53 protein-coding genes are annotated in these 57,272 nt (G+C 46.8%); 29 read left to right on the plus strand and 24 right to left on the minus strand.

The window, feature by feature from the left end; all coding sequences use genetic code 11:
* On the plus strand, positions 1-697 hold a 697-nt coding region (gene yrfG / locus HKN88_05380), incomplete at its 5' end, for a GMP/IMP nucleotidase (GenBank protein ID NNC97485.1).
* A gap of 33 nt (positions 698-730) precedes the next feature.
* Here yrfG and HKN88_05385 read toward each other — a convergent pair.
* On the minus strand, positions 731-2,374 hold the full coding sequence (locus HKN88_05385) for a DEAD/DEAH box helicase (protein ID NNC97486.1): 1,644 nt from the start codon (positions 2,372-2,374) through the stop codon (positions 731-733).
* Positions 2,375-2,874: 500 nt separating this feature from the next.
* On the opposite strand from HKN88_05385, the gene trxA reads away from it, so the two are divergent.
* The 5 genes from trxA to HKN88_05410 all read left to right on the plus strand — a co-directional run bounded on the left by trxA (position 2,875) and on the right by HKN88_05410 (position 6,652).
* Positions 2,875-3,201, plus strand: a complete 327-nt coding sequence (gene trxA, locus HKN88_05390) for a thioredoxin TrxA (protein NNC97487.1) — start codon at positions 2,875-2,877, stop codon at positions 3,199-3,201.
* A gap of 203 nt (positions 3,202-3,404) precedes the next feature.
* On the plus strand, positions 3,405-4,661 hold the full coding sequence (gene rho / locus HKN88_05395; protein NNC97488.1) for a transcription termination factor Rho: 1,257 nt from the start codon (positions 3,405-3,407) through the stop codon (positions 4,659-4,661).
* 111 nt (positions 4,662-4,772) lie between these two features.
* Positions 4,773-5,366 carry a hypothetical protein gene (locus tag HKN88_05400; GenBank protein NNC97489.1) on the plus strand — a complete coding sequence of 198 codons (594 nt, stop codon included), beginning with the start codon at positions 4,773-4,775 and terminating at the stop codon, positions 5,364-5,366.
* 67 nt (positions 5,367-5,433) lie between these two features.
* On the plus strand, positions 5,434-5,841 hold the full coding sequence (locus HKN88_05405; protein NNC97490.1) for a hypothetical protein: 408 nt from the start codon (positions 5,434-5,436) through the stop codon (positions 5,839-5,841).
* A 25-nt stretch (positions 5,842-5,866) separates the two neighbouring features.
* Positions 5,867-6,652, plus strand: coding sequence for a sulfite exporter TauE/SafE family protein (locus tag HKN88_05410; GenBank protein NNC97491.1), 786 nt, complete (start codon positions 5,867-5,869; stop codon positions 6,650-6,652).
* Positions 6,653-6,673: 21 nt separating this feature from the next.
* On the opposite strand, the gene purD is transcribed toward HKN88_05410, so the two are convergent.
* From purD to dsbD, 10 genes are all read right to left on the minus strand, one after another.
* The gene (purD, locus tag HKN88_05415) at positions 6,674-7,972 is read right to left on the minus strand and encodes a phosphoribosylamine--glycine ligase (protein NNC97492.1); all 1,299 of its coding nucleotides are present in this window, start codon (positions 7,970-7,972) and stop codon (positions 6,674-6,676) included.
* Positions 7,973-8,004: 32 nt separating this feature from the next.
* Positions 8,005-9,570, minus strand: coding sequence for a bifunctional phosphoribosylaminoimidazolecarboxamide formyltransferase/IMP cyclohydrolase (gene purH, locus HKN88_05420; GenBank protein ID NNC97493.1), 1,566 nt, complete (start codon positions 9,568-9,570; stop codon positions 8,005-8,007).
* Positions 9,571-9,700: 130 nt separating this feature from the next.
* Positions 9,701-10,021 (minus strand): DNA-binding transcriptional regulator Fis, encoded by a 321-nt coding sequence (fis, locus tag HKN88_05425; GenBank protein ID NNC97494.1) that lies wholly within the window; start codon positions 10,019-10,021, stop codon positions 9,701-9,703.
* A 162-nt stretch (positions 10,022-10,183) separates the two neighbouring features.
* On the minus strand, positions 10,184-11,218 hold the full coding sequence (gene dusB, locus HKN88_05430) for a tRNA dihydrouridine synthase DusB (protein ID NNC97495.1): 1,035 nt from the start codon (positions 11,216-11,218) through the stop codon (positions 10,184-10,186).
* A gap of 80 nt (positions 11,219-11,298) precedes the next feature.
* Positions 11,299-13,311 (minus strand): 50S ribosomal protein L11 methyltransferase, encoded by a 2,013-nt coding sequence (gene prmA, locus HKN88_05435; GenBank protein NNC97496.1) that lies wholly within the window; start codon positions 13,309-13,311, stop codon positions 11,299-11,301.
* Between the two features lie 38 nt (positions 13,312-13,349).
* On the minus strand, positions 13,350-14,720 hold the full coding sequence (gene accC / locus HKN88_05440; protein ID NNC97497.1) for an acetyl-CoA carboxylase biotin carboxylase subunit: 1,371 nt from the start codon (positions 14,718-14,720) through the stop codon (positions 13,350-13,352).
* Between the two features lie 112 nt (positions 14,721-14,832).
* Positions 14,833-15,288 (minus strand): acetyl-CoA carboxylase biotin carboxyl carrier protein, encoded by a 456-nt coding sequence (locus HKN88_05445; GenBank protein NNC97498.1) that lies wholly within the window; start codon positions 15,286-15,288, stop codon positions 14,833-14,835.
* A gap of 40 nt (positions 15,289-15,328) precedes the next feature.
* On the minus strand, positions 15,329-15,787 hold the full coding sequence (gene aroQ / locus HKN88_05450) for a type II 3-dehydroquinate dehydratase (GenBank protein ID NNC97499.1): 459 nt from the start codon (positions 15,785-15,787) through the stop codon (positions 15,329-15,331).
* 158 nt (positions 15,788-15,945) lie between these two features.
* Positions 15,946-16,557: a TlpA family protein disulfide reductase gene (locus HKN88_05455; GenBank protein ID NNC97500.1), complete on the minus strand. Its 612-nt coding sequence runs from the start codon at positions 16,555-16,557 to the stop codon at positions 15,946-15,948.
* 55 nt (positions 16,558-16,612) lie between these two features.
* Positions 16,613-18,958, minus strand: coding sequence for a protein-disulfide reductase DsbD (gene dsbD, locus HKN88_05460; GenBank protein ID NNC97501.1), 2,346 nt, complete (start codon positions 18,956-18,958; stop codon positions 16,613-16,615).
* A 387-nt stretch (positions 18,959-19,345) separates the two neighbouring features.
* Here dsbD and HKN88_05465 point away from each other — a divergent pair, with 387 nt between their 5' ends.
* From HKN88_05465 to HKN88_05480, 4 genes are all read left to right on the plus strand, one after another.
* Positions 19,346-19,465, plus strand: coding sequence for a palindromic element RPE4 domain-containing protein (locus HKN88_05465; GenBank protein ID NNC97502.1), 120 nt, complete (start codon positions 19,346-19,348; stop codon positions 19,463-19,465).
* A 209-nt stretch (positions 19,466-19,674) separates the two neighbouring features.
* Positions 19,675-19,962 (plus strand): co-chaperone GroES, encoded by a 288-nt coding sequence (groES, locus tag HKN88_05470; protein NNC97503.1) that lies wholly within the window; start codon positions 19,675-19,677, stop codon positions 19,960-19,962.
* 83 nt (positions 19,963-20,045) lie between these two features.
* Complete coding sequence (groL, locus tag HKN88_05475) at positions 20,046-21,710, plus strand: chaperonin GroEL (protein ID NNC97504.1); 1,665 nt, start codon at positions 20,046-20,048, stop codon at positions 21,708-21,710.
* Positions 21,711-21,902: 192 nt separating this feature from the next.
* Positions 21,903-22,355 carry a hypothetical protein gene (locus HKN88_05480; protein ID NNC97505.1) on the plus strand — a complete coding sequence of 151 codons (453 nt, stop codon included), beginning with the start codon at positions 21,903-21,905 and terminating at the stop codon, positions 22,353-22,355.
* A 1-nt stretch (position 22,356) separates the two neighbouring features.
* Here the strand turns inward: HKN88_05480 and HKN88_05485 are convergent, their stop codons facing one another.
* Positions 22,357-22,848: a transcription elongation factor GreB gene (locus HKN88_05485; protein ID NNC97506.1), complete on the minus strand. Its 492-nt coding sequence runs from the start codon at positions 22,846-22,848 to the stop codon at positions 22,357-22,359.
* A 209-nt stretch (positions 22,849-23,057) separates the two neighbouring features.
* Positions 23,058-23,834: a hypothetical protein gene (locus tag HKN88_05490; GenBank protein NNC97507.1), complete on the minus strand. Its 777-nt coding sequence runs from the start codon at positions 23,832-23,834 to the stop codon at positions 23,058-23,060.
* A gap of 453 nt (positions 23,835-24,287) precedes the next feature.
* On the opposite strand from HKN88_05490, the gene HKN88_05495 reads away from it, so the two are divergent.
* Positions 24,288-24,875 (plus strand): hypothetical protein, encoded by a 588-nt coding sequence (locus HKN88_05495; GenBank protein ID NNC97508.1) that lies wholly within the window; start codon positions 24,288-24,290, stop codon positions 24,873-24,875.
* 132 nt (positions 24,876-25,007) lie between these two features.
* Positions 25,008-25,583 carry a hypothetical protein gene (locus tag HKN88_05500; protein ID NNC97509.1) on the plus strand — a complete coding sequence of 192 codons (576 nt, stop codon included), beginning with the start codon at positions 25,008-25,010 and terminating at the stop codon, positions 25,581-25,583.
* A 144-nt stretch (positions 25,584-25,727) separates the two neighbouring features.
* Here HKN88_05500 and HKN88_05505 read toward each other — a convergent pair whose 3' ends face one another.
* On the minus strand, positions 25,728-26,276 hold the full coding sequence (locus HKN88_05505) for an Hsp20/alpha crystallin family protein (protein NNC97510.1): 549 nt from the start codon (positions 26,274-26,276) through the stop codon (positions 25,728-25,730).
* A 58-nt stretch (positions 26,277-26,334) separates the two neighbouring features.
* Positions 26,335-27,174 carry a YfdX family protein gene (locus tag HKN88_05510; GenBank protein ID NNC97511.1) on the minus strand — a complete coding sequence of 280 codons (840 nt, stop codon included), beginning with the start codon at positions 27,172-27,174 and terminating at the stop codon, positions 26,335-26,337.
* Positions 27,175-27,352: 178 nt separating this feature from the next.
* Here HKN88_05510 and HKN88_05515 point away from each other — a divergent pair, with 178 nt between their 5' ends.
* Positions 27,353-27,520 (plus strand): hypothetical protein, encoded by a 168-nt coding sequence (locus HKN88_05515; protein NNC97512.1) that lies wholly within the window; start codon positions 27,353-27,355, stop codon positions 27,518-27,520.
* A gap of 266 nt (positions 27,521-27,786) precedes the next feature.
* Positions 27,787-28,311: a hypothetical protein gene (locus HKN88_05520; protein NNC97513.1), complete on the plus strand. Its 525-nt coding sequence runs from the start codon at positions 27,787-27,789 to the stop codon at positions 28,309-28,311.
* 45 nt (positions 28,312-28,356) lie between these two features.
* Here the strand turns inward: HKN88_05520 and HKN88_05525 are convergent, their stop codons facing one another.
* A complete protein-coding gene (locus HKN88_05525; protein NNC97514.1) occupies positions 28,357-31,140 on the minus strand; it encodes a DUF349 domain-containing protein in 2,784 nt (927 codons plus the stop codon).
* A gap of 102 nt (positions 31,141-31,242) precedes the next feature.
* On the opposite strand from HKN88_05525, the gene HKN88_05530 reads away from it, so the two are divergent.
* The 4 genes from HKN88_05530 (at position 31,243) to HKN88_05545 (ending at position 33,984) form a co-directional block, all read left to right on the plus strand.
* Positions 31,243-31,554, plus strand: coding sequence for a hypothetical protein (locus tag HKN88_05530; protein NNC97515.1), 312 nt, complete (start codon positions 31,243-31,245; stop codon positions 31,552-31,554).
* Positions 31,555-31,623: 69 nt separating this feature from the next.
* Positions 31,624-32,871, plus strand: coding sequence for a DUF819 family protein (locus HKN88_05535; protein NNC97516.1), 1,248 nt, complete (start codon positions 31,624-31,626; stop codon positions 32,869-32,871).
* 22 nt (positions 32,872-32,893) lie between these two features.
* Positions 32,894-33,298 (plus strand): hypothetical protein, encoded by a 405-nt coding sequence (locus HKN88_05540; GenBank protein ID NNC97517.1) that lies wholly within the window; start codon positions 32,894-32,896, stop codon positions 33,296-33,298.
* 32 nt (positions 33,299-33,330) lie between these two features.
* Entirely contained in the window at positions 33,331-33,984 is a 654-nt protein-coding gene (locus tag HKN88_05545) for a hypothetical protein (GenBank protein ID NNC97518.1), read from the plus strand.
* Between the two features lie 3 nt (positions 33,985-33,987).
* On the opposite strand, the gene HKN88_05550 is transcribed toward HKN88_05545, so the two are convergent.
* Positions 33,988-34,464: a GNAT family N-acetyltransferase gene (locus HKN88_05550; protein ID NNC97519.1), complete on the minus strand. Its 477-nt coding sequence runs from the start codon at positions 34,462-34,464 to the stop codon at positions 33,988-33,990.
* 105 nt (positions 34,465-34,569) lie between these two features.
* Here HKN88_05550 and HKN88_05555 point away from each other — a divergent pair, with 105 nt between their 5' ends.
* Entirely contained in the window at positions 34,570-35,451 is an 882-nt protein-coding gene (locus HKN88_05555; protein NNC97520.1) for a class I SAM-dependent methyltransferase, read from the plus strand.
* A gap of 58 nt (positions 35,452-35,509) precedes the next feature.
* Here HKN88_05555 and HKN88_05560 read toward each other — a convergent pair whose 3' ends face one another.
* Both HKN88_05560 and HKN88_05565 read right to left on the minus strand, forming a co-directional pair.
* Positions 35,510-36,493, minus strand: a complete 984-nt coding sequence (locus HKN88_05560; GenBank protein NNC97521.1) for a glycosyltransferase family 2 protein — start codon at positions 36,491-36,493, stop codon at positions 35,510-35,512.
* A gap of 11 nt (positions 36,494-36,504) precedes the next feature.
* Positions 36,505-37,140, minus strand: a complete 636-nt coding sequence (locus HKN88_05565; GenBank protein ID NNC97522.1) for a class I SAM-dependent methyltransferase — start codon at positions 37,138-37,140, stop codon at positions 36,505-36,507.
* Positions 37,141-37,324: 184 nt separating this feature from the next.
* Between HKN88_05565 and HKN88_05570 the strand changes: the two genes are divergently transcribed.
* From HKN88_05570 to HKN88_05590, 5 genes are all read left to right on the plus strand, one after another.
* On the plus strand, positions 37,325-39,310 hold the full coding sequence (locus HKN88_05570) for a S9 family peptidase (GenBank protein ID NNC97523.1): 1,986 nt from the start codon (positions 37,325-37,327) through the stop codon (positions 39,308-39,310).
* Positions 39,311-39,491: 181 nt separating this feature from the next.
* A complete protein-coding gene (locus HKN88_05575) occupies positions 39,492-40,154 on the plus strand; it encodes a hypothetical protein (protein ID NNC97524.1) in 663 nt (220 codons plus the stop codon).
* 81 nt (positions 40,155-40,235) lie between these two features.
* Positions 40,236-43,037: a bifunctional [glutamate--ammonia ligase]-adenylyl-L-tyrosine phosphorylase/[glutamate--ammonia-ligase] adenylyltransferase gene (glnE, locus tag HKN88_05580; GenBank protein NNC97525.1), complete on the plus strand. Its 2,802-nt coding sequence runs from the start codon at positions 40,236-40,238 to the stop codon at positions 43,035-43,037.
* Between the two features lie 52 nt (positions 43,038-43,089).
* Positions 43,090-43,302, plus strand: coding sequence for a zinc-finger domain-containing protein (locus tag HKN88_05585; GenBank protein NNC97526.1), 213 nt, complete (start codon positions 43,090-43,092; stop codon positions 43,300-43,302).
* 25 nt (positions 43,303-43,327) lie between these two features.
* On the plus strand, positions 43,328-44,104 hold the full coding sequence (locus HKN88_05590) for a glycosyltransferase family 2 protein (protein ID NNC97527.1): 777 nt from the start codon (positions 43,328-43,330) through the stop codon (positions 44,102-44,104).
* Here HKN88_05590 and HKN88_05595 read toward each other — a convergent pair whose 3' ends face one another.
* On the minus strand, positions 44,105-45,151 hold the full coding sequence (locus HKN88_05595) for a glycosyltransferase family 9 protein (GenBank protein ID NNC97528.1): 1,047 nt from the start codon (positions 45,149-45,151) through the stop codon (positions 44,105-44,107). It abuts the gene before it with no gap.
* 7 nt (positions 45,152-45,158) lie between these two features.
* Here HKN88_05595 and HKN88_05600 point away from each other — a divergent pair, with 7 nt between their 5' ends.
* The gene (locus tag HKN88_05600; GenBank protein ID NNC97529.1) at positions 45,159-45,890 is read left to right on the plus strand and encodes a 3-deoxy-D-manno-octulosonic acid kinase; all 732 of its coding nucleotides are present in this window, start codon (positions 45,159-45,161) and stop codon (positions 45,888-45,890) included.
* A gap of 12 nt (positions 45,891-45,902) precedes the next feature.
* Here the strand turns inward: HKN88_05600 and lpxL are convergent, their stop codons facing one another.
* Positions 45,903-46,802 carry an LpxL/LpxP family Kdo(2)-lipid IV(A) lauroyl/palmitoleoyl acyltransferase gene (gene lpxL / locus HKN88_05605; protein ID NNC97530.1) on the minus strand — a complete coding sequence of 300 codons (900 nt, stop codon included), beginning with the start codon at positions 46,800-46,802 and terminating at the stop codon, positions 45,903-45,905.
* Between the two features lie 128 nt (positions 46,803-46,930).
* On the opposite strand from lpxL, the gene hldE reads away from it, so the two are divergent.
* A complete protein-coding gene (gene hldE, locus HKN88_05610; protein NNC97531.1) occupies positions 46,931-48,352 on the plus strand; it encodes a bifunctional D-glycero-beta-D-manno-heptose-7-phosphate kinase/D-glycero-beta-D-manno-heptose 1-phosphate adenylyltransferase HldE in 1,422 nt (473 codons plus the stop codon).
* Between the two features lie 5 nt (positions 48,353-48,357).
* On the plus strand, positions 48,358-49,623 hold the full coding sequence (locus HKN88_05615; GenBank protein NNC97532.1) for a 3-deoxy-D-manno-octulosonic acid transferase: 1,266 nt from the start codon (positions 48,358-48,360) through the stop codon (positions 49,621-49,623).
* Positions 49,624-49,690: 67 nt separating this feature from the next.
* On the opposite strand, the gene HKN88_05620 is transcribed toward HKN88_05615, so the two are convergent.
* The 3 genes from HKN88_05620 to HKN88_05630 form a co-directional block, all read right to left on the minus strand.
* A complete protein-coding gene (locus tag HKN88_05620; GenBank protein ID NNC97533.1) occupies positions 49,691-51,049 on the minus strand; it encodes a TolC family outer membrane protein in 1,359 nt (452 codons plus the stop codon).
* Positions 51,050-51,177: 128 nt separating this feature from the next.
* Positions 51,178-51,510, minus strand: coding sequence for a sulfurtransferase (locus tag HKN88_05625; GenBank protein NNC97534.1), 333 nt, complete (start codon positions 51,508-51,510; stop codon positions 51,178-51,180).
* Positions 51,511-51,540: 30 nt separating this feature from the next.
* Complete coding sequence (locus tag HKN88_05630) at positions 51,541-52,188, minus strand: hypothetical protein (protein NNC97535.1); 648 nt, start codon at positions 52,186-52,188, stop codon at positions 51,541-51,543.
* A 530-nt stretch (positions 52,189-52,718) separates the two neighbouring features.
* Here HKN88_05630 and HKN88_05635 point away from each other — a divergent pair.
* Together HKN88_05635 and HKN88_05640 are read left to right on the plus strand one after the other, a co-directional pair.
* Complete coding sequence (locus HKN88_05635; GenBank protein ID NNC97536.1) at positions 52,719-55,049, plus strand: EAL domain-containing protein; 2,331 nt, start codon at positions 52,719-52,721, stop codon at positions 55,047-55,049.
* Positions 55,050-55,257: 208 nt separating this feature from the next.
* A complete protein-coding gene (locus HKN88_05640) occupies positions 55,258-57,264 on the plus strand; it encodes a sodium-translocating pyrophosphatase (protein NNC97537.1) in 2,007 nt (668 codons plus the stop codon).
* Positions 57,265-57,272: the final 8 nt, after the last annotated feature.

The following is a 57,272-nucleotide window of genomic DNA, read 5'->3' on the forward strand; positions in this document are numbered from 1 at the left end:
GGAATACCTGACTATGCTGGAATGGGACAACATCGACACTGTATTACTGGACATGGACGGCACTTTGCTGGATCTGGCCTTTGATAACCTGTTTTGGGTCAAACTGGTGCCCGAACACTACGCCAAAACCCATAACATGAGTCACTCGGATGTCATCGAAAGCCTGGCCCCGCATTTTGAGCAGAAGCGCCATAGTCTGGATTGGTACAACCTGGATTACTGGTCAGATTATTTAAAGATCGATCTGGCGGCACTCAAAGTGGCACACCAGCAACACATCGATTTTTTGCCCATGGCGGAATTCTTTTTACAGCGTTTGCAAAAACAGGAACAACAGGTTTTGATCGTGACCAATGCTGACCCCAAAGCCTACATGATCAAACACGCCAAAACCGGGGTGGGTGACTGGGTGGATGAGGTGATCACCTCGCACGATCTCGGTTACCCAAAGGAAGAACAGGACTTCTGGCATGTACTGCAAGAACACGTGGGCTTTGACAAAAGCACCAGTTTATTTGTTGACGATTCCCCGCGGGTGCTACAGGCCGCGCACGATTATGGTATTGAACATGTGGCAGCGATCTGCAAGCCGGATACGTCTCGCGAGGGCTCGGCGTTTACCGACGAGTCGTCCCTGCAGGAATTGCCCGAACGCGTGCATCGCATTGACGGGGTGATGGATCTGTTGGGAATTTGATCCCTGTGAAATTACCAGATCAGTCCAGATCGCTTATAAGGCCGACTGGTCCGGATCGCGCTCTTTTAATGGCGGTGTGCTAAAGCGCGAACGCTTTTTAGCAGTGCTGTCTTCAACAGGCGCTTTGCGTGGCAAACGATTACGTAAGCGCATTTTGTGTTCCAGCGCCTGATATTTTTCTCGCCTTAGTAGTTCCTGACGCTCGGCATGAAAAGCCGCCTGTTGTTCCTTATCGTTATCATCATGCTCGTCGCTGCGCCAATTGTCATCGTCGCTTCCGGGCCTCGCTTGATCGCGGTCGGCGTAAGGGCTGGAACGAGAGTCTGTGTTGCGTTTGTCAGGTCCACGACTTCCTTGGCCACGACTCCCTTGGCCGCGTTTTTCCTGGCCACGCCGTTCAGAGCGCCCGCCACGCCCATCGCGGCCGGAGCGTTTGTCTTTGCGACGGGCTTTTTCCGGAATGGTGATCTCGGGTAATTCCGGTAATTCCTGTTGAACCGGAATTTTGTAACCGATGTAATCTTCAATCTCGGGCAAAACCATCACATATTCATCACAGCCAAAACTCAAGGCATGCCCGCTGGCGCCGGCACGTGCTGTACGCCCGATGCGATGTACGTAGTCTTCGCGATTATTCGGCAGGTCGTAATTGAATACGTGGGTTACATCCGGAACATGCAAACCACGCGCTGCCACGTCGGTGGCGATCATGATCGGCAGTTTGCCCGAACGGAAATCGGCCAGCATGGACTGGCGTCGACTTTGTCTCACATCACCGGAAAAAACCTGGGCATGAAAACCGTTGGCGCGCAAGGTTGCCCCGAGGTGTTCGCCTTCGTGTTTGGTATTTACGAATACCAAAACCCGGGCGTTGTCATTCAGTTGATTGAGATGATGTACCAGTAAGGGTTTTTTTTGTTCCTTGGACGGAAAATAGATCTTTTGTTCAATATTTTCTGCGGTTACCGATTCGGTTTTAATGCGCATGAATTTCGGATCGTGCATGTGCTCATACGCCAGTTCCAGCACACGTTGTGAGAAAGTGGCCGAGAACATCAGGGTCAAGCGCTCACCCGGAGGCGGCATATTGCTGTACAAATACCGAATGTCCTGAATAAAGCCCAGATCAAACATGCGATCTGCCTCGTCCAGAACCATCACATCCAGAGTTTTTAGACTGAACACCCGCTGTTTGAAGTAATCGATCACACGACCCGGAGTACCGATCAGAATGTCCACGCCTTTTTGTAATTCTTCGCGCTGAGTCACGATGCCGGTGCCGCCATAGACCAGTACCGCTTTTAGATCGACACTTTTTCCGAGGTCTTGAAAGTCTTTATGAATTTGTATCGCCAGTTCACGCGTTGGTGCAATGATCAAGGCGCGCGGATCCCAGGCTTTTCTTTCCGGGCGGGCTTCAGTGGACAATAATTTCTGAATGGTCGCAATTAAAAACGCAGCGGTTTTACCGGTTCCGGTTTGCGCTTGACCGGCTACGTCTTTTCCTTGCAAGGTGGATGGCAAGGTCTGGGCCTGAATTGGTGTGCATTTCTCAAAACCGATCGAATCCAGTCCTTTTAACAGATCAGGCGCAAGACCCAGATCGGCAAAACGCAGATCGGCATCCGGGGTGGTTTGGCTTTGGGTTTCGGGATTTGGGGGTGATGTGTCGCTCATAAAATTCCTGCAAAATACTCAGTCTTGGACCTGGAATGGATAAATTATTATCAAAAAACTCGAATAACTCAAAAAAACCGCAAAAAAAGCTTGCAAAATCAGTTCAGAAGCGGTCAAATAGACATTGATGCTGCGTTAGATTATTAATCAAAAACAACTAACGCCAAAAACAATCAAGTTTAGTGAATAAATGCAACTTACTAACACTTGGCACATCTAGCAAACTTTCTGTCAGTTGATTCCCAATATTCTTACTTTCATCAACTGTGCCGATATCGGATTTGCGTCATTGTGCCGATAAACTCGCTGTCTGCAAAGCGCTGTTGCCGCGACAGTATACAGAGACCTGCTTCCCGAATTAACAGTTTTACCGAAACCTATAGATAATCTAGAACAGTTAAACAACTTTCCAAACACTATTTATCAATTTAATCTCATTTTTTACCCTTTTTTCTCGTTCTGCGGGATGAAATTTCACACCTTATTGGAGGACAACACTGGTGAGTGATCTCATTAAACACACAAGCGAAGCCGATTTTGGCAAAGACGTACTCGATAGCAATGTACCGGTTCTGGTAGATTTTTGGGCCCCCTGGTGCGGCCCCTGCAAAATGATCGCCCCCATCCTGGATGCCGTTGCCCCGGACTATGACGGCAAAGTTGGTATCGTAAAACTTAACATCGATGAAAACCCCTCGATCGCGCGTAAATACGGCGTTCGCGGTATTCCGACCCTGCTGCTGTTTCGTGATGGCAATGTACATGCCACACACATCGGCGCACTTTCGCAGGCCCAACTCACACAATTTTTGGATAGCAACCAGTGAAACCAAATTATCTCGGCGGCGCAAACGGCGGCGGCACCCAAGCGCGTGGTGGCAAGAAAAAGTCCACACGTAAAAAATCCAATCGTTCCAGCAGTAATCGCAAAAGCAATTATCGCCCGCGACGTTCCAACAAAGACATCAATTACGATGATCTCGAACTGGAGATCCTGACCGACGAAGAACTCGCGGCCAGCGAATCGGGCATGAATCTGACGGAACTCAAAAAACGTCCGGTTGCCGAAATTGTTGATATGGCCGAAGAGCTTGGCGTGGAAAATGCCGCGCGTATGCGTAAACAAGATATTATTTTCGAGTTCTTGAAAGCGGTTTCACGTAACGGCGAGATGATCTTTGGTGACGGTGTATTGGAGATCCTGCAAGACGGCTTCGGTTTTTTGCGTTCTTCCGACAGTTCCTACGTTGCCGGTCCCGATGATATTTATGTGTCACCCAGCCAGATCCGTCGCTTCAACATGCGTAACGGCGACTCGGTTTCAGGTTTGATCCGTGCGCCAAAAGATAACGAGCGCTATTTCGGATTACTCAAAGTACGCGACATCAATTTCGAACATCCGGAAAAAGCACGCACCAAGGTTCTGTTTGAGAACCTGACGCCGTTATTCCCGAACAAACGCCTGCAACTGGAATCCGGCAACGGCAGCACCGAAGACATCACCGCACGGGTTATCGACATGGTTGCCCCGATCGGTAAAGGTCAACGCGCCTTGATCGTATCGCCACCCAAAGCCGGCAAAACCATGCTGCTGCAAAACATTGCACAGTCCATCCATACCAATCATCCCGAATGTACCCTAATCGTACTTCTGATCGACGAACGTCCCGAGGAAGTGACCGAGATGCAGCGTACGGTGCATGGTGAAGTGTTGTCATCCACCTTTGATGAACCGGCGGCACGCCATGTGCACGTGGCAGAAATGGCGATTGAAAAAGCCAAACGACTGGTCGAACACAAAAAAGACGTGGTTATCCTGCTCGATTCCATCACGCGTCTGGGCCGGGCTTACAACACTGTTGTGCCTTCGTCGGGCAAAGTTCTCACCGGTGGTGTGGATGCGCATGCCTTGCAACGTCCCAAACGCTTTTTTGGTGCGGCGCGTAATGTTGAAGAGGGCGGCAGCCTGACCATTATCGCAACCGCCCTGGTCGACACCGGCTCGCGTATGGATGACGTGATCTTCGAGGAATTCAAAGGCACCGGTAATATGGAAGTGCATCTGGATCGTCGTATCGCCGAAAAACGCATTTATCCGGCCATCAATATCAACCGTTCCGGCACGCGTAAGGAGGATCTGTTGCTGGCTCCGGATGAATTACAAAAAGTCTGGATCCTGCGTAAGCTGGTACATTCCATGGACGAGATCGCAGCGATCGAATTCCTGATCGATAAAATGAAAGACACTAAAACCAACGCAAGTTTCTTTGATTCCATGAAACGCTGATTCAACTAAAAAAACACTTGCGAATAGAACGCTCTGTAAGCTAGGCTTACCGGGCGTTTTTTATTTACGTTTTATTTTTGCTTTATTCTAGTTGACTCCAGAGGATCCGTTATGAAAAAGTTAGTATTGTTGTTTCCACTTTGCTGTTTAATTGCTTGTGCAAATACGGTAATTCCAGAAGCCGATAAGCAATCTATCACGCCAGCTGGTGACCTAAGTGAAACGGCGCAAACCCCGGCAAGTAACACAAATAAAAAACCAATGCCGCAACCCTGCACAACCTCACACTATCGTCAATTCGACTTCTGGATCGGGGAATGGACCGTAACCACACCGGACGGTAAATACGCTGGCAAGAATTCCATCCAGCCGATATTAAATGGCTGCGCTTTGTACGAAAGCTGGACGGGTGCCAGCGGTTATCGAGGCGACAGCCTGAATTTTTACGACACTAGTCGCGGCGTCTGGCATCAGACCTGGATCGACTTTGCCGGCGGGCCATTGTATGGCGATGGTGGTCTGGTGGATGGCAGCATGGTACTGAGCGGTTCCGGCAAAGATCGCAAGGGCAATAACATCACCAACCGTATTACCTGGACACCAAACGCCGATGGCAGTGTGCGTCAGCATTGGGAAGTCTCCAGCGATGCCCAAGCCAGCTGGAACACGGTATTTGATGGCCTGTATAAAAAGACCGAACAGTAATATCGTGTTCTCGACGAGCTCTCGAATACAGTCTTTAAATTTGTAAAGTCAGACCAGCCTTTAGTTCATGCGATACATTCAGAATGTTTTAATTGCCATTGATCAGTTGGGCAATGCCCTGGCTGGCGGGCATCCCGATAATACTGTATCCGCACGCGTGGGATTTTTTTCCGAGCACGCAACAATGGGGCGAATTTGCTGGAAAATGCTGGAAAAAATTATCGATTTTGCGTTTTATCCGCTGGAAGGGCCAGGTCATTGCAAGCGAGCGTATTTGAAAGATATGCAAGAGGAATTCTTTGAAGCCAGTAAAATTCCCTACATTATTTTGAGTTTGTTTATTTTGCTCACAACACCTTTGATAGGAATAATTTTGCACTTGCTGGTGCTCGTATTTCCTGGTCTGGGTTGGGAGGCCAAACAAAAAGCCTTGCAAGCACAACAATCACCCGATTCGGATGACAGCAATGAATAACTGCCACTAAATGTTTGGCCACTAAATGTTTGAACTGATCCTGCTCGGTGGATTCGCTTTCGCCGTTTCCCTGTTAACTTTATTTTCCGGCTTTGGCCTGGGCACTTTGTTGTTACCGGCCTTTGTGTGGTTCATGCCGGTTGAAGCCGCGGTCGCGACCACCGCGCTGGTGCACGCCGCGAATAATTTGTTCAAACTGTTCTTGCTCGGGCGTGCGGCGAATAAAAAAGTGCTTATGCGTTTTGGCTTGCCGGCTGTGGTCATGGCCTTTGTTGGCGCCTATGCGTTAACCCGATTTTCCGGCGCTGGTGTGTTGTATCAATGGGAATTTCTGGGCCGCGAGGCCGAGGTCAGCAGTATCAAGATCGTGCTTGGCAGTCTGATCCTGGCATTTGCCTTGTTTGAACTGGTGCCACGTTTGCAGAAAATGCGCGTCTCCTCCCGATATTTGTCCTTGGGCGGTGCCATGTCGGGGTTTTTTGGTGGACTTTCCGGGCACCAGGGCGCCTTGCGTGCGGCCTTTTTGACGCCACTGGGCTTAAGCAGTAGTGAATTTGTGGCCACCCAGGCGGTGTTGGCAGTAATGGTGGATGCCGCGCGTCTGCTGATCTACGGTTGGGCATTTGTTTTGCTCAAGAACACCAGTGTGGAGATTCCCTGGAACCTGGTTGCGGTGGCCAGTGTGAGTGCGTTTGCAGGTGCGGTTCTGGGTAAAAAGATGCTGCACAAAGTTACCATGCACAGCATTCGTTTACTGGTCGGAAGTTTATTGCTGCTGGTTGGAGCTGCCCTGGTTGCGGGTATCGCCTGACCGAATTTTGTCTATTCAGTGTCAGGAATTGGCGATTGGGTTTTGTTCTCTGGCAATTGCGCGATACCCGATGTCGTCACGGTAATAGACCTTATTCCAGCTGATCTGTTTAACGCCTTGATAGGCCTTTTGTTGAGCTTCAGTGGCGCTGGTGCCTTTGGCAACCACGCACAGAACACGTCCGCCATTGGTGACGATCTTGTCGCCCTCTTGTTGGGTGCCGGCGTGAAAAACCTTGCAATCGGCGGATACATACTCAAGGCCGTTTATCTGATGGCCTTTGGCGTAACTCAAGGGGTAACCGCCCGAGGCCATGACCACACCGATCGCAACCTGACTGTCCCAGTTGGCGGTCTTAAGATGTAAATTACCATCCAGGGCCGCGTCGCACAGATCGGCCAGATCACTGTTGAGGCGATACAGGATCGGTTGGGTTTCCGGATCTCCAAAGCGACAATTGAATTCGATGACTTTGGGGGAACCATCCGGACTCACCATCAATCCGGCGTATAGAAATCCGATGTACACAATGCCGTCTTGTTCCAGTCCCTGCAGGGTCGGGCGAATGATCTCATCCAAGATTCGCGCATGCAATTCGTCATCCATACGCGGTGCCGGCGACACCGCACCCATGCCGCCGGTGTTTGGACCTCGATCAGCATTGTCGCGGGCTTTGTGATCTTGCGAACTGGCCATGGGCAGGATGGTATGACCATCACCCATGACTATAAAACTGACTTCCTCGCCATGCAGAAATTCTTCAATCACAATTTTATGACTGGCTTCACCAAAAGCCTGTTCGCCAAGCATCGAACGCACGGCTTGTTTAGCTTCGTCCAGGGTCATGGCCACGATCACGCCTTTACCCGCAGCCAGACCATCGGCCTTGATCACAATCGGTGCGCCCATTTGTTCTACATAAGCCAGGGCTTCATCTACTTGGGTAAAACTTTGATAGTCGGCGGTTGGAATATTGTGACGGTGTAAAAAATCTTTGGTAAAACTCTTGGAACCTTCAAGTTGAGCCGCCGCTTGGTTCGGGCCGAAACAGCGTAAGCCATTGGCGTTGAACAGATCTGTAATGCCCAATACCAATGGCACTTCGGGACCGACCACGGTGAGATCGATGGTGTTTTGTTTGGCGAAGTCACACAAAGCCTGAATATCATCCGCGGCAATTTCGACATTTTCCACCCCGTCTTCCAGCGCCGTACCCGCATTACCCGGGGCGACATACACAATGTCGGTGCGCGGGGACTGTTTGAGTTTCCAGGCGAGGGCGTGTTCGCGTCCACCTGAACCGATTACCAGTATTTTCATAACTGTCTCTGTGACGATAGTGACAAAATTGCCTAGTGGCGAAAGTGACGGATGCCGGTGAAGACCATCGCCATGCCGTGTTCATTCGCAGCCGCAATCACCTCTTCATCACGGATCGAACCACCCGGTTGAATGATCGCGCTAACACCGGCTTTGGCGGCGTTATCAATACTGTCACGGAAAGGGAAGAATGCATCCGAGGCCATGGATGAACCGGCTATCTCGAGTTTGGCGTCCTGGGCTTTGAGAATGGCAATGCGAGCGGAATCCACGCGACTCATTTGACCGGCACCAATCCCGACGGTTTGATTATTCTTGGCGTACACAATGGCATTCGATTTAACGAATTTGGCCACGGTCCAGGCGAAATACAGGTCACGGAATTCGTCGGCAGTCGGTTCGCGTTTGGTCACGGTCTTGAGGTCGTCCGGTGATGCCGAGTGTTGATCCCAGTCTTGCAGGAGTAAACCGCCGTGTACGCGTTTGCCTACATGGCCGGTTTTTAATTCATTCACCCATTCGCCGGTTTCCAGAATACGTACGTTCTTTTTGGCGGAAAAAACCACCAATGCATCCGGTTCAACTTCAGGGGCAATCACCACTTCCACAAATTGTTTGCTAATAATACTGCGTGCTAGCTGACCGGTTAGTGGCCGGTTGATAGCAATAATTCCACCAAAGGCCGACGTGCTGTCACAAGCGAAAGCCTGTTCATAGGCGCTGCTAAGGTCATCGGCGATCGCTACACCACAGGGATTGGCGTGTTTGACGATCACACAGGCAGGATCAAGAAAACTTTTGACGGTATCCAGTGCGGTGTCGGCATCGGCAATATTGTTATACGACAAAGGGCGTCCTTGTAACATGTTTGCGGTTGCAATATTGGCACCACGATCGTCTTCCGCGCGGTAGAAAGCTGCGCGTTGATGCGGGTTTTCACCATAACGCAAGTCCATGATCTTGGTGTACTGATGGGTGGTCTGTTCCGGGAAAATATCCAGGGTTCCGTGTTCATCGCGACGATTCAGATAATTACTGATGGTTGCATCGTAATACGCCGTGTGAGCAAAGGTTTTGCAGGCCAGGCGATACAGTGTGGTGTTGGATAATTGCGCCTGACTTATCTTCAGTTCCTGAAGGACACTGGAATAATCTTTGGGATCAACCACGACTCCTACGAATGCGTGGTTCTTGGCAGCAGCCCGCAACATCGTAGGTCCGCCGATATCAATATTTTCAATAGCCACATCCATGGTGGTATCGGGCTTGGCTGTTACTTCCTGAAAGGGGTATAAATTGACAACCAGCAGATCAATGGCATCTATCTTGTGTTGCTTGAGCACTTCATCATCAATACCACGGCGTGCCAGAATGCCAGCATGAATTTTCGGGTGCAGGGTTTTTACCCGGCCATTCATGATCTCGGGGAATCCTGTGTAATCCGATACTTCAGTGACCTCTATACCATTTTCACTTAAATGCCGCGCGGTTCCTCCGGTTGATAATATGTGAACTCCAAGAGCCGCCAGTCCACGGGCAAAGTCCACGAGTCCGGTTTTATCGGAAACTGAGAGCAAGGCAGTTTTAACAATCGACATAGTAATTCCTGTGTATTTGGTGTAACTGTGCTTTTAGGGCACTTATTATAACTTATTGTTTTATAAATAAAAAACGCTCCGTCCTGGTCTGCAGGTGCGGAGCGTTTGTGAGTACGGTTAGGCGCCGGGATTAGTCAAGCATTCCGTAGGTTTTCAGTTTCTTACGCAAAGTACCGCGGTTGATGCCCAAAAGAATTGCTGCACGGCTTTGGTTACCACCGGTGTATTTCAGAATTTGTTTTAGCAGAGGAATTTCAATTTCTTGCAAAACCATGTTGTAAATACCGGAAGGTTTGGTGCCGTTAAGATTAGAAAAGTATTCTTGTAAGGCTTCGTCTGCGCAAGTGCGAAGAGGTTTGTTTTGACTGAGTAATTGTTCGGCTTGTGAAGGCTTGTTTTTTACCAGAGTCAGGTTATGTACATTATTTGTTGCTGTATTTGATGGATTCATTGTATTAGTAACTTTAGTAATTGTGGTTGATGAACAAAATGGCTAATAACAAAAAACAAAACAAAAAATCGGTGGGTGACGTTTAATCCAAACGCCAAACTGATTTCATGTGTAGATCAACTGAACGAGATTGTCTTAAGTATTTATTGTTATCAGTATTACTTAAGCGGCAAGCTCATTGTTTGATGTACCCAGAGTTTCCTCAAGTGCATCAAACATGTTCTGTACCAGGTTCAGTTGAGACTTGATACAGTCAGCCCGAACGATCTGTTTACGCCAGTTCTCCAAAAGCGGCTGAATATTTTCGGCCAGTCCGGATGCGCCTTTACAGTACCAGCCGAGGTGTTTGCGCGCAATGCGTACGCCTTGCTGGTCTCCATAAAATCTGTGCAGATCACTCAAATGGCCGCACATAATAGCACGCTGTTTCTGAATTGCCAGTGGTCTTAATATTGTTTTATTTTCGAGGTAATGCGCGATCTCATTGAACACCCAGGGCTTGCCCTGGGCCGCGCGCCCGATCATTAAACCGTCTGCCCCGGTGAGGTGCAGAACCTGCAAAGCTTTTACCGGATTATCCACATCCCCGTTGGCAAACACCGGAATGCTAAGTTGTTGTTTAATGGCACGAATCGTCTCGTACTCGGCCTCGCCCTGATATTTGTCGGCGCGCGTACGGCCGTGAATGGCGAGAGACTGGATGCCACTGTCCTCGGCGATTTTTGCAATATTCAAGGCATTTTTATTGGCACGATTCCAGCCGGTGCGAATTTTTAAAGTCACCGGAACGTCTACTGCTTGAACAGTTGCGTGTAGAATTTGCGCAACCAGGGCCTCATTTTGCATCAGCGCCGAGCCTGCGGCCTTGTTACACACTTTTTTCGCCGGGCAACCCATATTTATGTCGATGATCTGAGCGCCATGCTCGACATTCATCTGCGCCGCGGTTGCCATCATCTCGGCGTCTCCACCGGCAATTTGCACAATGCGCGGGGCCGGTTCACCACTGTGATCCATGCGCAGTCTGGATTTTCGGGTGTGCCACAAACGCACATCCGAGGTCAGCATTTCCGACGCGGCCATTCCGGCACCGTATTTTCGGCACAACATTCTAAACGGACGATCGGTCACTCCGGCCATTGGGGCCAAGGCCAGATTATTGGCAAAGGTATACGGTCCGATCGTGACCGGGTGAATATATTGGTTGGGTTTGCTGACCTGATACGGCATAGGTTCAATTATTTTTTTGGTTATTTTATATTTTAACTAAAATGGATTTAGTAAATTTTTTCCTGGCAACGAATCACGCCTTGTTTAGGCAAACACACTTCAACGTTGTAATCCAATGCAGCGTCACCGGGGTCTTTGAGGCGTACACTGACTTCAGCCCGTCCGCGTGCGTCCATTAAGCTTGTGGCATTTTCCGGTAAATAGTCTTCGGGCATCAAGTCGCGGTAAGCAACGCGCTCGCCCCAGCGATTGGTCATGCTCAATCGGATCAGTGGAAAGATCTGGGCATGTCCTGCGGTGTTGGTCAGACTGAAAGTGGCGAGTAATTCGTCTGGATCTCTTGGATTTAGTGACACACTGCTGGCATTTACCTCATAGGCATCCAGTTGCCAGTCGGGTTCGAGCTCAAAAGGCAGATTGGCATAGGCATTCTGCACGGCTTGTCCAAGGCTCGGGTGCAGGGCGAGTTGGGCACGATGCTGATGGATGTATTGAGCTGCAAAGGCCAGTACACTCAGTACAGCGAGCAACATCCAGCTCCGGGAACGGGCCCGCTTGGGTGTTCCCTGCATGGCATCCAGATCATCCAGGTTCAAGGGCACATTCTCATCCATGGCGTACAAGAATTCGGGATTCACGCCATCAACGGTTTCGGGTGCGTCGGGTTCAGCCAACTCCCAGTCGCTGTTTTGTTCGCCGGATTGCTCGTGGTTGTCGCTGGCAGTCTCTGTTTCGATCTGTTGGTCACCAGTTTCTGTGCCAGTATCGTTAACATTATCGTGAACAGGATCTTTAGCTGTTGCCTCCGACAACTCCAATTCGCTTGTGTCTGCTTGTTGAGGTGGGGATGAGTCTTGTTGCTCTGCCATAGACGCCTGCGCCTGATCAACCGAGATCAAGCCGTCCGGAGTGTGCATCCACAATCCGGTCACCATGTGCGCGGCAGGAATCTTTCCGGTATCAATCGGATTGCTTAAATTACTGTTTTCGTCATCGTTGTCAGGTTTGATGAAATCTATGGCGTAAAAAACAGTTTGGCATTCACCGCAACGCACTTCACCATCGGCACGGTCGAGGACATCGGCATTAATATAAAAACTTTCATCACAATTCGGGCAATAGGTTACATGCTCTTCGTCACCCAGCTGTTGTGACGGGGTTTTTAACTGTGCCGTTATACACACCCAGTCACCGTCGTGGACGGTATCGTCGAAATTAAAATATTTTTCATAAGCCTCACGTACAAGGCTTTCTTGTTCGCCCAGCACACCCGATAAGACAATATGTCCACCACGCTTGACCCGGCGACGAATGTCTTGAGCCAGTGCGATGAGCGGGGTGGCGAGAATATTGGCCAGAATAATGTCGTAATGTTCGTTTTGATCCCAGTCGCTGTCTTCGGGCAAATAGGCCGAGAGCTTTTTGGCCACATTATTGCGTTCTGCATTTTGTAAACTGGCCTCAACCGCCTGGATGTCGATGTCGATGCAAGTGGCGTGCCTGGCGCCAAGTTTCAGGGCCGCGATCGCGAGGATGCCCGAGCCACATCCAAAATCCAGCACCGTTTTGCCACGTAGTTTGGCAGCATCCAGCCAGCTCAGACACATTGCGGTAGTCTCGTGGGTGCCGGTGCCGAATGCAACGCCGGGATCCATATCAACGATCACATCTTTTTTGCCTTGTTGCTCCTGTGGAATTTCTTGTCCATCGGGACATATCCATAAACGCTTGCCAAAACGCATGGGCTTAAAGTGATTCAGCCATTCGCGTTCCCAGACCTTGTCTTCGACCTGACCTTGTTCGATGACGGTATAGGTTTCCGGTCCAAATTCGTTTTCCAGCGCTGCCTTGATCACATACAGGTCAGTGTCGACCTCAAACAAGGCCGTGAGATGGGTTTCTGTCCATAACGGCTGGGTATCGAGTTCGGGTTCCAGGATCGGTTCATCGCCGCCATCGGTGAAGGTCACCGCGACCGCGCCCAGGCTCAGGAGCTGATCCTCGAAAGCCGCAGCATCGGACGAGTCTTGCAAACTGATGGTGATGGAATTCCAGGCCATACGAGTAGTGTAATTGTTTAAATGCGCTTAATCAGAAACTATTTGGTTTCCAGGAAACGCTTAAGGCGTTTTTCCAGATAGTGAATATCCGTGCCACCGTTCTTAAAGGCCGCGTCATTGAGTAAACGACGTTGTAGTGGAATATTGGTTTTAATGCCGTCAATAACCATTTCACTCAGTGCCATGCGCATTTTGTAAATGGCAGACAATCTATTGTCACCATGCACGATCACCTTGCCGATCATGGAATCGTAAAAAGGCGGTACCACATAACCGGTATACGCTTGAGAATCCACACGCACCCCGGGGCCACCCGCCGGATGCCAGGTGTTGATCTTACCTGGGCTCGGGGCAAAGGTATCAGGGTCTTCGGCATTAATGCGACATTCGATCGCGTGACCACGGATCTTGATGTCTTCCTGTTTAATTTCCAGCGGATGTCCGGCGGCAATGCGTAATTGTTGTTGCACAATGTCCACACCGGTGATCATTTCGGTAACCGGGTGCTCAACCTGGATTCGTGTGTTCATTTCGATAAAATAAAACTCGTCATTCTCGTACAGGAATTCGAATGTGCCAGCGCCGCGGTAGGCAATGTTTTTACAGGCCTGCACACACAGCTCACCGATCCGGGCACGTTGTTCTTCGGTAATGCCCGGCGCCGGAGCTTCTTCAATAACTTTTTGATGGCGACGCTGCATGGAACAATCACGTTCGCCCAGATGAATGGCATTTCCATGTTCGTCAGCCAAGATCTGTATCTCGACATGGCGAGGGTTTTCCAGATATTTTTCCATGTACACCACGTCGTTATTAAACGCGGCTTTGGCCTCGGCGCGAGTCAGGGCAATGGAGCTGGTTAAAGTCGCTTCGGTATTCACCACCCGCATGCCGCGACCACCACCACCGCCCGAGGCTTTGATGATCACCGGATAACCGATCTCTTTGGCCAGCTTCAGGTTGGTTTCGGCATCGTCTCCGAGTGCACCACCGGAGCCTGGCACACAAGGCACGCCGGCTTCGAGCATGGCTTTTTTAGCCGAGACTTTGTCACCCATCAGGCGAATGGTTTCTGCACGTGGTCCGATAAAGATATAGCCACTGTCTTCCACCACTTCGGCAAAGTCGGCATTTTCCGCCATAAAGCCGTAGCCGGGGTGAATGGCAACCGAGTCAGTAACTTCGGCGGCGCTGATAATAGCGGCCATATTCAAATAACTGTCGGTGGCCGAGGCCGGTCCGATGCACACTGACTCGTCGGCGAGCAACACGTGTTTTTGATTAGCGTCGGCGGTGGAATGCACGGCCACAGTTTTGATGTCTTGTTCACGGCAGGCACGCAAGATTCGCAAAGCGATCTCGCCGCGGTTTGCGATCAGGACTTTTTCAATTTTGGAACGTACTGGCATAGTGGTTTAACCCGTCAGTAATGTGTTGGTGTTTGGCTACTTTATTGTGAGTTGTCTTTAGTGCGAGTTAATTGGTCTGAGTGCACAATTCGATTCACTGCTTAAAAATTACTTATTCAATTATCACCAAGGGTTGGTCAAACTCAACGGCTTCCCCGTTACTCGCCAAAATGGCTTTGACCCGACCAGACTTGTCGGCCTCGATCTGGTTCATCATTTTCATGGCTTCGATAATGCAAATGGTGTCACCCGCATTGACTGTAGAACCCACATCCACAAACGGTGCGGCATCAGGCGAGGGCGAGCGATAGAACACACCAACCATGGGCGATAAAACCTTATGCCCGCTCGGGGTATCACTCGCGGGTGCAGGGTTGTCGCTAGCAGGAGCGGTCGCCGGAGCAGGGGTAGCAGGCGCTGCAAACTGGGCGACTGGTGCAGCAGCCATGGGTGGGGCAGAACCGTAACGTGCCAGGCGTACCGACTCTTCCCCTTCATGAATTTCCAATTCAGCCAGATCGGATTCTTCTAACAGCTCGATCAGTTTTTTAATTTTTCGAATGTCCACATTACACTCCCCGACCAAACGGTCGTCAGTTTGGTTTTTATTATGTTTGTTGTTGAGTTTGTTGTTCCGTTAAATAGCGATCGGCGGCATGCAGGGCAAAGCCATAACCGGCAAGGCCAAAACCACAGATCACACCTTGCGCCATATCGGAAAAGAACGAATGATGTCGAAATGCTTCGCGCGCATGCACATTGGATATGTGTATCTCGTAAAAGGGAATGTCCACACTGGCCAATGCATCACGAATCGCCACACTGGTGTGAGTAAACGCGGCCGGATTGAACAGGATCATGTCGATGTTTTGAAAACTGGCATGGATCTTGTCGATGATCTCGTGTTCGGCATTGGATTGAAAACTTTCCAGACGGTGGCCCAGGTCCGACGCACGCTGGTGCATATCGGTTTCCAGCTCGGCAAGAGTGGCCGCGCCGTAAATATCGGGCTCACGCGTGCCGAGACGATTCAGATTGGGTCCATTCAGGAGTAGGAAATTTGCCATGGGCGAAAATCGATTGAAATGTTCGTATTAACCAGAAGGCCGCAAGTTTAACGATTTTCACTGCCATTTGCAGTAATTTTCGCAGAATTTCTCCCGTTTCTTTACATCGCACTGCAACAAATCAGCATCTTGGGGTGTTTGCATCAGGAATTTCTGCTTTAGGGGTTTTGCACTGACTTGATCAGGTGCGACAATTGCGCGGCATTGAGTTCGCCGGTGTAGGCTTTTTTGATCTGGCCATCAGCTGACAGGAACAAAGTGAACGGCAAGGCAATAAAATCGTAATCAAAAGCCTGACCGATACGAATGGTCTCATTCACATCACTGATCAGGATGGGGTAATTAAATCCGGCCGTTTGCATATAGTCTTGCACTGCGTCGCTGTCATCCATGGCGATTCCCAAAAACTGCACATTGTCATTTTTGAGTTGTTCCTGGGCGTCGATCAACACCGGAATTTCTTTACGACAAGGCGGGCACCAGGTCGCCCAAAAATTAATTACCAGGGTTTGATCTTGCCAGGTATCCAGAGTAACCGGGTTGGCTTTAATGTCTTTAAAGGCAAGCTTGGCCAGATCAAACTCGTTTTGCCCGGGCTCATCAGGCACTACTTGCAGAGTTAAATTTTCGCTATCTCCGGGCTTATCATTTCCTTGCATTGCGGCCTGTTCAGGCTGGGGCTGTATTACATATTTATACACGCCAAAACCGGCTAATGCCGAGGCCAGCATTAACAAACCGATCAGGCTGATGTCTTTTATTACTTTCATGGATTGAACCAACAAACTAAAATTATTTGAAAATGCAGAAGGATAAATTTTAAAATCATTTTGGCATACGTTTGAGGTGCGCCAAAAATTCGGATTCGGGTTTAAAGCCATACAAACGCATGGCCGAGATTTCCTTGCCAGTGTTATCAAAAAATAACATGGCCGGTGGACCGGGAATATTCAGGGATTGCTGTAAGGCTTTGTCGATGTCGTCGTTCGGGGTCACATCGGCTTGTAATAAAACCCAACCGGCCAAGGCGTTTTGTACCGAGGCTTTTTCAAACGTGTATTTTTCCATTTCTTTACAAGCAATACACCAGTCGGCGTAAAAATCCAGAAATACCGACTTGTTCTGGCTTGCGGCCATTCTCAGCTCACGTTGCAGATCATCCTGGCTTTTTATACGCTTGAATGGCAATTCACGGTGTTCGATCGATGCACTGCCCAGTGCGATGTTATTCAGCGGACGCAAAGGATCTTTGGCGCCGGTTAAACTGCCAACCAGTAACAGTCCGGAATACAACAAGGCTAACAGACCCAAGCCTTTGAATATTTGCTGTATTAAACCGCTGCTGGTGGTGAGCGGTTTGAACAGTCCGGCAAACACCGCGCTTAACAGGGCCAGTAAAGACCACAGTAACAAGGTTGCCGATGGCGGCAAGATGCGTTCGAGCATCCACACCGCGAGTCCCAACATCAACAGACCAAAGAAGTTTTTCACATGCTCCATCCAGGCGCCAGCGTGCGGCAAGGCTTTACCCATCGAGGTACCGAATATGATCAATGGAAAGCCCATGCCCAACGCTAGAGCGAATAAAGACACACCACCTTTCACGGCGTCACCGGATTCAGCGATCACCAAGAGCAAGGCAGAAAGCGGCGGGGTCACACACGGACCGACGATAAGGGCGGACAAAAAGCCCATGATCGCGGCACTGAGATAATGCCCGCTTTCTTGTTTGTTGCTCATTTCAGCCAGTTTGGTTTGTACGCTGGCCGGCATTTGGATCTCGAATAAACCGAACATCGATAAGGCCAACACTAAAAATATCAAGGCAAAGGCAATGATCACGGCGGGGTGCTGGAAAGCTGCGGTCAGGTTTTGTCCGAGTTTGGCGGTGATGATCCCGGCCAGGGTAAATACCAGGGCCATCGACAACACATAGATCACAGATAAGTTAAAGGCCTTGCGGGTACTGACGGTTTTCTCATCGCCGCCGGTAATGATGCCCGACAAGATCGGCACCATAGGCAACACACAGGGGGTAAAGGTTAACAGCACACCAAAACCAAAGGCGAGCAGGGCACTGAGTAACAGGTTTTTGGAGGCGAAACGCTTGGCCAAAGATTCGTGTTCGGCTTCGGCCGGAATTACAGTGTAAGTGTCCTGATATTCACCGCTCTTTGCGGCGGTTCCGGCGGGTAGATTGACTTCCACCTCGGTGACCGACGGCGGATAACAAATACTGTCTTCTTTACAACCCTGGTAATTCGCGATCAAGGTAAGTTTCGTGGCACTCGCGGGTCGCTCGATGATCGGTATACGAATATTCGCCATCCCGAAATACACCGGGGTCTCGCCAAAGATCTCATCGTCTTTTAATTTCGCCTTGGGAAACAGCGGCTGACCCAGTACCACCTCGGGGTTGTTTGATTCAAAGGTCAGTTTGTTTTGATACAAGTAATAACCGGGTTCGGCAAACCAGTTGGCGTTCAGGTAACCGTCGTCAGTTACGTCCAGCGTCAGTTGAAAAGCTTTATCGACCGGAAGGATCTCATCCTGGCTGTGGGTCCCGCCACCAAACAGGTCCACCAGATCGCCAGTCTCACCTGGTGTGGCGCTGGTGTTTGAATCAGGGACTGCATCACTTGCATCCAGACCATGCGGGGCATTGGCGAAGGCGGCTTCGATCTCGCCGGCTACGGATTTTTCATCTTCGGGAATCGGCGTGCCAACGTAACTGACCCCGCCACCGGCATCCAGCACCACATTGCGTGTGGTTGGTGGATAACAAATGCTATCGGTCAAACACCCTTGGAAATTGTAGGTAAAAATAAAATCGCTGGCCGTGGCTTGGGTGTTTCGAATCGGGATGAGTAATTCCAGGTCTTCGGCGTAAATTTCGGTATCACCCACAAACTCGTCATACGCCTCAATTGCCGGGGGGAAATCCACCGCACCCACCGCAGCCGGATCACCGTTGATGTCAAAACCAAAGGCATGCTTGTAAAGATAGTAGTCATCCCGCATCGAGATCTTGAGCGAAATGTGCTGGTCTTGTACCGCCACTTCTTGCGGAAAGGCCTGATCGACCGGTAAGGGATCAGCGGCTTGCAAGGCAATAAAACCACTTAGTAGGGCGCTTAAAGTCAGTAAGGATTTGAGGAAGGTTTTGTGCATGATGCTCTGGTTATATGGTTTTAGAGGCGTATTGTAATGGTAATTGTTGGTTTGTTTCACTTTACTGCGCTATTCATAAAGGAAAATCTTAAGTTTGATCTGGATCCCGCGGTCAAGCCGCGGGAGAGTAAATTTAAAACACATGTATGCAAATATAAGCCATTGGTGTACATATATAGTAGAGACACTCGAACCGGTATAAAGATTTCATGTTTATTTGCTTATTAGCCTAAGTTCAGTGCAGACCGGGATCCATGGGCTTGTATGGATTCCTGCCTTCGCAGGAAAGACGGCTTCTTCATATCGTCACCCCGGCTTTCTTTTGGGCCGGGGTCCATGGGTTTTTATGGATTCCTGCCTTCGCAGGAAAGACAGCATATTTTGAGAATGCCGTCATCACACCCCTCAACCCTGTCATCCCGCGGCTTGACCGCGGGATCCATCCACACTAATTTCGATTCAGATACCGCTGTTAAACCGCGGTATGACAACTTTGATCGACTTTAGCCTTGCAGGAATTGTGGCGACTTTATTTCGACCTATGGGGTTGACTTCAGCCTGGCTGGACTGAAAAGGAGTTATTTTTTTGGTGAGACCTTGACTTTTGAGCATCCCGACCTAACATTAGCAGTCATCACGAGAGAGTGCTAAAAGTGGTCTCTCACCAGTTACCCCGTAATTTAAATAAACTACATATAATTCAAGGAGTTATATCAATGAATATTCGTCCGCTACATGATCGCGTGATCGTCAAGCGTCTGGAAGAAGAAGCAACCTCCGCAGGTGGCATCATTATTCCGGATTCGGCAACTGAAAAACCTTCCCGCGGCAAAGTGACCGCAGTCGGCAATGGCAAGATTCTGGAAGACGGCAGCGTTCGTGCTTTGGAACTCAAAGTGGGCGACACCGTATTGTTTGGCAAGTACAGCGGTACCGAGGTCAAACTCAATAATGAAGAATATCTGGTCATGCGTGAAGAAGACGTATTGGCGGTCCTGGGTTAAGTGACATTTCAAATGTCATTCCTGCGCAGGCAGGAACCCATTTAGAAGATTCAAAATTTAAAGTTAATTAGAGGAATTTCAACATGGCTGCAAAAGAAGTCAAATTTGGTGATGATGCGCGTTCGCGTATGGTCCGTGGCGTGAATGTTCTCGCCAATGCGGTAAAAGTTACATTGGGTCCCAAGGGTCGCAATGTTGTATTAGAAAAAAGTTTTGGTGCGCCAACTGTCACAAAAGACGGTGTGTCGGTTGCTAAAGAGATCGAGCTTGCCGATCGTTTTGAAAACATGGGCGCTCAAATGGTTAAAGAAGTGGCGTCGCAAACCTCCGATACGGCAGGTGATGGTACCACCACGGCAACGGTTCTGGCTCAGGCAATTTTGCGTGAAGGCTTGAAGTCGGTTGCTGCGGGTATGAACCCGATGGATCTCAAACGTGGTATTGATAAAGCGGTGATCGCTTCAGTGGAAGAATTGAAAAAATTATCCCAGCCTTGTGAAGACGATAAAGCCATTGCCCAGGTTGGTACTATCTCGGCAAACTCCGATGAGAAGATCGGTGGCATTATTGCCGAAGCCATGCAAAAAGTGGGTAAAGAAGGTGTTATTACGGTTGAAGAAGGTTCTGGTCTGGATAACGAACTGGAAACCGTTGAAGGTATGCAGTTTGATCGTGGTTACCTCTCGCCTTACTTCATTAACAACCAGCAAAGCATGAGTGCTGAGTTAGAGAATCCGATGATCTTGTTGCACGACAAGAAAATCTCCAACATCCGTGAATTACTCCCGGTACTGGAAGCCGTGGCTAAGTCTGGTCGTCCATTACTCATCATCGCCGAAGACATCGATGGCGAAGCCTTGGCTACTCTGGTGGTCAACAACATTCGCGGTATCGTGAAAGTGGCTGCGGTTAAAGCGCCGGGCTTTGGTGATCGTCGTAAAGCCATGTTGCAAGACATCGCAATCCTCACGGGTGGTACGGTAGTTTCTGAAGAAGTCGGTTTGTCCTTAGAGAAAACCACATTGGAAGAGCTGGGTTCGGCCAAGAAAGTACAGATCACCAAAGACAACACCACGGTAATTGATGGTGCGGGTGATACAGCCGGAATTAAAGATCGTGTTGATCAAATTCGTTCTCAAATTGAAGTGGCTACTTCAGATTACGACAAAGAAAAACTTCAGGAGCGTGTTGCGAAACTCGCTGGTGGTGTTGCCGTAATTAAAGTCGGTGCTTCTACTGAAATTGAAATGAAAGAGAAAAAAGCCCGTGTTGAAGACGCTTTGCATGCCACGCGTGCAGCGGTTGAAGAAGGTGTGGTTCCTGGTGGTGGTGTTGCCTTGATCCGTACTTTGAAAGCCTTAACATCGTTGAAAGGCGATAACGCTGATCAAGACGTTGGTATTTCAATTCTGCGTCGTTCTATCGAAGAGCCATTACGTCAGATCGTAAGTAATGCGGGTAGTGACGCGTCTGTTGTTTTAAATGACGTTGTTGCCGGTAAAGGTTCTTATGGTTATAACGCCGCTACTGGCGAATATGGTGACATGCTGGAGATGGGTATTTTGGATCCAACCAAAGTAACTCGTTCTGCTCTGCAAAATGCAGCCTCGGTTTCCGGTTTGTTGTTAACCACCGAAGCAATGGTTGCTGAAGCACCTAAAGATGATAGTGATGCCGGTGGTGGAATGCCAGATATGGGTGGCATGGGCGGCATGGGTGGCATGGGAGGAATGGGCGGCATGATGTAAGTTTTACATCCCGTTTATTCTGAATCATCCGATTCATGCAAAAGCCTCTCGATGAAATTCGAGGGGCTTTTTTTTAGTAATTGAAAAGTTACGATAAATGCAGCTCACAGTATCACAATATGAAACTCCGGTTTTGTGCCTTGAAATTATAGTATTTCAGGCTATTATCGAGTCATGAGAAAATTATTTCCCATGCTTGTTTCTCTGGCCATGCTCTCGGCGTGTTCCACTGGTAATCAGCACTCCGGTAATAGTGAGCCGCTATTGGTCTCGTCTGACCCGGACAAACCCATGCAAGTTTCCCATACACTCGATGGACAGTCATATGACGGGTCTATTCGTGCCAAAGGCATTATGGGTTTGATCAGTGTCAAAGGCACACTTTCATTTGATGATGGCATGCTGGTTTGGGAAGCGAAAGGTAGCAAAGACACCGCCCCCTATGAGACGCTTGCAGTGGAAGGCGGTATGGCTTTTGCCGCGACGGCCGTAATTGAGAATAATGAAACAGTGGCGTGGTCTGGAATTGTGGATGGCGACCAGCTCAAAAATGCCCGGGCCATCTGGACGCGACAAAAGGGTGATCTTGTGCATGACCTGTTATTACCTGATCAGGTAACGATGTTGTTCACGCCAAAAGAATAATCTATTTGTAGCGTATTCCGGCCACCCAGTACACCAGCTGTTTCTCCTGTATCTCTAAACTGATCTCGTCGTCCAGTTGTTTACCGAGTAGCGCTTTCGACATCGGTGAATCCAGGCTGATGTAACCGAGCTTCGGATTGATCTCGTCGGCACCAACAATGCGATAAGTGACGGTCTCGCCAGCTTCATTCTCCAAATCCACCCAGGCACCAAAAAAGATCTTACTGGTATCGTCGCGCGCTTCGACCACGGTCAGGTCCGGCATGCGTTTTTGCAAATAGCGAATTCGCCGATCGAGTCCGCGGAGTTCTTTTTTGCGATAAATGTATTCGGCATTTTCCGAACGGTCACCTTCAGCGGCCGCCTCGGACAAGGCCTTAACCACATCACGCCGGCGTATCCAGATCTCTTTGGCTTCTTTTTCCAATGCAGCAAAGCCTTCCGGCGTGATATAAGCCGATGGCATTGCTTGTGGCGGTCGGTAACGTCCCATTTGAAACCTTGTTTGAATCCTGATTGGAATTCTGATTTGAATTCTGATTTGAATTCTGATTTGAATACTGGATTGCATGATAAGGGAATATCGCGCTTGCGGGAATGCTAAAAATAAAATGACTCATGCTTTATCCTGATTTATTACTTGTATTTCGGGAAATAAAAAGGCCAGGAATACCCTGGCCAGTTTTTATTTGCTGAAAAATCTTATTTGGCTTTCATTTTCATCGACATATCCTTGCGATGATAAGCGATCATGTATTTTGAATACTCAAATTGTGCATTGAAATTGTCCAACAAGGCTTTGGCTTTTTTCTCCGATTTCATTTTTTCAGCCAGGAATTTGCCAAAGGGCGGGTCCTGCTTCATGTTTGCCATGCCTTTCATTGGCGTGACCAGGGATAAGCCACCTTTGCCTCCGATCTTCCAGGACCAGGACCAGTTACGCGGCCAGCCCCCTTCTTTGGCATGCATACTCATTTCCTTGATCAAAGCATTAATGGTTTCACCCGAGCCACGCTTAGGCTTGAACTGGGTTACGCCCACAAAGTTGTATTCCACCCCGGGACCCCAATTGGAATTTTCAAAATCCATTTTGAAGAAAGCGTGTGAATAACTCGCTACAAATGGGTCGACATTCTCGTTCCAGTGTTTTTGGGTGCCGGCCTCATTTTGCCATTGCATATAGGTGTCCAGATCGGCCCATTTCACACAACAGGTACGCACTACATAGAAACCCATTTTGTCGCCTACATACGGGGTATAAGTATCCCAATGTCGGGGATCGTTCTTGCTGCTACGAAATTTCATATGGTCTTTGAAGGCTTGCTCAAACTCACTGGCCATACCGGCTTTGGGTGTTACATACCAAGCCTCGGCTACATTCTGATCCGGTGGTGGCATTGCCTCTTCGGCATGCACAAAACTGAATGCCAATACGGTGATAAATAAAATAAAAGCTTGTGTAAAAGAATTTTTTTTCATGTTCCCAACTCCGTGCAGCAACATTTTCGTTGCAATGTGTTATTTGGTTATTGTGTAATCTTGTTGAATACGCTCTTTAGCCGAGTAAGCCTGCGCCTTCATCAGCTCACTTACAATGAAATTTTTACAATCGGGTAAAACCAGGTAATGACGTGTATCTTGCTCACTACACATCCACGAGAAAACCAGGGATTATTGTTAAAAATCAGCAAGATGCAAGCGTCACAATAGCGGTACATGCTGTGGTGCAACGAAGTTAGAACCTCCCCATAAAGCGGATTTGCGCGTCATTTAAGTGTTTCTAGAGCCGCTGATCCTGTGGTGCGGTTTACAATTTTTCACATTTTATATATGATAAATCTAATTCATATTAAAAAGGTTTTTAATATATAAATAAAGTATCAGGGCTGGAGATGAACAAGAGGGAGTTTTTTAATTACAGGTTGAATTAAAATGCTCAAAAAACTGATTACCGGTTTACACGACGCCACAAAAATTAAAGAATATATTGGTCAGCGTCTGGGAATCGATCAAGAAGGCCTGACACCAAGCGCCGACGAATTTGACCTGCTCGCCAAGAACACGCGAATTGTTGATTACACAAAATATTGTGCTGACTTTAGCGAAGGGCTAAAACTAGGCATTTACCAAGATACCCAGATGTATTTAACCCGGGGTTTGGAAATGTATATAGCCACGGAAAACATACATCGGGTACTGGATAGCATCGGCCCGGTGTATCGTGAGTTACTAAACGAAAAATATAATACTCGTTGCACGCATGAATTTTTAGCCATGTATTCCAAAACCGAGTTCCAGCGGCTACAAAAAATGTTTCGTGTCACTGGGCTGAGTTTTACCACGCAAAGCACCGAAACCGAACTGTGTTTAAATCTGTTATTACGTCCTGTGGGCAAGCCATTTATGGTGATTGGTAAACCCCCTAAAGGTAAAAAGTCTGGCGTGGATTATTGGGAAAAAACCGATGCCCAACTCAAAAGAGGCCATATCGGGATGTATGTGGATTCTTTCAAAAGCTAAAGAATAGCCCGGGTATTTAATAAAAATTAACCATTGAAAACTTTGAGAATTTACCGCGCATGGTTACAATAGATTGATATTCACAGGATTATTCAAACTATACAGGGACTAGTTCAACCGCACTACAACGCAATGATCAAAGATCTCGTTTCAAAAATCCAGGATAAGATCCAAAGCACCGGAACGTTTAAAAAATTGTTTAAACACGGTTCTAAGGCCGATACATTACCGCCAGACGATTTCGCATTACTGGTGAAAAACGGCCGTGTAGTGGATTACAGTAATTTGGGCCATCTCTACAAAGTGGATTTGCAGCTTGGTTTTTATCAAGACACCCATGACTATATAACCAAAGGCATTAATCCGGATGTTGCGACTGAGAATGTCGAGAAAGTACTTTCCTGGGTTCAATCCTATTACGAAAAACTGCTGCTGGAAAATTTTGCGGTAAAGTCTACTGAAGATTTTGTTGCTTCTAGCTATAACAAGCGATTCACGCGTCGCCAACAGTTATTCGAGGTGCCCAAGATCCAGTTTGCCCAGTCTAAAGAAACCGGGTTGTTTTGTTTGAATTTTCTGGTGCGTGCCGGAGGCGAACCTTATCTGGTTATTGGTAAAAAACCTAAAGGTAAAAAAGACGGTAAAGATTATTGGGAACGTTCTGAAGAGCGTGAAAAACTACGTCTCATTAAAACTCACAATAAGTAAATTTCTCTATTTAATTGCCTCAGCGATTAGTGTCTAAGTCTTTGGCGCCTTGTCCCGAGGCTAGGTCAGTTAGAGGATTTACAGGGTGTATGGACAAGGCGCCGCAGACAATTTCACTTCACTCACAAAAATCTTTTTAACTCATCAGGCAGCGGTTTTGATATCGATTATTTTGCCTTTGTGTGCTTCAGACTGTTTTACACGCGGCAGAACAATGTTCAAAACACCATTCTTGAAACTTGCCTGAATATTGTTTTTATCCACATCATCGGGCAGTGAGATCAACCTTTGGAAAGATCCATATGTTCTTTCAACAATAAAGTTGTCGGCTTCCTCCTGGCTGTGGCTGTGTTCTTTTTCACCTTTTATGGCTAAAGTATCATTCACCAGTTCCAGTTCAATGGCGTCTTCATCCACACCCGGAATTTCAACCAGCAACTGGTATTTATTGGCTTTGGTATGGATATCGACACTGGGTTTGAACAATCCAGAAGCACCTGACAACAAGCCGCCTGTATCAGTGGCCAATGGCATACTGAAATCGTGGAAAACCTGATTGATCATTCTGTCGATCTCGGAATGTAATTGCATGATTGGGCTCAGCTCATTCCGGGCAAGCACCGGATTTATGGCTTTTTCTTGCTCCTGTTCGTTCTTGAACCAGTTCCAGGGTTTGAATTTCGATAATTGCATACTGAATACCTCCAGAAAATCTATTTGTTCAATGACTATTAACTAATTTACACCTGCTTCAGGAAACCTGATCCGAATTATTCATGCGCTCACTCAATTGTTTTTTGAGTTTGGTGAAAAACCCGGTACCGGATTTACCTCCAGCGGTTTTTTGATTGATCATGTCGAGTTGTTTGTACATGTCTTTAAAGTCCTTGTTGGTGCCATAGCCAAGTGCTTCGGCAAATTCGAGCTCAGCGCGAGCAATATCGACCACTTCGCTCAAGCGTTCGCTTTCCTCTTCGCTGCGTTCATTTTTTTCTGCAAGAGATTCGGCTTCTTCAAGCAAACTGGCAGCGGTCATTACCGGAAGCGGCATTACGGTTTTGTTCACCACCAGGGTGTTTAAAGCGGTTTGCAAGGCAAATTTGGCTTCTTCCGGTTTATCCTCATCGATTAAACGTACGGCATTTTTAATCGCATCCGGATAGGTGGCTAGAGGCAAGTTAGATACGCTCAACACACTTTCACTGGCAAGATTCTCCAAAAGGCGACGTGCCCTTTGTAAATGACCCTGCTTGACGGCTTCTTCTGCTTGTGCCCGGACCGCTTTCACTGATTCAATGCCTGTTACCACATCGATCACATTGGTTTCAATGTCCACAGGTGCCAAAGCGAGTTCCGGTTCACGTGCCAGTACAATATTGAGTTTGCCACTTGCACGTTCCAGTGCTTCAAGTGCAGCCTTGGAATCTTGTTTCTCAAGCGCACTGATTGCGGCATGCGTTTCGTCGAGAGCGTTAACGGCTTCGGCAATAACTACTTTGCGTTTCTCATTTTGTGCTGCATCCTGTGATTCAGCATTTTGAGAGGAATCTGTGTAGCCGGCTTTTACATCAGTACTAACAGAATTTGCCATAGCCAGTGTAGTGGCGGCAAAGTTTGCTGGTATTGCGCCAAGCGACAATAAGCTTAAGCAAAGTAGTAGACATATTTTAGAAATAAATTTACTTAGCATTGCTTGTACTCCTTAATTCTATTCATGAATTTACGCTTGCCTTTAAAAGGCTTAAATACAATTAAGTTGTCAGAAAATTGTGAAATTTTCAGACGCTAAAATACTTGGGTATTGGCCATTTGGTTTTCAAGGGCTTTTTGATAAAAAATTTCAGGTTTCTATTTTTTTTGAAAGAGTCAATAAAAACAGGGACTTAGACCAGCAGGCAAAATCGCCTGACGGTTTAATAGCCAAAATTGCGGAATAGCATTTTAGTTCGAGCATTAAAAAATACACGAATGTAAATTTTCAAGAATTGCGGCACTTCAGACACACTTGTATTTATCATATAAATGATTGATTTTGAATGAGTTTTCAATAAATTCACAATATTTAATATAAGTTCATTTTGGTATTTAACAATGTTTAAATTTTCGACAAAGCAACACCATCTAGAGTGCTGATATAAGTTAGTACAACAAAAATAACAGGGAGTGATGTTGAAATGGATTTTTAGTTTTACGAGAACATGTAATGATTAAACTTCCAATTTCCAATAATGCGGATTTACACCGCACACAATTAAGCAAAGATAATTCCGACAGCGATGTGGTTATACCGATGCTCGATGAGTACTCTTTGCTGATCAAGAATAATCAAATTTTTGATTACACCAATCTGAAAAATAGTATCGGCCTGGATGTGAAGATAGGTATCTATCACGATACGCATAAATTTTTAACTATCGGACTCGAGAGTGAGATGGCCTCACAAAATATTCACTCGGTTTTAATGCAAGTTCAGATTGCTTATCAAAATTTACTTACTCAAACCTATGGCGTAAATTCTACCAATGAACTTGTTGATGCCGGCCATGCTAAAAAATTTGCCAGAGTGCAACAACTATTTCAAGTTGATAATATCGAATTATTCAATGGCGAGACGTTTGCTACACTTTGTTTGAATTTACTGATCCGCCCCGAAGGCATTCCATTTATATTGCTAGGCAAGGTACCAAAGGGCAAAATTACCCGCGAAGATCGCATTAGTAAGGAATAAGAGCTCAAAACCTGTTTTGCCTGAGTCGAAAAATTCAGCGACGACTTACTTTTTCTTGACTAATTGAATAAAGCGATTGTCCAGTTTATCTTGAATCTCCGCTTCAGCACCCGGCAAACAATACCAGTCAAGTTGCATTTTTTTCAATGCCTCCGCTTTATCCACACGAGCCTGTCCAATTCCCCCTGATTGCATGCGTTCTAACTGGATTTTCATACGCTGAGCCTTGTCTTCAGCCGGACTGTCTACGCCTAATAAAATTTCCAGATCTATACACATAAGTTTCCGAGGCTCGGAATACTTGCTGCGATCCGTTTCTCTGGCGGCGGCAAGTCGTTTCGCAAAACGCTTGCGCAGCACATTATCGGATATTTCCAGTGCCTCAAGTTTGCTGGTCAATTCTGCAATAAATTCATCATCTGTGTCGGCTGGTAATGCTTCCAGTTGTGCACAGAGACTGGCCTTTTTGGCGAGATTGTCCAAAGCCTGTGATTTGCCTTTGGCAATTATCCGGTCTCTGGATTTGTTGAAATCAGCACAGGCGCGTTTATGGTCTTTGGCAATGCCTTCGACCAGTTTTTCCGGTAGTCCACGCGGGAATGGCGGCAATTCCTTATACTCTTTTTGCAGGCGTTCGAATTCCGAGTCCGCGCTGGCCAGGTCTTTGGCAGTCCTGGCAATTTTTATAATCTGCTTATTGATATCGCGATAGCCGTTCAAATGCTCGTCTTCTTTGGCGCGCTTTTCTTTACGTATACCCTGAATTTTTTCATACACCGCATCAGTGGCCGACTTGAACTGTTTCCAGGCTTTTTGATCGTCTTTGCGACGCGTAACACCGACAGTTTTCCATTGCTTTTGGATGTATTGGAGTTTTTTAATGCTGTCTTCCTTGACCTCGGCGTCGATAAGGCCACGTGCCTTTTCAATCAACTCATTCTTAAGTGCGATATTGGCATCATAGACCACGTCGAGTTTTTCAAAAATTGCGGATTTGACCTTGCGTAAACGTTTCCATTGTTTTTGCCCCGCTTTTTGCTCAACGTCTTTGATCTTTTGCCAGTCATTACTTAAATGGCGCATGGTTTTTTCAACATTTTTGTAATCGACATCGCCCTCCCAATCGGTTTTGCTTAAAAGCTCCTTGAGCTGTAAAACAAACTGTTCACGCTGTTCAAGGTTTTTGCGTCGTGTGGCATGACGTTGTTTGAAAAACTCGTCACACGGCGCATAGGCTTTATCACCTGCGGCTTTAAAACGATCCCAGTGATCGTCTGCGCTTTCCGAGTGTCCCAGGGCTTTCCATTTTTCCTGTAGCTTGGAAATTTCTTTCGCGAGTTTGTCCGGGTGCTTTTTGGAGCCGACCAGCTTTTCCATGGCTTCACACAACTCGATGTATTTAGGTTCGGTGGCAAAATCTTTCCAGTCGGCCATTTTGTCGATAGCAATGGTGGCTTTTTCCAGGCGTTCATCCAGTGCTGTACGGTCTTTGCCTGTGTATTTGCTCACGGCTTTTATCAGCGCAGACAATTCGCCTTTGGCACGAGCGAGGTTTCCACGTTTGGTCGAGCCGGCCAGGCGATTGATGCGCTTGTGCAGTTTTTCCAGTTTTTCAGAATCGGAAAGTTGTAACTCGCCGCGCCGTTCACGTAACTTTTCCTGATGCTGGAGCAGCTCATGTTTGGCGGTAAATTCGGGATAAGCAGCAGGCCAATGTAAGGTGGCCAATGTATTATCAATCTGTTTGTCGAGTAATTTGAGTTCAGAAAGGCTGGCCTTTTCCTGATCCGGGTTTTGCGTGCTGATGAGATCACAAAATGTGACCACTGATGCAAGGGACTCCTGAGCGGTGCGGAATGCTTTGGTGTGTGCCGCATCCGGTGCTGTTATATGTGACTGTTCTTTCCAGGCTTGACGACATTCTTGTAAACACTTACTTACCACGGATTTGTTTTCTGCAAGTTCAGCCAGTGACAATTTGGCCAGACGCGCACATTCTTTGTGTAATTTTTTAACCAGGGCATCTTGTGCTTTATGTGCTTCGGTTACGTCCTTATGTAGTTTGACTTTTTTCGACACAACTTTAAAAGCACTATCAAAGCGCTGAACCAGATAGTCCGAAGGTTTGCTGTCAATGGCGTCCCAACGACGTTTACAAATATTAAATCGCGCACTGAAATCGTCTCGCCATTCCGGATGTCCGGCGAGATATTCTATGGTGTCGCATAAAGTTTCTGCAGTCTCCTGGCTTTCTTCGGCATGTTTTAATTCGGCACGTTGTGCATCGATCTTTGCTTTAATAATCTTTTCAGCGTTCTTGTCTTTGCCTTTAAGTACTTTGCGGGCTTTTTCCAGTAGTTTGACTGTCTGTATATTTTCGGCGATGTAGGCGCGGGTTTCGCTAAAATCTATCGAGGGCAATAAATTGACTTGTTCTTCCGTTGATAATTCCTGTAAGAGTTCCACGCGTAAAGCAGTATGCGGGCAAGACTTGATAAAGCTGGTATTAGTTTGTGCGTGTTCTTTTACAATGTCTCGACACTGGTTTTCGCTGAGCTTGGTGTCGTGACCGATGAGTTGGGCAAATCGTTCTTCGGCTTTAAACCGGATATTGGTGTCGAAATGATCCTGACTAAGCTTAAAAATTACACCAGGGTCCTCAATCCGGGCTAATGCGGCATCGCGCACACTGGCATCAGGGTCTTGTTTTACCAGGGTTTCCAGTATGGCAGGACCGTCGGATTGTGAGCTGTCCAGTTCCGCGATCGATTCTATGCGTTTTTCGACAGATTTACTCTGCCAGCCGGGTTTAAAAAAAGCGTCTAACATGTGGTGATAACCATTTCGGGCAGTAATTTTGGGTGTAAGAGTATACTATCTATATCAGGCCAAGGTAATGTCTTGGGCATAATTCAATCAGGAGCGTCACACATGCCAAAATTTATTCTCACATACCACGGTGGCAACAAGCCCGAAACCCCCGAAGAGGGTAAAAAACACTTTCAGGAATATCAAGCCTGGTTGGGTTCATTGGGCGATGCCGCGATTAGTCCCATGAATCCGATGGGGCAACGTAAAACTCTCACCAAAGACGGCGTGAGTGAGGGCGGTCTGGAGGGGCAGTCCGGCTTTACTATACTGGAAGCGAGTGATATGAATGCAGCACTTGAAATGGCCAAGGCCTGTCCTTTTCTGGATATTGAAGGTACTTTGGTGGTGGCAGAAATCATGCAAATGGGATAGCAAAAATAAATGACAACGACGTTGCCAGTTCGACACACTCTATTAATAAAAATAACATAAGGGGAGTTCATGCCATCACCTTTGATCACTAACGACGCCATAGTCTTCGGTTTACTGGTTGCGGTTCTCGGAATTGCTTTTTACACCCATAGCCTGGGTGGCAAGTGGCATAAATTTTATACTTTTGTACCAGTCATTCTGGTCTGCTACCTGGTGCCATCCCTGTTTAATACCTTTGGCATTATTTCCAGCAAAGGATCCAATTTGTGGCCGATCGCCAAAGATTATTTTTTGCCAGCCGCACTCGTCTTAATGACATTGAGTATTGATATGAAGGCCATACTTGGTCTCGGTCCCAAGGCCTTGATCATGTTCCTGACGGCTGTGGTTGGCGTGGTTCTGGGCGGGCCATTCGCAATTTTTATCATGTCTTTGTTCAGTCCGGAAACAGTGGGCGGGGAAGGCATGAATGCCGTGTGGCGCGGTTTTGCGACCCTGGCAGGAAGCTGGATCGGCGGCGGAGCAAACCAGACTGCGATGCTGGAATTGTACGGTTATAACCCTGAACGCTATTCTGCAATGGTCGCTATCGACATCGTGGTTGCCAATCTCTGGATGATCTTCTTGCTCTATGGCGCCGGTAAACCTGAACCTTTGGATAAATGGCTAAAGGCCGATTCCAGTGCCATCGAGAGATTGAAAAATAAAATGGCCAACTACACGGCGCAAACCGAACGCGTCAGTTCGAGTATGGATTTCATGGTGATTATGGCGATTGCTTTTGGTGCTGTCGGCGTTTCACATGCGGTTGCAGCAGGTATGTCTACCTTAGTGGAGCAATTCCCGGCAATCAAGGACACTATTTTGGGTAATTCCTTTTTCTGGATCGTGGTTACCTCCACGACCATCGGACTGGTGTTGAGTTTTACCCGCATGCGACAATACGAAGGGGCGGGTGCCTCAAAACTTGGCACCGTGTTCATCTTTTTGCTGGTCGCGATCATTGGTACCAAAATGGATATTTTCCAGATCGCCGATGCGCCATTACTGTTTTTGGTCGGTATTATCTGGATGTTATTTCATGTGGTGCTGTTATTTATTGTGGCTAAAATGATCCGTGCGCCATTCTTTTTTGTTGCCGTGGGCAGCAAGGCAAGCATTGGCGGCGCCGCATCCGCCCCGGTGGTCGCTGCGGCATTCCATCCTGCGCTGGCACCAGTCGGTGTGCTATTGGCGGTCTTGGGTTATGCATTAGGAACCTATGGCGCGATTTTGTGTGCAAGCTTGATGCAGATGGTCAGCGGCATGGCGCTTTAATTTTTCCTTATAGGTGACATTTATGGATATTAATCAAATATTTTCGTTTCTCGGGTCGATTCCCTGGTACATCTGGTTGATTCTGTTCATCGGATTTTTGTTTGTAACAGGCGACCGTATTCTGTTTGAGTACGAAGTGAAATTTCCCTTACAACAGGGTCTTGGCCGCGGTGAGCTGGAATTCAAGTCCCTTAAAAAGAAAGGTGAGCTTATTGAACTGGAGTTCGATCTCGAAACAGACGAGCCATTAAATAGTCTGGAGATCTTTGTGAATGATGAAAGTGTTCATCGTTTGAGTAAAGACAAGCTCTCTAGCCAAATCCGGATCAAGGAAGCGTACAACGGCGTTTCCCCAAAAGAGAATGATCAGGTGCGGGTCGAAATAAACGGTCAAACACGATTTAGTGGAAATCTTTATCGGGATTAACTAAAACCCGGTTCAATATAATACGGATGGTCATGTCAACGCATCAAATACGATGTTGTATCAACAAGAGTTTTCTTGAAAAGGCCGAGCAGGATATTCACCACATTCTTGTTCAGCAACGACTGCGCTATAACCAGGCCTGGTTTGGCCATCCGGCCTTGTTAAAGGTTTTCAAGCTCCTTCGCTGGATTGGATTGATTGCAAGTGCCATTGGTCTGGTGTTGATCTTGCTTTTACTCCTGATTGGGCCTGACAAAGCGGCAGATACAGGCTATCAATTTGGTCTTGGCGTATTTTTTATACTAACTTTTGTGTTATTTATTTTATTTAATAAAATAACTATTAAAGTTCACGCCTTTAACGATAAATTGGCGGTTGGCGGTTCACTGCGCCTGGCCAAACGCATGCTAAAAAAAGCGTTTCGGGTCGCGCCGTATCAGGCTGAGTACGAGATCAAAGGTGATCTGATCAGCTATTATCAGGGTGTTGATAATAGCTGGAAATACAGATGGCACCGACGCCTGAAAGGAATTGCTATTGGAACCGAAAAGGTGAGTGTGTTTTTCAAATCGAAAAATTCATTTGCACCAAAAATACTTGTACTGCATAACTCCCCGAATGAATTGATCGATGTGCTTGATACATTAAAAATTGAGTATCAAGCCTTCAGCAATCAAAGTGCTTAGTCTTTAAAGGGTCAATTGCCAGAACTCCCGGTTGAGCGATTGCCCAAAAACATCCATATTTTCATCGGTCTGAATAACAACAAATCCGTATTTTTTATACAGCTCTCTTGCACTGGCCAAGCAACTGTAGGTTTCCAGTTCAACAACTTTGTAATTGTGTAGTTTACAATGTTGAATGACTTTATCCAGTAATGACCTGGAAAATCCTTGCCCCCGGAATTCTTTTTTAAGAATTACAAAATTGATAAACGCAATAGATTCAGATTTTTTCCAGACCGCGATCGAGCCGGCACGCTGACCGTTACTCTGCATGATCCAGATGGTATTAAATTCAGGGCAGTCTGGTCCAAACAAATTAACGAACTTGTTGGCAATATGAATCTCAAAGTTCGGGTCGAAGCCAAACTCACTGGTATAGATCAGTCCATGTTGAGAAATGATCCAGCCAATATCACCAGCCTGGTGTGTTCTGATATTCAATGTCATGGCTTAAACGCTAATTAGATATTATTGTTCCCAGAATTAATTATTGAGAGCAGAATTTACAGTATTATATCGATTCCAGTTTATAGATCGGAGAATTCCATGAAATCTAAAATAGTGCTTTCCATCTTAGTGTCATTCACACTCAGTGCCTGCATGTCTTCTACAAGTATGCAGGACAAGGCATCAATTACTAGCAATGTTGATATCGATGCATTACAGAAAATCGTCACACAACGGCCGGCTGAGCTACAAGCGCGGGACAAATATCGTAATCCTGTGCAAACTTTGGCATTCTTCAAAGTTGAGCCTGGTATGACAGTTGGTGAAGTGCTTCCCGGAGGAGGCTGGTATACCCGCATAATTGCAGATTATCTTGGAACGGACGGGACACTCTATGCTGTGAATTACAACGACGATATGTGGGCGAGGTTTGGGTTTTTCCCGGAAGAGTTTATTGCCGAACAAGTAGCTGCAATGGACCAGTTTCCGGATCTGGTGAAAACCTTTACCGATAATGGCGTCGCAGCGCGAGGTTTTACTTTTGCCAGTGTGCCGGATGAAGTGAGTGGCACCCTTGACCGAGTGCTGTTTATTCGCGCCATGCATAATTTGAATCGCTTTGAGGCAGAAGCGGGTACGCGCAGCCAAGCATTGCAAGCCACCTACAACATGCTCAAACCGGGCGGCATGGTTGGCGTGGTTCAACACCGTTTACAAGAAGATGCGACAAATGATAAAGCGGACGGCAGTCGGGGTTATTTGAAACAGTCGGACGTAATAGAAATGTTCGAGGAGGCCGGATTCAAGCTGCTTGCCAAAAGCGAGATCAATGCCAATCCCAAGGATCAACCAAATGCTGATGATGTTGTTTGGCGTCTGCCGCCAAGTATGAATGGTACAGGCGATGATCCGGAAAAACGCGAAATGGTTCTGGCTATCGGAGAATCGGATCGCATGACCTTGTTGTTCAAGAAAAAATAATTAAAGCAATAAAATTAAAGTGCTATTAAGAGCCCTTTCATTTGGCGATGAAAGGGTGTTATGCTCTGGTCTTGAATTTTACTGAGCGGTCACTTAACCAATGACCGTTTTTTACAACGGACAGGTAATAACTAAACATGGATGTGAACAGTTTCGCTCGCAGATTTATTTTCTTGCTTTGCCCAAGGGTCAGAATATTCAAAATTCCGGCGAGCATGAGCGGAAACATATTGCGCAACACCAGTATGATGTGATTGACTGTTTTATGCAGTCCAGCGAAATGATTGTGCACATAGACATGCGCTGATCTCATTACTTCAGATTTGGTGATCAGGGTAACCTCCGGGTTAATTCTGCTTGCACCTCCATGCGTGTGAATGAACTCGGCGTTGGCACTGATCGCGCGACGCAAACCGAGATTGGCTGCGCGCTTGGATAGGTCCATGTCCTCTGCGTACATCCAGTAGTCTTCATTCCAACCGCCAATGCGGTCAAAATTTTTGCGACTCATCAAAATCAGAGACCCGGAGATCCAGTCGACATCAAGAATGCCTATATGGCGCTGCCTGGGGTCAGGGTTTTTCTTGGGAGCTAATCGTCGCATAAGATTTCGCACCGTGCGAAAATACGTGATCAGATCCGGAAAACGGTCATAGGACTTTTGTAAACGTCCTTTGGAATCTATTTGCAAAGCGGTTAAAAGGGCAATTTCCGGATGCCTGATCTTCTCGTCGAAAAGCTGTCGTACAGCATCCGGTGACGCCACCACGTCCGGGTTCATGAATAACAAATATTCTCCTCTGCTATGCTCAACACCTACGTTGTTGGCGTGCGCAAAGCCATGGTTGCCGCCATTATCAATAAACTGCACCATTGGATATTGCTGTTGAAATTTATCCAGATTTCCGTCACCGGATGCATTATCGACCACCAGAATTTCCCACTGATTATTGCTTAATTCCGGGCAATTGATCAGGCCCTCCAGTAATTTGGATAAATGCATCCAGCTTTTGTAATTCACAATGATGATACTGAGTTGCATATCAGAAAGAACTATTTTTTAGTGGCCGTGACTAAAAATCCTTTGGTCAATAGATCACCGAACAGGATTTTCCCGAGTTTGTAGGAAAGTTTTTTCTTGGGGCGTACCGGTCCAATTTTTATGTCTGTATACCCTGTAGTAGCAAACAGGTCATGCACATCCTTGCGTGCAAAAAAGCGTAAATGTGTTCGGTCCAGGACTCCCGAATCTTTGTATTCAAAGCGCTTTTTGAATAAAAGGGCCAATACAAAAGAGAGATTGCGTATATTGGGTATGCTGCAAATAAAAATACCACCGGGTTTTAGACATGGTGTTAATCGCTTGCAGACATCCCAGGGATCAACCAGATGTTCGAGTACGTCTCCGGCAATGATGTGGGTGAAGTGATTTTTAGGTAATTCGTCAATCAATTTTTCTACATCGCCTTCAAGCAAGGTGTCCAGTACATTCCTGTTACGGGCACGTTCCGCCGCCTCTGGAAATTTCTCAATGCCCCAGATCTCAACGGCTTTACCGGACTTTTTGATCAGGCCCGAGGTGGCACCGCTGCCACAACCCAGTTCCAGCACCCGGTTCTGTGCATTGTCAGGCAATTCAGCCACTAATTCGGTGCGGGCGTGTGAGTAATAATCGCTATGTTCTGTCATTGTATTAATTATGTGCTAATTACTTGTATTTCTGTATATTCAGTTTAACATGCGAATTTGATGCAAAATCAATCAGGTACAGAATTAATAAAAACCGTTAGCCCATAGGAAACTCTAACTATACTTTGCTACACTTTTATTGAATTAATCATTACTACTACATAATTAAAAAATGGATTAAATTATGCGACAACTCAATTCTTTGCGAAATATATTTTTCTCTTTATTAATTTTAATTGCGGCGACAAACAATGCTGCAGCTCTGAACATCGAAGATTATGGCCTTTTGCCTGATATTCGGTCCGTTTCTATTTCCCCCGATGGTAAACACTATGCCCTTATTAAAAGAGGGAATAGTGGTGATGCGTTCTATATTGTAAATATTGCAAAAAATGAGGTGGTTGCCGGTGTGGATGCAAGCGCAGTAAAGGCCCGATCAGTATACTTTGCAACCAACGAACATGTCATATTACTAAGCTCAAAAACACGACGATCATTCAGGATTCGAGGCAAATGGGAGCAAGACACAGCAATATCGTTTAATTTAAAAACCAAAAAAATGAAAGTGTTGCCCACAAGCTATAAAGATCTGTATGAGGCGCAAAGTGGTTTAGGCCGAATTGTGGGAATCAATGAACAAAAAAAAGAAGTGTACATGCCGGCTTATGTTGGAGCCTCAGAACCCAGAAACGATCTATTGCGAGTAAATATAGATAATGGAAGAGCTCTATTGCACGCTAGAGGTAATCATTATGTGATCGACTGGTTCGTAGGAGATCAGGGCAAAGTTTTGGCCAGGGAGGAATATCGCGAACGAGAACAAGAGCATCGTGTTTTGTCTAAGGTTTCTGGGAAATGGAAAACTATATATACGAAAAAAACCGATGTTCCGGATATTTCAATCCTCGCGATCAATCATAGTGAAGACGCATTGATTTACAGTGAAAGTTATCAGGATGCCGATGCAATTTATTCAATGTCTCTCTCGGATGGCTCAATTACAGGACCGATGTTTGAAGAGGAAAAAACGGATATACAAAGTATCTTGACCACTTCGCTGAATAGAAAATTTGACGGCATACTCTACAGTGGCTTATTGCCGAGTTATCAATTTCTGGATGAAAATCATCAGGCTAATATGGCCGCTATACAGGATTTATATCCGGGTAGCGAAATTCATCCTATTTCAAATACGGCGGATAAATCCAGATCGGTAATCCTGGTTAGCGGGAATGAAGGGGCAGATAATTATCTGATTTTCGATTCAATTGAAAGAAGAGTGAGTTTATTAGGTACCGGTTATCCCGAAGTTAGTAAAGATAAAATTGCTCCCGTCAAGGCAATCAGGTACAAGGCACGTGATGGTCTTTCTATCAGTGCAATAATTACCAAGCCTTTAAATTCGGAAAATGCAAAAAAATTACCAATGATTGTAATGCCTCATGGAGGCCCAGAAAGTTACGACAGTATTCGTTTTGACTGGTGGGCACAATTTTTAGCCCGAAAGGGATATTTGGTTTTACAACCAAATTTCAGAGGGTCCAGCGGTTTTGGTAATGATTTTAGAATTGCAGGTCGAGGTAAGTGGGGCAAAGAAATGCAGGACGATGTTTCCGATGGCGTACTGGCAATGATCAAAACTGGTGCTGCTGATCCAGATCGCGTTTGCATTGTGGGCGCTTCTTACGGAGGCTACGCAGCAATGGCGGGTGGCGCGTTTAGTCCTGATCTGTATCGCTGTGTTGTTGCTGTTGCCGGAGTCTCTGATATTCCTAAAATGTTACGAGATCAAGCCTATACTTCAGGCAAAAGGCACTGGGTCGTCAGTTATTGGAATAGTGTTATTGGAAACTCCAAATCGGAGAAAGAGAAACTTAATAAAATTTCTCCGGTGAATGCCGCTGCAAACTTTAAGGCGCCACTTTTAATGCTACATGGGAAAGATGATACTGTCGTTCCTATTGTTCAAAGTAAACGCATGTTAAAAGCCATGCGAAAAGCCGGAAAACAAGCAGAATTGATCACGCTCAAAGGAGAAGATCATTGGTTGTCGAGTAGCGAGACCCGACTCGAACTCTTGAAAAGTGTGTCGGATTTTCTTGATCAATATAATCCTACTGATAATCTCATTCCAATGGAATCGTTAAATCATTCATCGGCCGTTCAGTAAAAAACGAGTAAAACCAGATACTTACAGTGATTGGATTCGCTTGTAGGTGTCTGATTTATATCAGAATCACAGTTGTTAACACGGTTTTTTCTTGACTATCGCGTGCACACTCAGCAATATAGCTCGACGTTCGGGCTTGCTGTTTTCCCGTAGTTAAAACCCACACATGAGAGGTTGTCCTATGAACAATTATTTTAAACGTTTTTTGGTCTTGCTATTGTCGGCCGTATTAATGGTCACAGTCAGTGCGGCCGGAAAAGAGAAGAACAAAAACAAGGCCATGGAAAAAGGCAAGGCTAAAGCCGAGGCCATGATGCACAAAAAAAAGGACAAAATGAAATCCGACATGGATGACGACGACGAGGACGATGATGAGTACGAAGACGATGACCATGATGATGAGTACGAAGACGACGACCATGACGACGATGAGTATGATGACGATATGAGTGATGCGGAAAAAGAAGCCCATAAGGCTGAGAAAAAAGCTCGCAAAGCTGATAAAAAAGCCGCAAAAGAAGCACGTAAGGCCGAGCACGAAGCGATGAAAGAAGCACGTAAGGCCGAGCATGAAGCGATGAAAGAAGAGAAACAGGCTATTAAGGCAGAATACAAAGAACAGCGTGACGCATTGAAGTCGGATGAGAAAGAAGAACTGGATGCGCTCAAGGAAGAAGGCAAAGCTTTAAAGGATGAGCGCAAAGCCGCCGACAAGTTAAGCGGGGAAGATCAGGCAATGGCTAATGCCGAAAAAGGCAAAGCCGCCGATAAAGAGTTGAATGAGAAAGCCCAGGAGGCCACAGCTAAAAAAGCTAAAAAACCGTGGTGGAAATTCTGGAATTAAATAAATCCTGTTTCACAATAAAACCGAGGCAAGTCAATTCGACTTGCCTTTTTTTATGCATGATTAGGCTACAATGTGGGCATGCCATCTGATTCCTTACTCAAACTGTTTGCGCAACACAATTTAGCTGTGGAACTGGAACATGTGTGTCATGCCAGTCCATACATTGAAGGTGTGTTGGAGAGACACAGTGATGTGATTGCAGACAACCTGGAGTCCGGACAATGGTTAACATCTTTGCAGCAAGTTGATCTCGCAAATCTTCCGCATACATCTGCACTGAAGGATCATGCAAAATTATCAGATTCAGAATTCAAACGACAATTACGCAAATATCGCAATATTCACTCCTGCCGTATTCTTTGGCATGACCTGACCGGTCGTGCTGATTGGCAGAGCGTGTTTCGCGCTCAGTCAGATCTGGCCGATCAATGTGTGCATCTTGTACTCGAGTTTTTGCACACCAGTTTTACACAAAAATACCAGTCGCCTTGCTATGACGATGGTAAGCCGATGCGTTTATGTATTGTAGCAATGGGAAAATGGGGCGGTCAGGAGCTGAATTTTTCATCCGATATAGATTTTATTTGCGTGTATGCGGAAAGTGGCGAAGTTGATGGATTGAATGGCAGACGCGGACTTTCTCATCATGAATACTTCACAAAAATGACCCAGGGTCTGATCCAGATCCTCGACGATATTACGGCTGATGGCTTTGTGTATCGCTGTGACACACGCTTGCGACCGTTTGGTGATTCCGGTGCACTAGTTGTTAATCTGCCTGCATTGGAGCAGTATCTGTTGCAACATGGTCGTGAATGGGAACGCTATGCGTATTTAAAGGCGCGTTGTGTGAGTGGTGATGAAAATGTCTGTCAGGAATTTGAGGAATTGCGACGGCCATTTGTGTACCGGCGCTATCTGGATTTTTCTGTGTTTAGCAAGTTGCGTGACATGCATGCACAGATCACCGTACAAGTTAAGAAACTCGATACCAAAAATGACCTCAAACTTGGACGCGGCGGCATTCGCGAATGCGAGTTTTTGATCCAGGCGATGCAATTACTGCGAGGCGGTCGAACCAGGTCTTTGCAACAAAACCGGTTCATTGCGGCTTATGAGGCATTACACAGTACCGAAACCTGGCAAGACCCCGGTCACAAACTTCTGAATGCCTATGTGTATTTACGCTTGCTGGAAAATCGTTTACAAGGCTTATATCAGCAACAAACCCACGCTTTACCCGAACTGGAATCCGACCAGAAGCGTCTGGCACGGGCTATGGGAGTTAGCGACTGGCAGCGCTTAATGGCGGACCTGAAGGGGCACAGGGATCATGTAGAAAACACCTTTAATCGCGAGCTTTCCTTGTTGGGTATTTCATCACATGAGCGCCCGGTAAATTCGCAATGGCGGGAAAAGATCGAACAAACGGATATTTTTACCCAAGAGATACGGAAGCGATTTTTGCGCATTGACAGTACCCGTTTATACAAAACTCTGAGCGAGTCTTCACGTCGTGTTCTGGATCGATTGATTTTTCAGGCTCTGGAAATATTTTTGGAACATCAAGCCGAGCAAGTCAAGCCGGCTCAATTGTCATTTGCCGCCGGAAACTTTTTGGGGATCATACGTGCCATTGGTAATCGTCCTGTGTATTTTGATCTGCTGGTTGAGAACCCATCCGCCTTGCGACATTTATTGTTCGTGTGTTTGAAAAGCGATTATCTATGTCAACAAATTACGCTGCGTCCGGTCTTGCTGGATGAATTGCTGGATGCCCGGGTGTTTGAGCATATTCCAGCAAGAGATGAAGTTCGTACAAGCACATTGGCAATAACCCGGAACAATCAACAAGAATCCAGCGAACAACTGATCAATGATCTGGTGAACAATAAACACATGCACAGTTTCAGAATTGCTGCTGCTGAAATTTTCAATCGCTTGCCCTTGATGCAAGTTAGTGACCGCTTAAGTGACCTGGCTGAAGCCAGCTTAATGGTAATCTTTGAACGAGTGCTTGATGAAACATTATCAAAGTTTAGTTTGGGGCCATTAAAGCTTGACGATTGCGGGTTTGCAATTTTGGCTTATGGGAAACTGGGTGGTCTTGAACTCAGTTATACCTCGGATCTGGATATCGTGTTTTTGTTCGCACATAAAGCAATCCCGAAATCTCATGTTTTGCATAGTGACATGACCTTAAGGTCAAAGTTCTACACACGTTTGACCCAGCAAATAATTCGCTATCTGGACATGCCGACCACTATGGGGCGCTTGTATGAAGTTGATACGCGTTTGCGTCCGAGTGGAAACTCCGGATTTTTGGTCAGCTCGATAGAGGCATTTGCAAGGTATTTACGTGAAGAAGCATGGACCTGGGAACATCAGGCATTGAGTAGGGCACGAGTTGTACTGGGATCGACTGACATGCATGACAGGATTGAAGCCACGCGCCAAGACATACTTACTCATGCTGTAAAGCGTGACACATTGAAAAAAGATGTCATCAACATGCGTCAGAAAATGCGTCAACAATTTGACAAAAATCATCACAAGTCAGGAATGGTTCACTTAAAACAATCACCGGGTGGAATGATCGACCTGGAGTTTTTAGTGCAATATCTGATATTGCAATATGCGGCAGAGTATCCGGAGCTGATCGTGTATTCCGATAATATTCGCCAACTCGAAGCACTTGCCGCAGTTGGTCTACTCACCGAGCAAGCCGCCAAGTCCTTGATCGAGGCCTATATCAAATTGCGTGAGAAAGTGCATTTGCTCAGTTTGCAATCAAAAAAACCAATGGTGTCAGAAGGTGTTTTACTGCATGAACGTACACTGATACAGCAGCAATGGCTTGAACATATGCACTCAGATTGATGTGAGATTTCGGTATAATTACTATCTGCCCCAAACTAACAGACAAACAAAAATGACTGAAAAAACCAGCTCTAACATCAACCCGGAATTATCCACACCTAATGCACAGGATGAATACACAGTTAGCAAAGCAGACTTACCTCTGCATTGCCCGACTCCAGGCATGAGTAAATGGAATTCACACCCCAAGGTCTTTATTCCTGTTGAAGATACCGGTGAAGCCCGTTGTCCCTATTGTGGCGCGATGTATTACCTGAAGTCCTAGTTAATTACAAGGCAACGTAAACACTGTGACCAAGCCAAGCAGCAAATTACCCATCAGCGTGTTCATTGTGTGTCAGGATGAAGAGCAACACATTGCACGCTGTTTACAAAGCTGTGAACGCATGCAGGAAATAGTTTTGGTGGATTCGGGGAGCAGTGACAAGACCCTTGAGATCGCAAATCAATATCCTGTTAAGATCTTGCACAATGCCTGGCCCGGTTACGCCAAACAAAAACAATTTGCCCTTGAGCAATGCACACAAGACTGGGTGCTGAATCTTGATGCCGATGAAGAGCTCACCCCGGAACTGGTCAACGAATTCGAAAAATTTATGCAGCAAGGGCAATACAGCGGTTTGCGCTGTTTACGTGAAGACTTGTTTTTGGGTCAACGTCCTTCGAAATGGGCGAAAAAATCTAATAACCTGCGTTTTTATAAAAGAAGTAAAGTTGCATTTGACGAAAATACCCTGGTGCACGAGACCGCTGAGCTAGATGGTGTAGAGGCGCGTACTGCAAAATCATTTTTGCATCATGGTTATGATGAGATTGAGTCGGTGATTGATAAACATAATCTTTATTCCAGTTTGAAAGCTAGTGAGAAATATCAAAAAGGAAAACGATTTTCCTACATGAAATTGATCTTGATATACCCGCTGACTTTTTTGAAAATTTATATTTTGCAACGAAACATTTTCTCAGGCATGCGTGGGTTCATATTGGCCAACAACGTCGCTTATTACTCTTTTCTAAAGGAATCTAAATTGTACGAGTTAGAAATCAGGCAAAAAAATAATTCCTGATCAGATAATTGCATTTAGTTTTTCAATTACATCCTCAACTTGTATCTGGGTCATGACCTCTGGATGTCTAACGCGTTGCCCCCATTTCAGGTCTTCAGCTTCTTTATATAGGTACTGACGTGCCGCTTGCGGATATTTATTCACCACTAAATGTTGATAGTGATAGGGTCCGGTGCGTAGCGGGTTTGAACCTGCATAGAGACCGATACAAGGGGTTTGGGCAGAGTTGGCCATGTGCACCGGACCGGAATCAGGGGCGATGACCAGATTGGCATTCTTGATCAGGGCGTAAAGTTGTTTGAGCGTGGTCTGACCAATCTGGTTTTGTATAGCCTTGCTGTTGCAAGAGGCCAGAATCAATTTGCCGTACTCCTGTTCCAGTTCACTAGGTCCGCCGGTCAATAGGATCTGGAAATCTTCGGCAATTAGTTTATTGCACACTTGAACATAGTTGTCGACAGACCAGTTACGGAAATTACGACTTCGTTGGCTGCTACAAGGGCTAATAATAACTGTGGGTTTATTTGCGATAATTTTTTGCGCATACTTCAGATCTTTATCCGGGATAGGTATGTGCCAATCGACTACCCTATGCTTTATGCCCAAGGTCTCGCAAAACCCGAACAAACCATCCATGACATGTTCATTTAGGGCCTGGTCAATTTTCTGATCACTGAATAACCATTGAAAATCCTTGGCTCTGGCTCGATCGAATCCAATGCGGGTTTTTGCTTTAATATAACGACTTGCAAGACTTGCGCGTAAGGCCACCTGCAGCATGAGCAATACATCAAACTCTCGCCCGGCAAGATCAAGCTGTAATTGCCGATGGGCTTTGCGTCCCTGACTCTTATCAAAGATAATGAATTCCACATTCGGGATGTCGCCGATTAAAGTTGCCTCCAATTTGCCAACGATCCAGGTGAACCGGGTATTTGGCCAGGTGGCTTGTAAAGTGCGCAGGATTGGCACAGTATGAATAACGTCTCCAATGGCCGAGAGACGCAAGATGCACACAGATTCAGGTGGTCGATCCAGTTTTAGCATAAAAATAATGAGTGAAGTACGTCAAAAAATTCTAACAGCCAGCGGGCGTAGCATTGTCATGCTATACGATTCCCGTTGGCAGGGCAAAATCTTGCCCGTGTACTTTGATCCCGATCATTGGCAGGCGAGTCCTGACACCGAGATATTGGCAAAGGGCAGAGGCACGACTTATAAAGTCCAATGTGAGTTTGACCGTCACGCCTGGGTATTACGACAATACCGACGCGGTGGTTTATTCGGGCGAGTCATCAAACAAAGTTACTTTTTCTCGGGTGAGTCAAGGGTGCGTTCATTCGCAGAATGGCGATTGTTGCAATCTTTGCGTGAGCAAGATCTGCCCGTACCGGAACCGGTTGCAGCCATGTATTTTCGTCTTGGACCATATTACAGAGCCGCCATCCTGACCCGGTATATTCCCGAGACCCGTACTTTAAGCCAGTTACTAAGCAAGCAAGGAAACATTCCCTGGTCCGGAATTGCCACCGCGATCCACCAACTGCATCGTGCTGGTCTTATACACGGTGATCTCAACGCCCACAATATCCTGATCGATAAAAATGACTCTGTAACTGTGATCGACCTGGACAAATCCGGATATTTACCCGGTATTGATCTAAGCAGCCAGCACCGCGCTAATCTTGAGCGTTTGCAAAGATCGGTCAATAAGGTCAGTACGCGTCCGGAGCAGACGCAGCAAAAGGACTGGGATGAGTTTATTTCTGCCTATCGAAACAGCTAGAGTTCTTAAAATTTAGATATCCGCATAAACATCGGCAAATTCATCAGGCAAGCGTTTAAAACGACGATGCACCCAGTAATAGTGACTCGGCTGTTTCTTGATGAATTCTTCAAATAATCTGTTAATGCGATTGGCGTCCTGGATGTCACCTTCGCCCGGAAAGTCTGACAAGGCTGGCAATAAATGTAAATCATAACCTTTGCCGTCATCACGTCGGTATTGCACAAATGGAATTACCGGAGCCTGAGTCATTTTCGCCAGTCGCATAGTGGCGACATTGGTCGGTGCGGGGTGTTGGAAAAACTCCGCGATAAGGCTGTTTTTACCACTGAAATTCTGATCCGGTGCGTACCAGACGCTAGCATTGGTTTTCAGACTTTTTAACATCCCGCGGATATTGTTTTTTTCTATAAGTTTATTACTGTAAAGGGCTCGTTTTTGTGTAATAAACTTTTCGAAATACGGGGTTTTGTGAGATCGGTAAACGGCATCAACCTTATGTTTCAGTCCTAGCAAGCGGCCACCCATTTCCAGCGTTGTGAAATGCGCACTGAGCAGGATCACACCTTTACCCTGAGCCAGGGCATCCTCCAGGTGCTCAAATCCATCGATTTGCAAAAGGGCCTCTAAGCGCTTATCCGACCACCACCAACACATCCCCAATTCCATGAAGGCCATACCCAAGGCCTGAAAATGCTTTTTCAGTAGATCATTTACAGCATTTTGATCCAGATCCGGAAAACATAATTCAATATTGCGTCGTGCAATTTTTCGACGTTGACTTACCAGTGGACGCATGATCTGTCCAAGTAATTGACCAAAGCTCATTAATAACTTGTAAGGCAAAAAACTGATCAGCCAAAGTAAAACGAGACCAATGCGTATACTCAGAGTGCGGAAAAAATCTTTCAAAATAAAGCCTGATGGAATGAATATGCCACATTGTAAATCATGCTTGGACAAACCACAGCCCAGCGTCAAGAATCTTGTTTTACGCTTGTGCTAACATATGCACTGATTTATTTCAGAGTGTCTTGAATATGAGCATTCGGGTTCCAGATTTTACCCAAGCCAGAATCCTGGTGATAGGCGACGTGATGCTAGACCGCTACTGGTCAGGTAATGCACGACGGGTATCCCCGGAGGCTCCCGTTCCGGTGGTCAATATTGACCTGCGTGCAGATCGTCTGGGTGGTGCCGCCAACGTCGCGTCTAATGTACAAGCCCTGGGCGCGCAAACGGCCTTATTAGGGTGGCTGGGGGATGATGAATCTGGAGATGCGGTAGAAAACTTGCTTCAAGAGAACAATATTCAATCATTGTGTTTGCGAGACCCTGGTATTGAGACCATCACAAAATTACGTGTGCTGAGTAAAAATCAGCAAATGATCCGTCTGGATTTTGAAAAACAATTTCCAGAGCGTCTGTCACGCACACTTAAAGATGCATTTGCGAAGGTTCTCAATGATTTTGAGGTTGTGATCTTTTCAGATTATGCAAAAGGCAGTCTGGTATCAATCAGTGACTTGATCACCCTGGCTAAAGCGCAACATAAAACGGTACTGGTCGATCCCAAGGGAACAGATTTCAAGCGCTATGCCGGAGCTGATTTCGTAACGCCCAACCAGAGTGAATTTGAAGCTGTGGCCGGACCCAGCAATTCAGAGGCTGAATTTGCGAATAAAGTCAGTGAAATCCGAAAACAAATGTCTGTGAATAATCTGTTGGTCACGCGCGGTTCGCGCGGTATGTACCTGGACATGGAGGATGGCGCGGTTGCGATCAAATCCGCGGCTAAAGAAGTACACGACGTAACCGGTGCGGGTGATACCGTAATTGCAACTTTGGCAACAGCCATAGCGAGTGGTGAGAGTAAAACGAATGCAGTTAAACTAGCCAATATTGCCGCAGGCGTTGTCGTAGGAAAAGTAGGCACCGCAACCCTGAGTCAACAGGAATTACGTAATGCATTGCAATTGCAGGGAATCGGTGGTCGAGAGTTACATGCACTTGATGAACTACAAAGAGTTGTAAAAAGTCTGCAATTGCAAAATAAAAAAATTGTCATGACCAATGGTTGTTTTGATATTTTACACTCCGGGCATATTGCCTTTCTGGAAGAAGCCAAAGCCCAGGGGGATTATTTGCTGGTTGCTGTGAATGACGATGCCTCAGTCAAGCGCCTCAAAGGGCCTGAGCGGCCAGTGAATAAATTGGCAGATAGATTGGCTTTACTAGCCGCATTATCAGCAGTGGACTGGGTGCTCCCCTTCAGTGAAGACACACCACAAGCATTAATTGGCAGTATTTTGCCCAATATTCTGGTCAAAGGTGGTGATTATAAAGTGGAAGAGATCGCTGGTGCCAGTGAGGTCATCAATGCGGGCGGCGAAGTGCGGATCCTGTCTTTCCATGCGGGTCATTCCACCACGCGGATCATCGACAAGATCCGAAATAACTAAGCCACATGCGTTTTTTGCTTGCGCTACTTGCGTACTTACTTCTGCCTTTGATGTTTTTTGCCATGCTTTGGCGCGGCATCAGGGCACCTTCTTACCGAAAACGTTTTTCAGAACGCTTTGGATTTTATAGATTCAAATCCTTGCAGCAATCGATCTGGGTGCACGCCGTGTCGGTGGGTGAAGTTCAGGCCGCGATCCCCTTGATTAAACGACTGCAACACACTTATCCAGATGAAACCATTGTAGTTACTACGCAAACGCCAACCGGCTCCGAACGGGTCAAAAAAGTGTTTGGCGATAGTGTGGTGCATTGTTATGTTCCCTATGATGTGCCCATTATTGTGCAGCGCTTTTTCAAACACATAAAACCACGCCTGGCATTGATAATGGAGACTGAGATCTGGCCACATATTTATGCCACTTGTGCAAAACAAAAAATCCCGATCATAATCGCTAGTGCTAGAATTTCGCCACGCTCCATTCAAAGTTATTTACGCTTTAAGGTCCTGTTTCGTGAAACCCTGAACCAGGCCACCTTGATCGCTGCGCAAACCAGCCGGGATGCCGAACGTTTTAAAATGCTTGGTGCCAGTGAACAAATAGTCAGTGTTGTGGGTAATTTGAAATTTGATTTCATGTTCGTGCCCAGTAATGTGCAGGAAAAAGGTCGCGAATATCGTAATAAGTATTTTTCAGACCGACCATCCTGGATTGCTGCGAGCACTCATGCCGGTGAAGAGGGGTTAGTGCTGGATGTGCACAAAGAATTATTGCAATCTTACCCGGATCTGGTTTTATTCCTGGTGCCCAGACATCCAGACCGCTTTAGACAAGTAGAAAGCATGTTGAAGCGATCAGGCCTGGAATACTGTGTACGCAGTAAGGACGAAATGCCACAGGCCACAACAGCCGTGATGTTAATTGATACTTTGGGTGAATTGCCCATGTTCTATGCCGCGTCCGACATCGCCTTTGTTGGTGGAAGTCTGGTGCCAATTGGCGGACATAATTTACTGGAGCCCGCGGCATTGTCATTGCCGATCGTGGTTGGTCCGCATACCTTTAATGCGCCCGAAATTTCCGAAATGCTGGAAGAGGTCGGTACGCTTGAGATGGTTTCTGATCAAAACGAGTTGTGTGAGGCGGTGCAAAAATTACTTGAAGACACTGAATTGGCCACGCTTGCCGGCAATGCAGGCAGAGAAGTCATTGCTGAAAACTATGGGGCTTTGGATAAGTTGCTTAATATTGTAAAAAACATCCTGAACTAAGAATTTTTTTACCTGGTACAAAATTACATATTTTTTTCAATATAAATTCTAACGCATATTCATAAAATCAATTCAGCAATGAATTGATCTCGTTCAAATGCGACTGGTCCAATAACCCGGAAGCACGATTAAGTCTCAGCATGTTCAACAGATAATCATAGCGGCTCTGGGCGTAATTTCGTTCCGCATCCAACAAACTACGACGAGAGTTCAAGACATCTACTGTGGTTCGCGTACCAACTTCAAAACCAGTTTCTGTAGCTTGTAAAGCGGTTTGTGAGGATTTAACCGCCTGGGCAAGCGCGCGCACACGTGACACATCAGACAATACATTCAGATAGGCATCTCGGGTGGCGCGTTCGGTCTCGCGGGTTATGCGTTCGACTCTTTCGATGGCGGCGCGGTGTTGATAGACAGATTGGCGAACCAATGAGCTGGTACGACCGCCACTGTAGATTGGTACATTCAATTGCACCCCGACAGATGTGCTGTTTCTGGCACCGTTACTGGAAATATTATTAATAAAATCATCGCGGTCTGAATCTGAACCACTGCGACTCAGACTCATATTCAATGTAGGGTAGTGGCCGGTTTTGCTGCTATCGATATCATCACGTGCGATCTTTGCACTCATGCGTGAAGACAATAGATTCAGGTTCTTTTCCATTGAGGTATCAACCCAAAAATTTTCAGACTCCGGGCTTGGTGGCCCCATCACAAATGTGCTTTTGGGTTTTGCAAGCTCTTCGGCTTTGCGCCCGATAATCTCACGTAAATTCTCTTTGGCCAAAGCCAAACGGCGTTTGGCGTCGATCTCACTGGCAATCGCCTGGTCATAGGCTGCTTGTGCCTCTTGCACATCGGTGATGGCAACCAGGCCAACTTCGAAGCGTGTATTGGTTTGATCGAGTTGACGCGCAATGGCTTCTTTAGAGGCTTGTTCGAAACTCAGTACGTCCTGCGCGGCAAGCACGGCAAAATAACTTTGCGCCACCCGAATGATCAGGTCTTGTCGGGCAATATCAAAATCCAGTTCGGATTTCAGAATGGTCTTGTCGGCACGTTTTAAATTGATCCAGCGATCCCAGTCAAACAGGGACTGTTGTAATTGCAATTGCCAGCTGGATGAAGTGCTGCTGTCATCATTCGGATTTCCCTGGGGGAAAAACTCACTTACCGAAGTACCCCGGCTGTCGCTCTGGTTGTAACCGGCACCAGCCGTAACCTGGGGTAGCAAATTACTGAAGGCCTGCGCACGGCTTTCATTGGTGGCAAGACGATTGGCATCGGCTTCACGCAATAAGGGATCACTTTGCAGGGCTTGTTGATAAATGCTGGCCAGATCGTCTTTGGCTAAAACCGGGTTCTGTAAGCCAAGTACCGTGAGGGCGATGAGGGCAATGGATAGTATTGGTTTATTGGTCATAAGGCATTTCCAAACTATGTTTGAAGATATATCCAGAATTTAAGTGTTATACATAACTATAACACCATATCACTTAGTGTCAAGTTGTCCAAATTGGCCGCAAAATCGAGTTTTGCAGCCTAAATTTATTAATATTGAGGTATCTCGGGCTCGACCTGCTCACTCCATGCATGTATACCGCCACTTAGATTAAACACCCGTGCATAACCATGGTGAGTCAGGTACTGGGCCACTTGCTGACTGCGACCACCGTGATGACACATCACAATAATGGTCTTATCTTGAGGCAATTCCTGCAGTCGCACCGGCACCAGATGCATGGGTATATTGATACTGCCATTGACCGCCGCCAGGTCCAGCTCCCAGGGTTCACGCACATCCAGTAATAGCGTATTTTCCGGTTCGGACTGCAGACGCGTAGCGCATTCTTGAACAGCTAATTGTGGTACCGGGTCGTGCATACAATTGTCCTGGGCGATGAAAGCGAAAATTTAAAAACTGAATTCAGGCGCACTCTTAAGCGGGTACACAGACATTTCTGTCTCAAACAAGCTTCTACGCAGAAACTCGTTTTCGCCAATGCGTTCAATCACCACACAGCTAATTAGCGGGGCTTCACCTTCAAAGAGTACTGCACGACCATTGATCTGCAAGGCTTGTTGTAAACTTTCGGGTATTCGACTAAATGCATATTGAGAGCTTATTGCAGCGTATTTCTTGGTTCCTGCTTGCAACGCAGTACCCCAGTCTAGTTGTTGGACTTGCAGGTTTTTGTAACCTAATCGATGGGCGGTATTACGAATTAGATCCAGAAGTTTTTCATCAGCGTCACACACCGTGACCGTTCCACCCAAAAAAGCCAGACAGGTGGCAAGATAGCCTACCCCGCCACCGAGCAACAATACCGGGTCATTTTCCTCAAGTTCCAAAGCCTGCAGGATCTTTCCTTGTACTGACGGGCAGGGCAACAGAAAATCATCACGAATAGCCAGAGAGGCGTCACTATGGGCGAGACGCTTGAATTTCTCGGGTAAAAATTCTTCGCGCGGAATATTGTGCATAGCATCAAGGACGGCAGGATCCAATACTTCCCAGGCCCGTACTTGTTGTTCAACCATTTGTTCGCAAGCATCTTGCATAATAATGTTCTTCTGGAGTTTAGTAATTAAAAACAGGCGACATTATACCGTTTTTGTTCATGTCAGAATTGCAATCCAGGATCCAAAATATCACTATTCTTAGTTAAGACCTCCAATCAATATCTCAAAGGTTAAATGGCCTATCACAAGGAAACGTGAAAACCATTTGTATAGGTATAAAATGTGCTGTAAATTAGCGTAAGTAAGCGTAAATCTGGCATAAACCCATAACAACAACAGTGTTAGATTCATCACAAAAAAGTCTACTGGTAGTCAGAATTAGAACAAAAAGCCCACTAACCGGACAAAAAATACCCAAAAAGTGACCTGGTTCAAACTATTTGTTCGTCTAAATTGTTAATTTAGTCTCCCATTTAGGAGATTTTTATTAACAATTTACTCTGGTTCGATTGAAAATTTTTACTGAAAACAGCAACTTATGATTTCAGAATAAAACATACGTCGCACCAGACTGATAGGAGCAAGGTCGGGAACATCCAAGGATATTTCCACAAGACCATGAGAAAAGGTTGAAAGGAAAAAACAACAATTCAAATAATCCTGTATCAGGATCAGAGTCAGCGAACACGCCGCCTAAAGAGGGTAGTGCGAGTCGCCCTTTGGTCGAGCCCGGTGAAAACGCAGACGCGAATCTAAACTCTGACAATGTCAAGAGTCTTTCAGGACATAAGCAAGATACTAGAGACAAGGACGAAATTTCCGGCACCTTGTCGCGCATGATGAATCTTCTGGATGAAACCAGTAATTCACTTCAGGAACGTGAGCAAATGTTCCGCTATCTGGCTGAAACCGTTCCCAGCCCGATTTGTGTGTTACATGATGAAAAAATACTTTTTGCAAACTCGGCATTCGCTGATCACATGGGTATCCCGCAAAAGCATTTAGTGCAACGCGCGCTTACCGATTTTATTCACCAGGAAGATCATTCAACCCTGGAAAAAGCATTTGCAGATACCAATGGCAGCAGTGTTCCGCGGCGTTATCAAGCGCGTTTAATTAACCGCAATGGTCGTTTTATTCCACACAGCGCGCTGGCGCGTGTGGTCAGTTATCGCGGCTTGCGAACCGTGATCAGCAGTTTTTCCGATCTTTCTATCCGTGATTCTCTAAAACACCAGATCGATAGAGAAAAAATTAATGCAGTAAATGTTTTAAACAGTTTGAAGGTCGGCATTATCGTTACCGACCAGGACGGTGTGATCACCGAGTTTAATAACCAGGCAGAAGAAATACTCGGGCGTCGCAAAGAAGAAGCACTCGGTAGTCATTCTTCACTGGTCATGCACCTGGTGAATGCCGATGATCATCGCCCGGTGTCTGATCCGGTTTCACAAATATTACAAACCAAAGAAGCGCTCATACATTCTGATCAAGTGCTCATCCAGCGTGGTGATCTGAACTCGTTCTTGCCGGTTCGGGTAACCGCGAGCGCTTTATTTGATGCGCGCAGAAATCTACTTGGTACGTCGGTCTTGTTGCAAGACGCTGCTGGCAATAATGAAATTTCTGAAAAACTCACCTATGAGGCAACCCACGATCCTTTAACCGGATTGATCAACCGTCGCGAATTCGAACAACGCCTGGGTCAAGCCATGCGCGAAGCGGTGGCCGGTGAAAAGAGTCATGTTCTGTGTTACCTCGACTTGAACAACTTCAAACCGATCAATGATTCTGCCGGTCACCGTGCCGGTGATGATGTGTTACGCCAGGTCTCGGAGAAGCTCGCCGATGTTGTACGTGACACCGACTCGGTGGGTCGACTGGGTGGCGATGAATTTGGCGTGTTGCTGTATGGCTGTCCTCTAACCAAGGCCAGAGAGATTGCCCAGGAGATCTGTGAAACCATTTCTCATCAGGTTTTTCGCTGGAACGACGAGCGTTTCTCCCTGGGTGTTGCGTGCGGCATGGTTCAGGTCAGTCAAGACGCATTGTCGATCTCCGAAGTCCTGAACTCGGCCGATACCGCTTGTTACATCGCAAAAGAACTGGGTGGTTCACGCTACCATGTATTTACTGAAGAAGATGCGCGGGTCGCTCGTGACCAGGGCAGCGTGGTGTGGCAGCACCGTGTGCAGGAAGCCATGACACATAATCGTTTTGAGTTGCATGTGCAAAAGATTGCCAGCCTGCGTTCACTCAGTGATACCGCAATGATGCACACCCGCACCTCGGTTATGCAAACAACCTCACAACGACCCGTTGCTGAAGTCACGGTGCGCTTGCTGGATGAACAAGGCACGCGTTATCGTCCGGAATTATTTATGCCGGCGGCACGTCGCTTTGGTCTGTTAAGTGCCATTGACCGACTGGTGGTGAAAAATACTTTCTACGCCATCGCCCGCGGACTCATTGTGCTCAAAGAAAACGAATCATGCAGTATTAATCTATCTGCAGAAACATTTTCCGATTCCGAATTTTTAAATACTGTGGTTGAAGCATTTGATGAATACGGTATTAATCCGCAAAATATCTGCTTTGAAGTACCTGAGCCGGATGTTATTGCACACCTGGATGAGGCCAAACGCTTTATCCGTGTTTTGAATGATCTTGGTTGTCAGTTTGCCCTGGATGACTTCGGTCGCGAACTGCAATCATTCACCTATCTCAAACAATTGAATATTCACTTCCTCAAGCTTGACGGTTTTTACGTTCGCACCATCGTGGAAGACGAGGTCAATCGCGCCATGGTCGCGGCAATGATCAAACTGGCTCACAGTCTGGGCATGAAAGTGATCGCCGAACAGGTCGAGAGCCAGGCGGTCTTGGATATCCTGGGTGAACTGGGTGCCGATTACGCTCAAGGTTTCGCAATCGAGAACACCCACTCTCTGCCAATCTAATATCTTCTCGTTATCCGAACAATTCTCGGGTAATCATGCCTAAAAAATGCCCGAGTCCCGGGTTTTACAGCATCTTGTTGTGCATTTTGTTAAACTGCGCGGATTGTCACGGGCGGGCTGTTGGTTTTTTCAACAATTATTGATCGCACCACGTCTCTTGTTCGTGCACACACCAGCATAATGATAATTTCCAACAAGGGGACGCTACATGCTTACGTCAAATTTAACGCCGATGATCCTGGGGGCAGTCGGTTTATTGGGTGCATTTATTTTGTACTCGATCATCATAAAATCACCTGCCGGTGAAGGCAAAGTTGCCAAGATCGCCGAACAGATCCATTCGGGCGCCATGGCCTTTATGCGTCGTGAATACTTGCTGTTGTGGGGATTCGCCGCAGTCATCATGCTGGTTATGGGCTTTAGTGATCTGGGCTGGGACACCTCCTTTGCATTTTTGGTGGGCGCCTTATGTTCGTCGGTTGCCGGTTTTATCGGAATGTACACCGCGACCCGCGCCAATGTTCGCACAACCGTGGCAGCGCATGAGAAGGGCGCTGGCGCAGCCTTGCAAATAGCCTTTTACGGCGGCTCGGTCATGGGTTTGACGATTGCCGCCATGGGTCTTTTGGGCCTGGGCTTTTTGTACTACATCTATGGCGGAACCCCGGAAGGCGCTGAAACAATTCACGGTTTCGGTATGGGCGCTTCTTTAGTGGCGCTATTCTCGCGGGTTGGCGGCGGTATTTTTACCAAGTCAGCCGACGTCGGTGCCGACCTGGTCGGTAAAGTTGAAGCCGGTATTCCGGAAGACGATCCACGTAACCCGGCTGTGATCGCGGACAACGTTGGTGACAACGTCGGCGACGTTGCCGGTATGGGTTCGGATATTTTTGAATCCTATTGTGGTTCCATGATCGCGAGTATTGCGATTGCCTCAACCATGGCGGCCGATGTTATTGCCGATATGGGCATGCGTCAAAACCTGATGAGCTTGCCCTTAATGCTCGCTTCAGTGGGTTTGATCTGCTCGATCATAGGTATATTTATGGTCAAATTCTTTTCTTCCAGTGAACCTGCCAAAGCCTTGCGTATCGGTACCTTTGGAAGTGCGGTGATCTTCCTGGTCGCGGCTTATCTGGTGGTTTCAAAAATGGGTATTTCCAACGGCGTGTACTACGCGGTACTGCTTGGTACTGTGGGTGGTGTGGTCATCGGATTGATCACCGAATATTACACCGGCGGTGCGCCAGTCAAGAAAATTGCCAAAGACGGTGAAACCGGACCAGCCACAGTAATGATCTCGGGCTTGGCCATCGGTATGCAATCGGTGGTGATTCCGGTCTTGACCATTTGTATCATCATTTTCTTTGCCGATAAATTTGCCGGCTTATACGGCGTGGGCATTGCCGCCGTTGGTATGTTGGCCACGGTTGGTATCACCATGGCCATCGATGCCTACGGCCCGGTCGCTGATAATGCCGGTGGTATTGCCGAAATGGCAGGACTCGGTGCAGAGACCCGCAAGATCACCGACTCGCTGGACGAAGTGGGTAATACCACCGCCGCGATTGGTAAAGGTTTCGCGATCGGGGCTGCGGCTCTGGCGGCCTTGGCCTTGATCACGGCTTTCATCGAAGTGGTTTCACATCACAATCCGGACTTTGCCTTATTGATCAATAATCCGATCGTACTTATCGGAATGTTCATTGGTGCGGTGTTCCCGTTCCTGGTGAGTTCCATCACCATGCGCGCGGTGGGTGACGCGGCTTTCGACATGATCAAGGAAGTACGCCGACAATTCAAAGAGATCCCGGGTCTACTTGAAGGCACCGCCGAGCCAGACACGGTGCGTTGTATCGAGATCGCAACCAACGCCGCCTTGCGTCGTATGTTCTTGCCGGGTCTACTCGCGGTTCTAGGACCCGTTGTGGTCGGTTTCGGACTTGGCGCGGAAGCGCTGGGTGGCATGCTCGGTGGTGGCTTGCTGGGCTGTGTGATGATGGCGCTGATGATGGCGAATGCCGGCGGCGCCTGGGATAACGCCAAGAAATACATTGAAAAAGGTAATCATGGTGGCAAGGGCTCGGTTGCGCATAAAGCCGCCGTGGTTGGTGACACCGTTGGTGATCCGTTCAAGGATACCTCGGGGCCTTCCATGAATATTTTGATCAACGTAATGGCAATTGTGAGTTTGGTCATAGCGCCTTTGCTATAATACGAGCT

Source organism: Gammaproteobacteria bacterium, from assembly GCA_013001575.1.
In the GTDB taxonomy this organism is placed as follows: Bacteria; Pseudomonadota; Gammaproteobacteria; order Steroidobacterales; family JABDMI01; genus JABDMI01.

Coding starts and splice junctions, on each gene's coding strand:
- HKN88_05385 (NNC97486.1), bottom strand. CDS start 2,374: ATGAGCGACACATCACCCCCAAATCCCGAAACCCAAAGCCAAACCACC.
- rho (NNC97488.1), top strand. CDS start 3,405: ATGAATCTGACGGAACTCAAAAAACGTCCGGTTGCCGAAATTGTTGAT.
- HKN88_05400 (NNC97489.1), top strand. CDS start 4,773: ATGAAAAAGTTAGTATTGTTGTTTCCACTTTGCTGTTTAATTGCTTGT.
- HKN88_05405 (NNC97490.1), top strand. CDS start 5,434: ATGCGATACATTCAGAATGTTTTAATTGCCATTGATCAGTTGGGCAAT.
- HKN88_05410 (NNC97491.1), top strand. CDS start 5,867: ATGTTTGAACTGATCCTGCTCGGTGGATTCGCTTTCGCCGTTTCCCTG.
- purD (NNC97492.1), bottom strand. CDS start 7,972: ATGAAAATACTGGTAATCGGTTCAGGTGGACGCGAACACGCCCTCGCC.
- purH (NNC97493.1), bottom strand. CDS start 9,570: ATGTCGATTGTTAAAACTGCCTTGCTCTCAGTTTCCGATAAAACCGGA.
- fis (NNC97494.1), bottom strand. CDS start 10,021: ATGAATCCATCAAATACAGCAACAAATAATGTACATAACCTGACTCTG.
- prmA (NNC97496.1), bottom strand. CDS start 13,311: ATGGCCTGGAATTCCATCACCATCAGTTTGCAAGACTCGTCCGATGCT.
- accC (NNC97497.1), bottom strand. CDS start 14,720: ATGCCAGTACGTTCCAAAATTGAAAAAGTCCTGATCGCAAACCGCGGC.
- aroQ (NNC97499.1), bottom strand. CDS start 15,787: ATGGCAAATTTCCTACTCCTGAATGGACCCAATCTGAATCGTCTCGGC.
- HKN88_05455 (NNC97500.1), bottom strand. CDS start 16,557: ATGAAAGTAATAAAAGACATCAGCCTGATCGGTTTGTTAATGCTGGCC.
- dsbD (NNC97501.1), bottom strand. CDS start 18,958: ATGCACAAAACCTTCCTCAAATCCTTACTGACTTTAAGCGCCCTACTA.
- HKN88_05465 (NNC97502.1), top strand. CDS start 19,346: ATGCCGTCATCACACCCCTCAACCCTGTCATCCCGCGGCTTGACCGCG.
- groES (NNC97503.1), top strand. CDS start 19,675: ATGAATATTCGTCCGCTACATGATCGCGTGATCGTCAAGCGTCTGGAA.
- groL (NNC97504.1), top strand. CDS start 20,046: ATGGCTGCAAAAGAAGTCAAATTTGGTGATGATGCGCGTTCGCGTATG.
- HKN88_05480 (NNC97505.1), top strand. CDS start 21,903: ATGCTTGTTTCTCTGGCCATGCTCTCGGCGTGTTCCACTGGTAATCAG.
- HKN88_05485 (NNC97506.1), bottom strand. CDS start 22,848: ATGGGACGTTACCGACCGCCACAAGCAATGCCATCGGCTTATATCACG.
- HKN88_05490 (NNC97507.1), bottom strand. CDS start 23,834: ATGAAAAAAAATTCTTTTACACAAGCTTTTATTTTATTTATCACCGTA.
- HKN88_05495 (NNC97508.1), top strand. CDS start 24,288: ATGCTCAAAAAACTGATTACCGGTTTACACGACGCCACAAAAATTAAA.
- HKN88_05500 (NNC97509.1), top strand. CDS start 25,008: ATGATCAAAGATCTCGTTTCAAAAATCCAGGATAAGATCCAAAGCACC.
- HKN88_05505 (NNC97510.1), bottom strand. CDS start 26,276: ATGCAATTATCGAAATTCAAACCCTGGAACTGGTTCAAGAACGAACAG.
- HKN88_05510 (NNC97511.1), bottom strand. CDS start 27,174: ATGGCAAATTCTGTTAGTACTGATGTAAAAGCCGGCTACACAGATTCC.
- HKN88_05520 (NNC97513.1), top strand. CDS start 27,787: ATGATTAAACTTCCAATTTCCAATAATGCGGATTTACACCGCACACAA.
- HKN88_05525 (NNC97514.1), bottom strand. CDS start 31,140: ATGTTAGACGCTTTTTTTAAACCCGGCTGGCAGAGTAAATCTGTCGAA.
- HKN88_05530 (NNC97515.1), top strand. CDS start 31,243: ATGCCAAAATTTATTCTCACATACCACGGTGGCAACAAGCCCGAAACC.
- HKN88_05535 (NNC97516.1), top strand. CDS start 31,624: ATGCCATCACCTTTGATCACTAACGACGCCATAGTCTTCGGTTTACTG.
- HKN88_05540 (NNC97517.1), top strand. CDS start 32,894: ATGGATATTAATCAAATATTTTCGTTTCTCGGGTCGATTCCCTGGTAC.
- HKN88_05545 (NNC97518.1), top strand. CDS start 33,331: ATGTCAACGCATCAAATACGATGTTGTATCAACAAGAGTTTTCTTGAA.
- HKN88_05555 (NNC97520.1), top strand. CDS start 34,570: ATGAAATCTAAAATAGTGCTTTCCATCTTAGTGTCATTCACACTCAGT.
- HKN88_05560 (NNC97521.1), bottom strand. CDS start 36,493: ATGCAACTCAGTATCATCATTGTGAATTACAAAAGCTGGATGCATTTA.
- HKN88_05565 (NNC97522.1), bottom strand. CDS start 37,140: ATGACAGAACATAGCGATTATTACTCACACGCCCGCACCGAATTAGTG.
- HKN88_05570 (NNC97523.1), top strand. CDS start 37,325: ATGCGACAACTCAATTCTTTGCGAAATATATTTTTCTCTTTATTAATT.
- HKN88_05575 (NNC97524.1), top strand. CDS start 39,492: ATGAACAATTATTTTAAACGTTTTTTGGTCTTGCTATTGTCGGCCGTA.
- glnE (NNC97525.1), top strand. CDS start 40,236: ATGCCATCTGATTCCTTACTCAAACTGTTTGCGCAACACAATTTAGCT.
- HKN88_05585 (NNC97526.1), top strand. CDS start 43,090: ATGACTGAAAAAACCAGCTCTAACATCAACCCGGAATTATCCACACCT.
- HKN88_05595 (NNC97528.1), bottom strand. CDS start 45,151: ATGCTAAAACTGGATCGACCACCTGAATCTGTGTGCATCTTGCGTCTC.
- HKN88_05600 (NNC97529.1), top strand. CDS start 45,159: ATGAGTGAAGTACGTCAAAAAATTCTAACAGCCAGCGGGCGTAGCATT.
- hldE (NNC97531.1), top strand. CDS start 46,931: ATGAGCATTCGGGTTCCAGATTTTACCCAAGCCAGAATCCTGGTGATA.
- HKN88_05615 (NNC97532.1), top strand. CDS start 48,358: ATGCGTTTTTTGCTTGCGCTACTTGCGTACTTACTTCTGCCTTTGATG.
- HKN88_05620 (NNC97533.1), bottom strand. CDS start 51,049: ATGACCAATAAACCAATACTATCCATTGCCCTCATCGCCCTCACGGTA.
- HKN88_05625 (NNC97534.1), bottom strand. CDS start 51,510: ATGCACGACCCGGTACCACAATTAGCTGTTCAAGAATGCGCTACGCGT.
- HKN88_05630 (NNC97535.1), bottom strand. CDS start 52,188: ATGCAAGATGCTTGCGAACAAATGGTTGAACAACAAGTACGGGCCTGG.
- HKN88_05640 (NNC97537.1), top strand. CDS start 55,258: ATGCTTACGTCAAATTTAACGCCGATGATCCTGGGGGCAGTCGGTTTA.